Source organism: Bradyrhizobium sp. P5_C12 (assembly GCF_054049735.1).
In genome coordinates this window covers 114356-163695 of sequence record NZ_JBFULU010000012.1, presented here as the reverse complement: position 1 = coordinate 163695, position 49340 = coordinate 114356, and the positions used below count along the sequence as shown (strand labels likewise).

Sequence of the window (49340 nt, the reverse complement as noted above, 5' to 3'; positions counted from 1 at the left end):
GTCGCGACCGCGCGCTTCTGGTGGATCGCACTCGGCTATTTCTGCGGCCTCTACATCTGGTATGCGGTGCAGGTGCACCAGACCAAATTCCTGCTCGACATCGGCTTCAGTCCGGGCGTTGCGGTGTGGGCGCTCGGCATCGTCAGCCTGCTCGGCATTCCCGGCCAGATCCTGCTCGGCCATGTCTCCGACCGGATCGGGCGGGAGTGGGTATGGGCTCTGAGCTGCGCGGGTTTTGCGATCTGCTTCGCGGCACTGATCGCCTTGAAGTATCAGCCCTCGCTCTGGCTCGTCTATCTGATGGTGTTCACGCAAGGCGCACTCGGCTACGGCCTGACCTCGATCATGGGCGCGGTGGTGTTCGAGATTTTCCAGGGCAGGCATCAGGGCAGCATCTTCGGCGTGATCATGCTGGCGGCATTGGCCGGCGGCGCGGCCGGCCCCTGGGTCACGGGCTTGCTCTATGACCGCGCCGGCGACTACACGCTCGCCTTCGCCATTGCCATGATCGTGAGCGGCTTGTCGGCGCTGTCGATCTGGCAGGCCGCCCCCCGCAAGGTGCGGGCCGTGGCCGGACGGCTGCACAAGCTCCATGCCGGAACCGGCGCCGAATAGTTCCGTACCCACTGCATTGCCCTTGCTTTTTTCGCGGACCGTTAAGCATGTCGCGCCTTGGCGGGACGCGACGGGATTGCGAAAACGTCTTGGACACCATCGAAGCGCTAGCGTCGGCCGATTGCCGATGCCTCCGGGTCCAACGATGTCTGCCTCCGATTGTCCTGTGACAGAAACTCCGGAAGTGCTGCTGGCCGCGCTCGAATGCGCCGACGATGGCGTCGTCATCGTCGATAGCGCGCATCGCATCAGTCATTTCAATGCCGGCGCGGAGCGGATCTGGAAGCTCGCGCGCACCGACGTGCTCGGCCGCGATGCCGAGCTTCTGACCCTCAAATGCCTTCACGCCGATCCGGTTGCGGATTTTCGCGACGAGATCAGCCTCGTGCGGCGCGACGGCAGCCGGATCAGGGCGCTCGTGTCGCTGTCTTCCGCGACCATCGACGGCGCGGTCCATCACATCGTGTTCGCCCGCGACGTCACCGCCGAGGCCGAGCGCCGCGCGCGGATCGGGCTTCTCGACACCGTGTCCGACCGGACCAACCGCGCCGTGATCGTCACCGACGTCGAACAGAACATCCGCTACGTCAATTCGGCCTTCACGACGCTGTTCGGCTATACGAGCGACGAAGCCGAAGGACGCCGTGCGGCCGAGCTCATCACCGGTCGCCATACCGATCGCGCAGCCGTTGTCAGGCTACTCAAGCGCCTGATGCATGGCGGCCGCGGCGGTGAGGTCGAGCTGCTCGCCTACGACAAGGACGGCGAGGAGATCTGGGTTTGCGCCCGGATCGAGGCCTTCCGCGACAAGAAGGGCCGGGTCAAGCACATCTTCGCGCTGCTCGAGGACATCACCGAGACCAAGCAGTTGCGCTCGCTCCAGCAGCTCATCATGGCTGCGCTGGCCGACGAGGTTCCGATCGCCGAGATCGCCGACCGGCTGTGCCGCCGCGTCGAGGAGATCGCGCCCGACGTGGTCTGCTCGCTGCTTCACGTCGATGCCGCGGGCCTAGTCCATCCGCTCGGCGGTCCGAGCCTGCCCGAGGATTATTCCCGCGCACTGGACGGCATCGCGATCGGGCCCAATGTCGGCTCCTGCGGAACCGCCGCTTTCTACGGCGAGCCGGTGCTGGCGACTGATCTGGAGACCGATCCGCGCTGGCAGCCCTATAAGGCAATGCCGCTCGCGATCGGCCTGCGCGCGTGCTGGTCGACCCCGGTCAAATCCAAGGACGGCCGTGTCATCGCGACCTTCGCCTTCTATTATCGCGAGCCGCGTGGGCCGAGCCGCTGGCACCGGCGCATTGTCGACGCCTGCGTCAACCTCGGAGCCTTCGCGATCGAGCGCAAGGAGGCGCGCGCCGAGATCGCGCGGCTCGCCTATCACGACATTCTCACCGGGCTGCCGAACCGCGCGCAGCTGCGGCACCTGATCACGACCGCGATCGACGCCTGTCCGACCGGCGGCCACGTCGCGCTGGCCTTCCTCGACGTCGACCATTTCAAGGACGTCAACGACACCCTCGGCCACGCCGCCGGCGACGAGCTCCTGATCCAGCTCGCGCAGCGCCTGCGCGAGCAGATCGGGCCCGAAGATATCCTGGGACGGCTCGGCGGCGACGAATTCGTCGTGCTGCTGCCGCATCGCGACGCCGAGAGCGCCGGGCGTGTCGCGACCGGGATCACCGAGGCGCTGGCTGCGCCGTTGCGGCTTGGATCCAGGCCGATCCAGATGTCGGCGAGCATCGGCATCAGCCTCTATCCCGATCATGCGACCGACATCGACACGCTGATGCAGCAGGCCGACGCCGCCATGTACATGGCCAAGCAGGCCGGACGTTCGACCCATCGTCTCTTCAGCGCCGAGATGAACGGGCTGGCCGAGCAGCGGCTGGCGCTGATCGCGGCGCTGCGTCGCGCCATCGCGGAGGGCGCGCTCACGCTCAGCTACCAGCCGCAGATCCGCAGCTGCGACGGCGCCATCCACGGCGTCGAGGCCCTGGCGCGCTGGCATGATGCCGCGCTCGGCGATGTCTCGCCGGCCAAATTCATCCCGCTGGCGGAGGAGTGCGGACTGATCGAGCACATCGGGCTGTGGTCGGTGCGCGAGGCCTGCCGCCAGATGGCGAGCTGGCGCCGCGCCGGACTCAACATCCCCTGCGTGTCGGTGAACCTCTCCCCGCTCAATTTCCGCAGCGTCGCCCTTGCCGCGCGGCTGGCCGATGTCCTCGCCGAGCACGAACTGCCGCCGGCCGCCTTGATGCTCGAGATCACCGAAGGCACGTTCATGCAGGATGGCGCGGCCGCGCTCGAGACGATGCATGCGATCCGCGATCTCGGTGTCGGGCTCTCGGTCGACGATTTCGGCACCGGCTATTCGAGCCTGAGCCGGCTTGCCCATCTGCCGATCCGCGAATTGAAGATCGACCGCAGCTTTATGCGCGATATCGAGAAAGACGCCGGCGCGCTCGCGATCGCCACCGCCGTGGTGCGCGTGGGGCAGGGCCTCGGCATGACCGTCGTCGCCGAAGGCGTCGAGACCGAGGGCCAGCGCAGGACGCTGGCCGAGCTCGGCTGCGACGTCGTGCAGGGTTTTCTCTATGCACCCGCACTTCCGCCGGTCGCCTTCGAGCGCTGGCTGATCGAGCACTGCGCCGAGCAGGCGAGGGCGATGCTGGGGCGGCTCGACGTGGTGCCGGCCGGCGGGGTTGCGGTGAAGCGGTCGGCCTAGGGCGCTACCTTGGGCGGCTGATGTCCAGGCTCAGCCATTCGGTTGCAGGAACGAGCCGTATTGCTGGCTCGCGGCGACCGTGGCGGCGGCCTGTGCAATGACGCGCATTGCCGCCATCATGGGCCACGGCCCGAGGCTCACGCGCCGGACGCCGACGCGGGCCAACTCCGGGATTTCGGGGACGCCTTGCGTCACCATGATGTTGACCGGCAGAGGCGTGAGTTGAACCAACCTCTCGATGAGCGCGAGGTCGGTGAGGCCGGGTACGAAAATTCCATCGGCGCCGACGTCGGCATAAACCTTCGCGCGCCTTGCCGCTTCGTTCAGGCATTCGTCCGGCGATCCGAATTTCAGCAGAAACGGATCGGTTCTCGCATTGATGAACAGATGAATTCCGAGGTCTTGCGCGGCGCCCCGCACGGCTTTGATCTTCGCAGCGTGCCGTTCGGGACTGACAAGCTGTCGCTTTCCTCCGGATAGCCCGTCCTCGATATTGATGCCGACGGCGCCGGCTTGCAAAATCCCGGTCGCCGCCTTCGCTGCGGCATCCGGCGTGTCGCCATATCCTGCCTCCAGGTCGATTGATACCGGAACCGGGACGGCTGCGGTCATCCGCGACACCAGGCCTGTCACCATATCGAGCGGGACATTTTCTCCATCGGCGTATCCGAGTGCGGACGCCACCGCCCCGCTGCTGGTCGCGATGGCCGGTGAGGTCTTCGCAATGGCTTTGGCGGTGGCGACGTCCCAGGCGTTGAACAGGACGAGCGGATCTGTCTTGCGGTGAAGAGCGTGAAACGTCTCGGCGTGTTGCTGCTGTGTCTTGGCGTCCATCGCGCGTGCACTCCCGGTCGGATAACTTGAAAGGATGTTGTGGCCACGCCTTCAGTCAGGTGCGTGCGTCTTGAACCAGTCCATGATCAGGCCGGTGACTTCGGCCTCACGCTCGAGATGCGGGAAGTGCCCGACATCGGGCAGGACGATACGCTTGTGCGACCCCTTGAAGAGCGGCTCTTCCTTCACCGAATATTTCGCGGTCGGATCGTTGCCGCCATAGATCGTCAGCGTCGGCGTATGCATCTCGTTCATCGGCAGCCGGCCCGCAAATCCCGCATTGAACAGGCCACCATAATATTTGAGCGCCGCCGCCATTGTGCCGGGAGAGGAGAGCGTCTGCTTGACCGAGCGGAGATGCTCGTCGTTCCTGAATGTCGGCGACCACAGCTTCCAGAGATAAYCGACGAAGGGGAGGCCCTCGATGTTCACCGCCGTGTCGGCGCCGGGCAACTGGAAGAAATAGAAATGGAAGATGGATCGCACGGCGTCGGGATCCCGCCTGATGCTTGAAAATGTGATCGGGTGGGCGGTGTTCATGACCACGGCGGCCTTGATCGCCGATGGCGCCGTGGCCAGCGCCTGAAAGGTCGACGTGCCGCCCCAATCCATGCCGACGACGCGTGCCTGTCCGTCGTCGCTCAGCGCCGCAATGAGCGCCTCGAGATCCTTGCCCAGTGCGATGGGATCGAAAACTCCGTCCGCCGGGATCTCGGTCGGCGCATAGCCGCGCAGGAACGGTGYGACTGCGCGATACCCCGCATCCGCGAAGACCTGCAGTTGCTTTCGATACGACCATGCGTTGTCGGGAAAGCCGTGCATGAACATGACGAGGGGGCCGTCCCCCTGTTCGAGATAGGCGAACCGCACTCCGTTGCCCTGCACGTATTTCAGGACCGGTTCGCTGCCGCCTGCATGCGGCAGCGGTTGTGCCGTGCTCCGGATAGTCATCGCCATTCTCCATCTCAGCGTTGCTCCCTCATATATGTGCGCAGCGCACATATATGGTCAAGTTGTTTTTTGTGCGCTCCGCACATATTGTTCGACGCATGGAAACTGGAATCGCGAATTTGCTGGGGGCGCTCTCGCTCGCGGTCATGGATCGTATCGAGCAGAGCGCCCGCGAGGTCATCGGCCGCGGCGGCGAGACGCCTGCCGCGCTCGTCGTCATTGGGTATGGCCAGGGCATGACCAACGACAAGCTCCGGCGGATCCTGGGCCTGTCGCATTCCGGAACCGTCCGGCTGGTGGACCGTCTGGTTTCCGATCGGCTTGTCGAACGCCGGCCGGGAAAGGACGGCCGGGAGGTCGCCTTGTACCTGACAGCCACGGGCGCCGCGACCCGGAACGATCTGATGGCTTCCCGGATTTCAGCCGTCGCGTCGCTTCTGGAGGCGCTGTCTCCGGCCGACACGAAGCGACTTGGCGCGCTGATCCGTGAGTTGCTGGCAAGGCAGGACACCTCCGAGCTGGATCGCTTCACGATCTGCCGGATGTGCGACGATAGCGTCTGTACGAATTGTCCGCTGCCCACGACCAAGAGCGAGCGCAATCGCTAGCGCCAGGCGTCGAGACCCGCGGGGCAGCGCAAGATGCTGGCCGAGCTCGGCTGCGACGTCGTCAATAGTATGATGATTGCAGCATCCTGTTTCCGCGGTGAGAACGCCGGCAAGCTCTCCGCAATTATCCGTGCTTGATCTCGACTGATGGCTCTGTTTGGATGGTTTCGTTCGGTAATTCGTATTTCGGATAATCATCTTGGATGAAATGAATGGATACCGTCGTTCATTGGGTGCTCGTTCACGAGAAAGCATCGTGACCGCCCACCGCACCGGCATCGGGAACCGCCTGCTGGCGGCGTTGCCGCCGGCGGATCTCGGCTTGCTGACGCCGTATTTCCAGAAGGTCTCGTTCGAACCCGATGCCGTCCTGGTGCGGTCAGGCGATGAGCTCGACCCGGTTTATTTTCCCCATAGCGGCGCAATCGCCTTCATGCTCGATATGCCGGACGGGCAATCGGTCGCAACGACCTTGATGGGACGGGAAGGCGCCCTGGCCTCGTTCTCCGTGCTCGGCCCGTCGCTTTCATCCGTGACCGCGGTTGCTCGCGTGGCCGGCACGGCGTCGATGATTTCCGCCACCAGATTTCGGGCGGCCTATGCGCAAAGCGCCGCCATCAGGAATGTCGTGCAGGTCCACGCCCGCGCGGTGTTGTTGCAGCTCCAGCACGTCGCCGCTTGCAACGCCCTGCACCGGGTGGATCGCCGCATGGCGCGGTGGCTCCTGCAGCTTCACGACCGTGTTCCCGATGATCCCCTTCCGGTGACGCAGGAGGCGCTTGCGCAATTGCTTGGGGTGCGGCGGACGACAGTGACCCTGACGATGAGCAAGCTACGCGCGGCCGGTGCCGTCCCGTCCGACCGGCGCGGGTTCATGGAGATCGATCGGGCGCGGCTCGAGAGGGTCGCATGCGATTGTTATGCGCTCATGCAGCGCAACATCGATCGGATGTATTGCCAGGAATTGTCGGCGCCGCAGCCCGCCCATCCGCCGTTCCGGCCAAGCGCCGTCGTCGCCTCCGACGGAGCAGGTGGTGAATCCAGAGCCGTTTCGCGGGCGGGAAAATAGCGAGCAGAGCTGGGAGGCGGACATCCCGCTTATGTGAGGACACGCTCCGGCCGCTTTCAGCGCGATGCCAATCCGGTCCTGCGCCGCAAATCCGTGATCGCGCGCAAGAAACTGTCGGCCGGCGTCGTCTCCGGATCGATCAGCCGGTGCAGGCGAAAACCGTCCTCGAGCGCCAGCACGACCGAGGCCATCCATGGCGGGTTCAGCGTGTCGCCCTTCGCGTTGCTCTTCAGCGTGGCCTCGACGATGTCGGCGATCAGCTTGCGCCGCGCGCGCAGGCGTTTTGCGAGCTCGGGCCGGCGCTTCTCGGCGCGCGCGACGTAGAGGATCATCTCCATGTGCAGCAGCGGCGAGCGGCCGAGCGGATCCTGCCGGCTGCGGTCCATCGTCCGCAGCGCGGCGATGAAATCGTCGAGATTGTCGTGCTGCGCCAGGATGTCCATGTTGCGCCGGATCGACTGCTCGACATGGTCCTCGAGCATGGCGATGATCAACTCGTCCTTGCTCTTGAAGTTGGAATAGAACGCCCCGCGGCTGAAGCCGGCCGCGGCCGCGATCGCCTCGATGCTGGCGCCGCCGATGCCGTCCGCCTCGAACACGCGCGCCGCCGCCTCGAACAGCCTGTCGCGCGTGTCGTCCCTGGTCGGCCTGGTTCTCACCCTTGACATCGGTCCTGTTTAGGGCAGAATGCAACTCGATACAACAATGTATCGAGTTGATAAATCCAGGGATGGTTACGCCGGGCATTGGGACGACCGGCGTATTCGTGTCATGCGGCAACCGATTTGAGGTCACCATGAACGAGCAAGTGCAGCCTGCGAACGGCGATCCGTTGTTCAACCCGCTGTCGCCGGACTTCATCCGGAATCCCTATCCGCATTACGACCGGCTGCGCACGCTCGATCCGATTCATGTGACGCCGTTCGGCCAGTTCGTCGCCAGCCGCCACGCCGATGTCAGCCTCGTGATGCGCGACAAGCGCTTCGGCAAGGACTTTGTCGAGCGCTCCAAGCGCCGCTATAGCCCTGCCATCATGGACGAGCCGGTGTTCCGCAGCATGAGCCACTGGATGCTGCAATCCGACCCGCCCGACCACACCCGCCTGCGCGGCCTTGTGGTGAAGGCTTTCACCGCCCGCCGCGTCGAGGACATGCGGCCGCGGATCCAGGAGATCGTCGACCAGGCCATCGATGCGGTGATCGATCGCGGCCGCATGGACCTGATCGAGGATTTCGCCTTCCGCCTGCCCATTACCATCATCTGCGACATGCTCGGCATCCCCGCGGACCACCGCGAGGTGTTCTACAAGAGCTCGCGCGATGGCGGGCGGCTGCTCGACCCCGTGCCGTTGTCGCCCGAGGAGATCGCGAAGGGCAACGCCGGCAACATGATGGCGCAGATGTACTTCCAGCAGCTGTTCGAACTGCGCCGCCGCAATCCCGCCGACGACCTCACCACCCAGCTCGTGCAGGCCGAGGAGGACGGCAACAAGCTCACCAATGAGGAATTGACCGCCAACATCATCCTGCTGTTCGGCGCCGGCCACGAGACCACCGTCAATCTGATCGGCAACGGCCTGCTGGCCCTGCACCGCAATCCGGACCAGCTCGCGCTGCTCAAGGCGCGGCCGGAGCTGATGGTGGGCGCGATCGAGGAATTCCTGCGCTACGATTCCTCGGTGCAGATGACCGGCCGCGTCACGCTGGAGGATATCGACGATCTCGGCGGCAAGAGCATCCCCAAGGGCGAGACCGTCCTTTGCCTGCTCGGCTCGGCCAACCGCGATCCCGCGGTCTATCCTGACAGGCCCGACCGGCTCGACATCACGCGGCCCAATGTGAAGCCGCTGTCGTTCGGCGGCGGCATCCATTTCTGCCTGGGGGCCCAGTTGGCCCGTATCGAGGCCGAGATCGCCATCGCCACGCTGCTGCGCCGGCTGCCGGATCTGCGCATCGACGACGTCGAGACCCCGGAATGGCGGCCGACCTTCGTGCTGCGCGGGCTGAAGCAGCTGCCGGCGAGCTGGTGAGGCGGCTTGGCGTTAACCTCCGCGCGCAACAGTCGCTGTGACTTCGCCACACTTCCCCCTATATAAGGGACTGTTCCGGCGCGCCTGAAGCCTTTGCGGTCAAGGTTTGGCCCGGGTGCCGGTTTGGCCGAGGGGAGACCCGTGCAGACGACGCTGCTCGGATTGGCGATTGCCTTCATCTTAGCGCTGCTGGCCGCGCTGATCGGGCCTTACTTCATCGACTGGAACCAGTTCAGGCCCCAGTTCGAGGCGGAGGCGAGCCGGATCATTGGCGTGCCGGTGCGGGTCGCGGGCGAGCTCGACGCGCGGCTGTTGCCGGCGCCGACGCTGCGGCTGCGCTCGCTCACCTTCGGCGGCAACAACGATCTCGGCCGCCTGCGTGCCGACAAGCTCGACGTCGAGTTCAGCCTGGGCTCGCTGATGCGCGGCGAGTGGCGCGCCACCGAGCTCACGGTCAACGGCATGGCGGTGGATCTCGGCCTCGACGCCAGGGGACGGGTCGATCTGCCGTCCACCGCGAGCGGCACCTTCAATCTCGCTTCGCTCGCCATCGAGCGGCTGAACCTGACCGGCCGCATCGCCCTGCATGACGCCGCCAGCCGCTCGACGCTGGAACTGAACGACATCGCCTTCTCCGGCGACGTGCGCTCGCTCGCCGGCTCGGTACGTGGCGACGGCAATTTCACCGCGGGCGGCATCCGCTATCCGTTCCGCATCTCCTCCGGCCCGAGCGCCGACGGCAGCGCCACCCGCCTCCATCTCAATATCGATCCCGGCGAGCGCGCCATCCTCGCCGATCTCGAAGGCGTGCTCGCTTTCGACAACCGCCTGCCGAAATTCGAGGGTGCGCTGACGCTGGCGGTGCCGCCGGCCAAAAAGCCGGGCGAGGCGGGCCCGACGCCCTGGAAGCTCACGACAAAGCTCAAGGCCGATCCGGCCGGCGCCAAATTCGACCAGATCGACGCCAGCTTCGGCACGGAAGACAATGCGCTGAAGGCCGGCGGCGTCGGCGATCTCAAATTTGGCGCCTCGCCGCTGCTGCGCGCGGTGCTGTCGGCGCGCCAGGTCGACGCCGACAAGCTCGCGGGTAAGAGCGATGCCGCACCGCTGCGCATCCTGCCGGCGCTGCGCGCGGGTCTCGCGGCTATCCCGCAGGCGCCGATCCCGGCGCAGATCGAGTTCAACTCCGACCAGATCATGCTGGGCGCACGGCCGCTCCAGAACATCACGGCGGAGCTGACGACCGACGGCAAATCCTGGACCTTCCAGCGTCTCGACCTGCGCGCCCCCGGCATGACGCAGCTCGCGCTCAACGGCGCGGCGCCGGGCTCCAGCAGCTTCAGCGGCCGCCTCAGCGTCGAATCCTCCGATCCCGATACGCTGGTGGCCTGGCTCCAGGGCCGAAGCGAGGTCAACCGCCGCAGCACCAGGCCGCTGCGCCTTTCCGGCGAGGTGACGATCGCGGCAAACCATTTCGCCATCGAGAAGCTGAAGGCCGATATCGAAGGTGGCGCCGTCGAGGGCCGGATCGATTTCGCACAGACCGGCGCGAGCAAGGGCTCGCGGATCGACGCGGAGCTGAAGGCCGATCGCCTCGATCTCGATGCGGCCGCGAGTTTTGCGCGCRCGCTTGCGGGACCGCAGGGCGAATGGCCGGAGGAAGCAAAGCTTTCGCTCGAGATTGGCCGCGCGACCTCCGCCGGCCAGGAGCTGCGGCCATTCGCGGCAAAGCTCGGTTACGGCCCGACGTCACTGTCGCTGGAGCAGTTGCGCTTCGGTCAGGCGAGCGGCGCGACGACGGAGGCGAGCGGCAGCTTCGACCGCGCCAAGGCCACCGGGCGGCTCGCGCTGAAATCGTCGGCCAATTCGCTGCGCGAGCTCACCGCGCTGATCGAGCCGTTTGCGCCTTCGGTCCGCGCCCGGTTCGATGCGCTCCCGGCGCTGCCCGGCGCAACGCGCGTGAAGCTCGATCTGAGCCTCGACAGGAACGCCGAGCATGCCGATCGCAGCGACGCCCGCGCCGTGCTCGATCTCGACGCACCGCAGCTCAAGGCCACCGCGACGCTGGCCGCGCAGACGCCGCTCGTGGCCGTCACCGGCATCGACATCGACCGCTTGCGCAACAGCGACTTCACGCTGGACTCGAAATTGTCGACGCCGCAGGCCGGCGCGCTGCTGGCGCTGCTCGGCCTCGATCGATTGGTGGCCGCAGGCGAGGGCGCCTCGCAGTTCGAAGGCCGGTTAAGCGGCGCGTGGCGCCGGCCGCTGCAATTGAACGCGAAGCTCAGCGGCGGCGGGCTGGACGCGGATGCGCAGGGCAGCGTCGAATTGTCCGCGCCGGAGCCGAAGGCCAGCGTGAATTTGCGCGTGCGCAACGCCAATCTGGCGCCGCTGTTCGGCGCCGGGCCTGCCGACAAGTCGGCTCGGAACGTCAACCTGTCCTCGCGCGTGGGCCTGTCCGGCAATCGCCTCACCTTCGACGATCTCGACGGCAGCGCGGCCGGCTCGCATTTGCGCGGCCATCTGGCGGTGACGCTCGATCAGGAGAAGAGCATCGACGGCGAGGTCGGCCTCGACGCGCTCGATCTCGCGCCCGCGCTGGCGATCGCCCTCGGCGCGGCGGGACGCGACGCAGCCGAGCCGCTGGGCGCGGGGCTCATCGGTGGCTGGCGCGGCCGGATCGCATTCCAGGCCCTGCGCGGGAGCCTGCCGGGCGGGATAGAGCTGCGCCCCGTGGGCGGCACCATCAGGACCGACGGCCAGTCGCTCGCGCTCGACGCGCTGAAGGGCGGCCTCGGCGGCGGCGAGATGTCGGCGAGCCTCGATGCGCGGAATGGCGCGGGCGGCCTCGCGCTGAACGCGCGTATCGAGCTCAGCAATGTCGATGCGGCGGCGCTGCGCTACCGCGATCTCGCGCTGCCGAAGGGGCGCGCCTCGGTGCAGATGGCGCTGACGAGCCAGGGCCGCAGCCTCGCTGCCTTGACCGGCGCGCTCGCCGGCAATGGCACGGTGACGCTCGACGCCGCCGAGATCGCCGGCCTCAATCCCCGCGCCTTCGAGATCGCCATCCGCGCCAGCGACGGCGGCCAGGTCGCCGACGACAACCGGCTGCGGCAGCTGGTCGAGCCCGCGCTGTCGGCAGCTCCCATTGCGGTCGCCTCGGCGCAGATCCCGTTCACGATCCGCGATGGCCGGCTGCGCGTCGGCGCCACCCCGCTCGAGGCGAAGAACGCCCGCGCCATCGTCTCCGGCGGCTACGACATTCCCGCCGACCAGGCCGACATCCGCGCCAGCCTGACGCCGATCATGACCGGGCTGTCCGGCGCCCCGCCGGAGATCCAGTTGTTCGCGGCTGGCCCGCCGGACCGGCTGAACCGCACCCTCGATCTCGCGCCGCTGTCCTCATGGCTTGCGGTGCGCACCATCGATCGCGAAACGCGCCGGCTCGATGCCATCGAGCGCGGTGAGCCGCCACCGGCCACCGCGGCGCTGCCGACGCTGGTCTCGCCCGATCCGGAGCCGTCGCTGACCGACGTGCCGGTGCCCGGCCGCGATCCGCGCCGCGCGCCGCCGCCGAAGCCCAGGGTTGAGCCCAGGGGTGAGCCTAAGGCCGCGCCGATGCCGAAGGCGCCGCAGGCCGCTCCCGCCGCACCGAGCCCGCCGCTCGCAAGCCAGGCGGCGCCGCTGCCGCCGCCGATCGAGGTGAGGCCGGCGCCCGGACCGCCGCCGCCAAGACCCAAGCCGAAGCCGCCGCTGGTGCTGACGCCGTCGAATCCTTAGGCGACGTTAGTTTGGAGAGGTCGGGCGGCGGGCTCGGTCAACCTCTCCCGCTTGCGGGAGAGGATAGGCCGCCTTCGGCGGCCGTCATCGAAGAACGCCGAGGCGAAGCCTCGGCTATTCCGAAGGTGCGGGTGAGGGCTCTCTCCTCTGGGGGAGTCTCTCTGCGGAGACACCCTCACCCCAACCCTCTCTCGCAAGCGGGAGAGGGAGCGCACCTTCCCCCTTGCCTGCCGGTGAACACATTCCCGCGCATTTTAATGAGTTTTAGTCGGCAAAACTGATCTGCCGACTTTACCGGATTCTCGCGTTTGATCCCTAGTGTCGGTTCCAGAGGAATCCGGCGTCGCGCCACGAGCGGCGGGACGGCTCGCCAAAGAACTACCAAGAACTGGGGTGATCGACATGAACGGGGCAACATCGCTTCTACAGGATCTGGACGACGCGATCGCGCGCGGCACCGACGAGAGCCGGGCGAAGGCGTTGTGGCATGCGACCGACATTCTGATCACCGGCCGCTATAGCGACGACGAGATCAGCATGTTCGGCGAGGTCATCGGCCGTCTTGCCGACGAGATCGAGGTCGCAGCGCGGACGCAGCTCTCCGAGCTGATGTCGGCCTGCGATCACGCCCCGCTCAACGTCATTGCAAAGCTCGCGCTCGACGACGAGATCGAGGTCGCCGGTCCCGTGCTGCGCGACTCCACGCGGATCGACGAGAAGATGCTGGTCGAGAGCGCCCTGACCAAGGGACAGGCGCATCTGCTCGCGATTTCCCAGCGCCAGTCGATCGGCGAGGCCGTCACCGACGTGCTGGTCAAGCGTGGTGACCAGGAGGTCGTGACCTCCGTGGCCAGGAACGAGGGCGCGCGCTTCTCGGGGTCGGGCCTGTTGCACATGGTCCGGCGCGCCGAGGGCGATTCGATCCTTGCCGAGCAGCTCGGCCTGCGCAAGGACGTGCCGCGCCACATCTTCCAGCAGCTCATCTCGAAGGCGTCGGAGGACGTCCGCCGCCGGCTCGAGACCGAGCGGCCGGAGATGATGGCGCAGATCCAGAGCTCGGTGACCGAGGTCACCGGCGATCTGCAATCCAAGTTCGGTCCGTCCTCGCGCAGCTATTTCGTCGCCAAGCGCGTGGTGACGACGCAGTACCGGCAGGGCAACCTCAACCAGGATTCGATCTCGAACTATGCCCGCCAGCATCGCTTCGACGAGGTGCAGATCGGCCTGTCGCTGCTGTCGGCGCTGCCGGTCGACGTGATCGAGCGCGCGTTGATGGACCGCAACCGCGAGATGATCCTGGTGCTGTGCAAGGCGCTCGACTTCTCCTGGGATACGACCATGTCGCTGCTGTTCCTCGGCGCCAAGGATCATCTGATCACGGCGCGCGAGCTCCACGACAATGAGCGCGATTTCGGCCGGCTCAAGATCGAGACGTCGCGCAGCATTTTGAAGTTCTACCAGTCGCGCAAGAACAGCGCTGGCGCCGACCCCGCCCAGGGTCGTCAGCCCGAGCTCCAGGTCCACTGAGCATCAAGGTCCACTGAGCATCATCCGGGAATTGGCAGGGGAGTATTTGCAATGTTGCCTCAATTCGGCACCGCAGTTCGCAAGAATCCGAACAAGAACCTCGACAAGGCCGTCACCGCCGATCTCGGCGGCGGCACTCCGGACAAGGCCTCGGTCGACGCCGCCTGGCTCGTGCTGGAAGCCGCCAACGATCTCGGCGACCACGCCGCGATCGAAGCCTGCCGCCGCGTCATCGACGCCGAGCTGAACGGCACGGTCGCGGGCAGCTCGGATCTCGATCTCGTGCTGGGGTATTTCAGGTAGGGTTCCGTAGCCCGGATGGAGCGCAGCGCAATCCGGGACAGCCGTGTCCGCGCAAGAAGACCCGGATTACGCTGGGCTCCATCCGGGCTACGCTCGCAATGACGGAGTCTAGGGCACCGTCATTGCTCCTTCAGTTGCTCCATTGAGTGCTGACAGCATCCCGGCTCGAAAACGCGCTAAGCGTTCGCGCCGCCGTCGACCGTCAATGTCGAGCCCGTGATGTATTTGGCCTTCGCGCTCGCCAGGAACGCAACCGCGCTTGCTATGTCATCCGTTGCGCCATAGCGGCCGAGTGCCATGAACTGCTTCAACGTCTCCGCGGTCGGGCCGCTCGCAGGATTCATGTCGGTGTCGATCGAGCCCGGCTGCACCAGATTGACCGTGACGTCCCGGGGGCCGAGCTCCCGTGCCAAGGCCTTCGTGAACGCGGCAAGCGCCGACTTCGACGCCGCGTAGACGCCGAGCACCGGCGAGGGCACGCGGTCGGCGAAATAGCTGCCGATGGTGATGATGCGGCCGCCCTTGCCGAGGTGGCGCAGCGCGGCCTTGCTCGCGACCATCGGGGAACGGACGTTGACGTTCAGGAGTGCGTCGATATCCCCAAGCGAGATGTCGTTGAGGCCGCCCAAGCGCAGAATTCCGGCGTTGTTGACGAGGATATCGAGCCCGCCCAGCGCAGCGACGGCCTTGTCGACCGAGGCCTGGACGGCGGCGACATCGGCGCTATCGGCCTGGATCGCCACGGCTTTGCGCCCCGTCGCCTTGATGGCGTCAACCACCTTCGCGGCGCTGTCTGCGGACTTCTCATAAGTGATCGCAACGTCCGCGCCTTCCGTCGCCAGTGCTTTCGCAATGGCTGCACCAATACCCCTGCTTGCGCCCGTCACCAGGGCCCGTTTTCCTGCCAGCGTCATCTGATCTCTCCAATTCTGTAACGATCGACACAAAATATGTGGCGCCTTGATCGGTCGCGTCAAGGGGATTATGTGTTGATCACTACAGAAAGGGATGCGATGGCGGGACGGCCACGGGAATTTGACCGCGAGGCGGCACTCGAAGCCGCCATGTTCCTGTTTTGGCGCAAGGGTTTCGAGGCGGCCTCGATGCACGACCTTTGTGACGCCATGGGCGTCCGCTCGCCGAGTCTCTATGCGGCCTTCGACAGCAAGGAGGCGCTCTATCTTGCGGCGATCGAGCACTACGTCCTGACCCATGGGCAACCGGTGTGGGACAGGCTCGCGGAAGGCGCAACCGCGCGTGCCGGGATTGAAAATCTGCTGGTCGCGGCGGCCGAGACCCTGCCGAAATCCCGGACGGCGCCGGCCGGCTGCATGGCCGTGCTGGGCGCCGTCAGCGACGAATGGCCGGCGACAATCGCCCGCGCCATCAAAAAGGTCCGCCTCGACATGCTCGCCAATCTGCGCGCTCGGATCGAAGGGGCGGTCGCCAATGGCGAGCTGCCCGCTGCGACGGACATCGATGCCCTGAGCCGGTTCTACCTCGGCGTCTTCCAGGGAATGGCCATCCAGGCCAAGGACGGCGCCTCGCCCGAGGAGTTGAGAGGCGCAGCCAGGGCGGCGATGGCCGCGTGGCCGGGCGACAGGAGTCCTGCGTCAGTCCCGGCGCCTTCTCGCCCATAGAGCGACGACGCAACGGGCCATCGCCCGTCCGATTTGGCCCGTCCGATTTGCGCCAATGCCGGCATCCGGGTCACGGCGTGTTGGGCCGAAAGTTTGATCTATCTCAAGGCCGAATCCGAAACGCGGGCCCAGCTTACCTTCGGAAGGCGGCGATAGGTCCAGACCGGCGGGAGGTGAAGCATGTACCGGCATATTCTCATTCCGACAGATGGGTCGGAGCTGGCGGAGCATGGAGTGGCGCATGGGTTGGCGTTGGCGAAATCCCTTGGTGCCAAAGTATCTCTCATCTTCGTTGTGGAGCCGTTCTCAGAAATGACAGGGCGGTTCCGTGAAGCAGTCGCAACATATGCCGAGTTGCGCAAGGAACAGGCCACGAGCGCGTTGGATCGCGCGGCAAAGGCGGCCAAGGAGGCCGGCGTTTCCTGCGAACCGATTCAAGTGGAGAACGGGCAACCCCATCAAGCCATCATCGCAGCAGCCGAGAATAAAGGTTGCGATCTCATCGTCATGTCATCCCATGGGCGCAGCGGACTCTCCATGCTTCTCATCGGGAGTGTGACAAACAAGGTGCTGGCGCAGGCGAAAACCCCCGTACTGGTCTGTCAGTGAATGTGCGGATCTGGCGACAGAGTGCTCGCTCGCCACGGACACGCGCATTGCACGCAGCTGTGATCAGCGGAACTCGCTCCGAATGTAACGACCGATGCTCCTCTCCGTACAGCCTGTAGCGAACGTTTGGTTCGCCAACAGATGCATGTGCACTCCGGGGAGACATCGTCACATGAAGGGATTCAACGTCGCGGAGAATGGCGGCGGTTCTTATCGTCCTCTCGCCATTCTCCGCTGGGTCATGGTGATCATATTCGTGTCGTTCGGAATGCAGAAGTTCACGCTGCAATCCGCCCAGGGCATCGCCCAGTTCATCACCAACAGTCCGTTCATCTCCTGGCTGTCGGTGTTCGGCCTCAGGGGAGAGGCGTATTTCCTCGGTGTTTCTGAATTCGTGATTGCGGCGCTGCTCGCGGCTGGCGCGTTCAGCCCAATCTTGTCCGCCGTCGGCTCGCTCATGGGCGTGGTGACCTTCGCGATCACATGGTCGTTCTTCTTCACGACGCCGGGGGTGGTCAAATGGAGCCTCTCATCCGATCCAATGGCGTGGAATTTAACCGGCGAATTCCTGTTCAAGGATATCGTCTTGCTCAGTGTTTGCGCCGTGTTGTTTCTCGCGTCGTTGCCGCAATCGGTTGCTCGGCTGCGCACCAGCTGAGCGTCAGGCCGCCTCTCACAGCCGGGCGCGGTAGATCACGACGTCCTCGCCATGATGCGTCGTGCTCTTCTCTAGGACGTAATTCGACTTCTCCAGCACGCGGCGGGACGCGCCGTGTCCGACGAAGACCAGACCGATGAGGGACGGCAATTTCAGCTGTGACAGCCCGATGTCGGTCAGCGCGGTCGCGATCTCGCTCGCAAGTCCCTTGCCCCAAAATTCGCGCTTGAAGGTGTAGGCGATCTCGATCTCGTCGATGCCGTCCACGAGGATGTGCCGGATGCCCGCCCGTCCGGCGAACTGGCCGTCTGTCGTTCGCAGCGCCCAGAGCCCGAAGCCGTGCTGGTCCCAATGGGCCATGTTGACGGCAAGATAGATCTTCGTTGTCTCGGCCGAGCGCACGCCGCCGAGATAGCGCGACACCTCGGCATCGAGATGGAGCGCGACGAGGTCGGCGAGATCATCGTCGCGCAGTTTCTCGGCGGTCAGTCTGTTGGTGCGGAAGTGATCCAATGAGGTTAGCCGCGTTCGAAGTGAGCATCGATTGTTGCGCCGACGATACCGTCCTGCCGACGTTCTACTCGACCTTCCGGTCGCCGGTGTGACGCGCGGGGTTTGATCTGCATCAAATACGCGGATGACGATCGCGCCACAACCCGACTTCGAGGCTCGCAGGTTGACAGGTGCGATGATCCCGACTTGGTACGTCAGCTTTGAAATTCGACAACGTGGCGTTTTGCCGAGGCAGCGCAGTCCGCGCGAGACGCGGACGTTCGCGACCGAGGATGAAGCCAAGTTGTTCGCGCGCGCAAAGCTCGATGAAGGCCTCTCTGTTTTTGCAGGTACGATCAATCCTCACGTTCCGAGGCGGCTCATTCCGGCGCCAGATATCCATGCGTGGCTCAACGATGACGGCGGCTCTCTACCGTCAGAAGCGTCGAGCATCGATTAAGCACGCTACGGTGCATAGAGATGGCGCTTGGGTGTTGCCATTTTGATACGGGCTTCGAGACTCCTGCCCGCGTAAAGTTCCTCACATTCGCGAACCTTATGCACCTGGTCGGCATGGGTGCTCATTTTTGGACGAAACAGCGAATTGAACGAAAGAGCAAAAAAGGGGACGAGACAATGAGGAAGTTTTCGACTGCTGCGATCGGCTTCGTGGCACTGAGTATGGCGGCTCCGGCCATGGCGGCCGACATGGCCGTCAAGGCGCCGCCGCCGGCACCAGTGGTGGCGATCTACAACTGGAGCGGATTCTACATCGGCGCCAACGGTGGCTGGGGGCAAAGCCATGGTTGCGCCGACTTCGTAACGCCCGCTGGGACGCTGGCAGGTGGCTGCGCCGATCGCTCCGGTGGTCTTGCCGGTGGACAGATCGGGTACCGCTGGCAAACCAATCAGTTTGTGCTTGGTCTGGAAGCTCAGGGCGATTGGGCCGAGATCAAGAACACGCGCGTCAGCCTGATCGATCCGTTGATCTCGACCACGGGCAAAATCGACGCCATTGGGCTGTTCACAGCCCAGCTCGGTTGGGCATGGAACGCTTCGCTGCTCTACGTGAAGGGCGGCGCCGCCGTGACCCGCAATCGATTCGATATATTCAACAACGTCACCGGTGTCGGGCTGGCTTCGGCAGGTCACACGCGCTGGGGCGGCGCCCTGGGTGTCGGCTGGGAATATGGTTTTGCGCCGAACTGGTCGGTCGGTATCGAGTACGACCATCTCTGGATGGGACGCGACAATTTCGGCTTCGCAGGCGTGGTCACGCCCGGCGGGTTCACGCTCACCGGCAGTGGGATCAGCCAGGATGTGGACATGGTTACGCTTCGGGTGAACTACCGCTTCGGTGGTTTCGGTGCTCCGGTCGCTGCTCGCTATTGAGCGTGTGTGTCCTCCCGGTGAACTCAGGCCCCGGCATCGACCGGGGCCTTTTCATGGGAAGCCGAAGAAAACGATGGAGGTCCGGCATCAATTCCTGCGATGTCGCAAGGCCAGGCGCGGGTGAATTGTGCGGACTTGTCGAGGATGCGGGCCGCGATCAATCGTTGGCGGACGCTGTCCCGATGATGCCATCATGCCGGTGTTTTGCCCGACGGGTCAAGGCGAATTCGGATAATTCGTAACCCATTGATTTCACGACCCCCGTCTACTGTGCATGGGGTTGTTTGCAACTTTTTTAGTTTCGAGGGGGCTCTATCCCGCCCCTAACGCCACCGCGACGTTGTACGTCACGAGGCTCGCGGCATAGGCCAGCACCAGCATGTAGCCGAAGGTCGCAGCCATCCATCTCCAGCTTCCGGTCTCGCGCCGGATCACGGCCAGCGTCGAGGCGCATTGCGGGGCGAAGATGTACCAGGCCAGCATCGACAGCGCGGTGGCGAGCGACCATTTCGTCGCCAGCACCTGGCCGATCTGCTCGGCCGCCTCCTTGCCGCCTTCGATCGCATAGACGGTGCCGAGCGCTGCGACCGCGACCTCGCGCGCCGCCATGCCGGGGATCAGCGCCACCGCGATCTGCCAGTTGAAGCCGACGGGGGCGAGCAGGGGCTCGAGCGCCTTGCCGATGATCGCTGCCAGGCTGAAGTTGATGGCGGGTTCGGTGGCGCCTGCAGGCGGCTGCGGGAACGAGGCCAGGAACCAGATCAGCACCATCATCGAGAAGATCGTGGTGCCGGCGCGGTGCAAAAACATTTTTGCCCGCGTGTAGACGCCGATCGCGATCGATTTCAGCCGCGGCATCTTGTAGTCGGGCAGCTCCAGCATGAACGGCGCCGGCGCGTAGTCGCGCAGCATGAAGAACTTGATCAGGAACGAGACCAGCAGCGCGCTGGTGATGCCGGCGACGTAGAGGCCGAACATCACGAGGCCCTGGAGGTTGATGAAGCCCCAGACGTCCCTGGCCGGAATGAAGGCGGAGATGATCAGCGTATAGACCGGAATGCGCGCCGAGCAGGTCATCAGCGGCGCGATCAGGATCGTGGTCAGCCGGTCGCGCTTGTTGTCGATCACCCGCGTCGCCATGATGCCGGGAATGGCGCAGGCAAAGCTCGACAGCAGCGGAATGAAGGCGCGGCCGTGCAGGCCGGCGCCGCCCATGATGCGGTCCATCAGGAACGCGGCGCGCGCCATGTAGCCGAAATCTTCCAGCAGCAGGATGAACAGGAAGATGAGGATGATCTGCGGCAGGAACACGATGACGCTGCCGACGCCGGAGATCACGCCGTTCTGCAGAAAACTCTGCAGCAGGCCGGCGGGCAGGGTGTCGTGTACGAGTTCGCCGAGCACGTCGAAGCCTGATTTGAGCAGGTCCATCAGCGGCTGCGCCCAGGCGAACACCGCCTGGAACATCACGAACAGGATAGCCGCCAGCACGATGAGGCCGCCGACGGGATGCAGCACCACGGCGTCGATCCGCGCGGTCCAGGTGTCGGGCCGGCTCGGCAGGCTGACGCAGTCGGCGATGATGCGGTCGGCCTCGCGCTGGGTGGCGCGCAATTCGGCGACGCTGAGCGCGCGCCAGCTGTTCTCCTGGGGCTCGGATGCGAGCTTGGCCGCGATCTCGTCGGTCAGCGTCAGGAGGTCGGCGGTGCCGCCCTTGCGCACCGCGATCGAGGTGACGACGGGCACGCCGAGCTCCTTGGCGAGCCGCTCGGCGTCGACAGTGATGCCGCGGCGGGTGGCGATGTCGAACATGTTGAGCACGAGGATCATCGGCCGGCCGGTGCGCTTCAGCTCGAGCAGCAGGCGGATGGTCAGCCGCAGATTGGTCGCGTCGGCCACGCACAGCACGAGGTCGGGCACGGTCTCGCCGGAGGCCTTGCCGAGCACGAAATCGCGGGTGATCTCCTCGTCCGGGCTGCGGCCGCGCAGCGAATAGGTGCCGGGCAGGTCGACCACCGAGACCTGGCGCCCTTGGGGCGTGACGAAGAAGCCTTCCTTGCGCTCGACGGTGACGCCCGGATAGTTCGCGACCTTCTGCCGGCTGCCGGTCAGGGCATTGAACAGCGAGGTCTTGCCGCTGTTTGGCGTGCCCACCAGGGCGAGATGCAGCAGGGGTGCTTCCATGTGATCAAACGCCTGGAATTGGGGTCCGGTCGCTATCTAGGCGACGATGATGGCCATGGCTTCGCGACGGCGCACCGCGATGGTGATGTTGTCGACGCGCACGGCGATAGGGTCGCGCCCGACCAGCCCCTCGTGCAGGACCTCGACCCGGGCGCCCTCGACGAAGCCGAGTTCGAGCAGGCGGCTCTCGAGCTCGAGGTCCGAGAGCGCCGAGCCCGCGTCCCTGGCGGAGAGGTGCTGAATGACGCCGGTGTAGCCGCGCTGGGCCAGGCCCAGCGGCATCTGCGGACGCGTATCATGGATGTCGGTCATGCCCTGTATTTTCAACGCAGGGCATTGAGGTCAAGCGTGCTGGTCGGCCGAAACTGCACCTTAGAGTGATTTTAAAGTGCAGAGGCCGAAAGCGTCGGGAAAGCGCCCTCGCGGCTTACTGGGCCGCGACCTTCTGCTCCGGCGGAACGGCCATCGCACGGCTCTTGAAGTAGTCCAGGACGAACAGGCGGATCGCCGAGGACAGGTTGCCCTGCTGGCGGTTGCCGTCGATCTCCCCGACGAGCTCTGACAGCGTCATGTTGCGAAGGCCCGAAATCTCCTTCATGCCGTTCCAGAACGCCTCTTCCAGGCTGACGCTGGTCTTGTGGCCGGCGACCACGATCGATCGTTTCACGACGGGCGACTTCATGGCTGCTCCTCGCGATCGATCCGGTGCTGGTCCAGGTGCTCCTTCGCCTGCTCCGCGCGCGTCTCCTCCGCCGACCGCTCCGCCTTCGTGCGGCCGAACTTCGCCCGGTTGACGTCCGCCTGCTTCGCCGAGGCTTCCCGCTCGGCGCGCTTCCTGACGCGATTCAGGTTGATGACTTTCCCCATGCCGCGTCTCCATCATCCGATCCTCTGTGGGCAGGATGAAACCTTCAGAAACAGGGCGCCGCGATGCGCCCTACAAGACTTGATCGCCATTCGCTCGTCCTCGTCAATCGGCCTCTCGGGCCATCAAACGATGAATTTCGCCCCGCCAAGGGCATAATGGCCGCGTAGCACGCATGCCCGCCGCGACATTGACGGTAATCAAATCCCGTCCTTTAAGCCCTACAATTTTGAGCTTCAGGGCTCCGTATCATTACGGATGACTATCGGAATTCGGAATTACCCCGGTTTAGTCATCTTCTCCGGCTGCACCAGACGGTCGAACTCGTCCGCCGAGACGAAGCCGAGCCGCAGCGCTTCTTCCTTCAGCGTCGTGCCGTTAGCGTGCGCGGTCTTGGCCACCTTGGCCGCGTTGTCGTAGCCGATCTTCGGTGCGAGGGCCGTCACCAGCATCAGCGAGCGCTGCATCAGCTCCTTGATCCGCTTTTCGTCGGCACGGATGCCGCTGACGCAATGTTCGGTGAAGGAGCGCGCCGCGTCGGCCATCAGGCGGATCGAGTGTAGCATATTGTAGGCGAGCACGGGCTTGTAGACGTTGAGCTCGAAATGGCCCTGGCTGCCGGCGACCGTGATCGCGGTGTGATTGCCGAACACCTGGCAGCACACCATGGTCATCGCCTCGCACTGCGTCGGATTGACCTTGCCCGGCATGATCGAGGAGCCCGGCTCGTTCTCCGGCAGGATCAGTTCGCCCAGGCCCGAGCGCGGGCCCGATCCGAGCAGGCGGATGTCGTTGGCGATCTTGAACAGCCCCGTCGCCACCGAATTGATGGCGCCGTGCGCCAGCACATAGGCATCGTTGGAGGCCAGCGCCTCGAATTTGTTGGCGGCGCTGGTGAAGGGCAGTTTGGTGATCCCGGCCACGTGCTTTGCGAACAGTCTTGCGAAGCGCGGCTTGGAGTTGAGGCCGGTGCCGACGGCGGTGCCGCCCTGCGCCAGCGGATGGAGCTCTTTCACCGCGACCTTGAGCCGGGCGATGCCGCTCTCGACCTGCGCGGCATAGCCGGAAAATTCCTGGCCGAGCGTCAGCGGCGTCGCGTCCTGGGTGTGGGTGCGGCCGATCTTGACGATCCTGGCGAACTCCCTCTCCTTCTTGCGCAGTGCACGGAGCAATTCGCCGAGGGCCGGGACGAGATCGGCGGTGATGCGGCTTGCGGCCGCAATGTGCATCGCGGTCGGGAACGAGTCGTTGGACGACTGGCTCATGTTGACGTGATCGTTGGGGTGCACCGGCTTCTTGGCGCCGAGCTCGCCGCCGAGCAGCTCATTGGCGCGGTTGGCGATCACCTCGTTGAGGTTCATGTTGGTCTGCGTGCCCGAGCCGGTCTGCCACACCACAAGCGGGAAATGGTCGTCGAGCTTGCCCTCGATCACCTCGCGCGCGGCGCGGATGATCGCATTGGCGCGGCGCTGGTCGAGCAGGCCGAGCTCGCGATTGGACTGTGCGGCCGCGAGCTTGACGATGCCCAGCGCATGCACCAGCGCAATCGGCATGCGGTCGATGCCGATGCGAAAATTCTGGCGCGAGCGCTCGGTCTGCGCCCCCCAATAGCGATCGGCGGGGACCTCGATCGGACCGAAGCTGTCGGTCTCGATGCGGGAGGAGGGGCGTCGCGAGGGGGTGGTGGTCTTCGAGCGGGCAGTCTTGGCCATGAGCACATCCATTCCGCCGCGCGAAATGCCGCGCGGCCACTTGATAGGCTCATCTATATAGGCAGTTTGGCCGGGCGCTATGGTCGCGGGCCCAACCTAGATCATTTCTTGCGGAAACGATCGAGCCGCACGACTTCGGCGCCGCCCTGGTTCGGGGCTGCCGGCTCCTCCGTGCCTTCCGCGGTCTCGGCGGCGGGGGCAGCAGGCACCGCGACGGCCGTTGGCGCAGGAGCCGCAGGCAACGTCTCGGGTGCCACCTCGGCGACGTCGGAGGTGTCGAACTGGAGGCCGAATTTCACGGACGGATCGAGGAAGCTCTTGATGGCGCTGAACGGCACGATCAGCCGCTCCGGAATGCCGCCGAACGACAGGCCGACCTCGAACCGGTCCTCGAGCACGGTCAGATCCCAGAACTGGTGCTGAAGGATGATCGTCATCTCTTCCGGATATTGCGCGAGCAGCCGCGACGACAGCTTCACGCCCTCGGCCTTCGATACGAAGGTGATGAAGAAATGATGCTCGCCCGGCAATCCATGGGATGCGGCATCGGTCAGCACCTTGCGCAGCACGCCGCGCAGCGCGTCGCGGGCCAGCACATCGTATCGGATATGATCGGTCGCCATGGTGGTCCTGTTGCATTCCAGGAGGCGGGCCCTGCCGGCCCGACTCGCCAAGCCACAATAGTACCGCGCCTGACGGGTCAGCAGGAGTCCCCGCCGAGAAGGAAATAATAAGATGTAAGTGGAGGCTTCTGTTGCCAGGTGCCTCCGAACCCCGCCTAACGGAGCTTAACCCGTTAGGACTTTAAGATGGTCTTTCAAACTGCGTTACGCAGCCTGAGCAACCGGAGCAAAGTTGTCGTTGGCAACTATTGCAGTAGCCCGATAACGGCGGAACAATACCGGGAAAAAGCACGCCCTTTACGCCCTCGTCGATCCTATTTCGCCCCCGCCAAAGCCCGCCTTTCGGCAGGCTGAAGCCCCTTTGTTTCGCGGGTCAGAGCCCGCGATCCGGTGGGCTTTGGTGGAGGCGCCGGGTACCGCCCCCGGGTCCGAATGGTTTATTACGACGACCATTTATTTCCATAGCCGGCGAACCGGCACCCCCAATATAGGGGGCAAAGGTTTCAAATGACAGGGGATTCAAGCGGCTTCGGCGCTGTTCCCTTTGGATAGGTTCCGGATGGGCTTGGCCGGGGCGCAGCCCGCGTTCTAGGCTTCGGGCATGTCCCAGGACTCAGCACCGGCCGTCCAAGAGCCGGATCCAACCGCCGCGCAAGGCCTCCCGCCCAGCCTGCCTGCGCTGTTCCTGGCCTTCGCCCGGATGTCGCTGGCCGGTTTCGGCGGGGTGTTGGTGTTTGCCCGGCGGGCCATCGTCGAGCAGCACCGCTGGATGACCGCGGACGAATTCAACGAGACGTTCGCGCTCTGCCATTTCCTGCCCGGCCCCAACATCGTCAATTTGTCGATGGTGTTCGGCGCGCGGCTGCGTGGGATCGCGGGCGGCGTTGCCGCCTTTGCCGGGCTGCTGCTGCCACCGACGCTGATCATGACCGTGCTCGCGGCGATCTACGCCCATTTCGGTGATGTCGACGTGCTGCGCCGCAGCCTGGCGGGCATCTCCTGCGCCGCGGTCGGCCTCTTGATCGCAGTGGTCTTCCGCATGATGGCGCCGCTGTTGAAGCGGATGGAGGCCGTCGCGCTCATCCTGATGCTCGGCGTGTTCACCACCATCGGCGTGCTTCGCCTGCCGCTCCAGGCCGTGCTGCTGGTCGCGATTCCCCTCAGCGTCGCCGTGACCTTCCTCCTGCGACGGAAAGTAGCAGCATGACCAGCGACAGCCCGATCTGGGCGTTGATCTCCACCTTTGGTCTGATGTCGCTGTTCGCGGTCGGCGGCGCCGCGGCGGCGGTGCCCGAGATGCATCGCATCGCGGTCGACGTGCATCACTGGATGACCGACAAGCAGTTCGCCGATGCCTATGCGATCGCGCAGCTCTCGCCAGGTCCAAACGTCCTTATCGTCACGTTAATCGGCTATGCCGTTGCCGGAATTCCCGGGGCGCTGGCGGCGACGCTGGCGATGTGCCTGCCGACGGCCCTGCTTGCCTATTATGTCAGCCGGCTCCTGAACCGGCCGAGCCAATCGCGCTGGCCCGGCCTGATTCAGGCTGCACTGGTTCCGCTCTCGATCGGATTGATGGCGGCAAGCGCCTTGATCCTGGCCCAGTCGACCGATCGTACCGTTATTGCTTTGCTCTTAACCGGGGCGGTTGCGATCATTGCGACCCTGTCGCGGATCAATCCACTATGGCTCCTGCTCGCCGGAGGCCTGTTTGGTTTTGCTGGCATTGTGTGATGAAAATCGCTAGGCAGTGATCCGGGCGGGGGATCGATTTTCCAGCCGATTAGAACAACAGTGCTCGTGACTTACCGGTCGCGGAGGAGACAGGCATGGCCGATACGATGGGCCACTCAGCGACAGCCACCCGAAACACCTCGGTGGCGATCGGCTTTTGTCTGCTGGCCATTGCGCCGCAGATTTTCGAATTCATCTGGTCGATCGGGACGATCTTTGGCTGGGGTACCGGACGCGGCCCCGCCACCGTCCTGATCAGCCACGCTACCGCGCTGCTCGCAGGCGCTCCCGGTGCGTTGATCGGATCGGTCGGCGGTGACACCAAGAAGGCGTCATCCGACGTGCTGCTGGCGCTGATCTACTCCTACCCGCTGTTTGCGGTGGCGATCCTTACGCTGTTCATGACGATCAAATCGGCACAGGATTACATCGGCGGCATCGTGCTGATGGCGGTCGCTCTGTTCGCGCTGTGGGCCTCGAGCGATTTGCAGGGCATGCGCGGCTTCTCCTTCGGCGCCGGGACCGCGCCCCGGATGTTCGGCGGACTTCTGGTTGCCCTGTCCGCCGGCATCGCCTTGACGGGACTGTTGGCCGAGGGGCCGGCGCTCGCCCATTATTCCTGGCGCGGGCCGCTGTTCGTGATGGTCTCGATCGTGTTCTTTGCGCTGGCGATCCGGCCGCTCGGCCTCGTGGTCTCGGCGTTCGTGAGCTTCATGATTGCGGCGGCGGGATCTCACGAAACGCGCTGGCTGGAGGCCGCCATCGTCGGCGCCTGCCTGACGCTCGGCTGCGCGGTTCTGTTCCCCTATGTGCTCGGGCTGCCGATGCCGATGTTCCCGCGTTTCCTGGTTCAGTGAGGGTGTGATGGATATCTTTGCCAACCTCGCTCACGGTTTTGCCGTTGCGCTCTCTCCGATCAATCTTCTGATGTGCCTGATCGGTGCCCTCGTCGGCACGTTGGTCGGTGTTCTCCCGGGCATCGGCACCATCGCGACGGTGGCAATGCTGCTGCCGATCACGTTTGGCCTGCCGCCGGTCGGCGCCCTGATCATGCTCGCCGGCATCTATTACGGCGCCCAGTATGGCGGTTCGACCACCTCGATCCTGGTCAACATACCCGGTGAGGCGACGTCGGTCGTCACCGCCATCGACGGCCACCAGATGGCGAAGCAGGGCCGCGCCGGCCCGGCGCTGGCGATCGCGGCGATCGGCTCGTTCTTCGCCGGCTGCGTCGCGACCGTTCTGATCGCCGTGCTCGGCGCGCCGCTGACCAAGCTCGCGCTGGCGTTCGGTCCGGCCGAGTATTTCTCGCTGATGGTGCTCGGCCTGATCTTCGCGGTGGTGCTGGCCAAGGGCTCGGTGCTGAAGGCAATCGCGATGATCGTGTTCGGCCTGTTGCTGTCGATTGTCGGCTCGGACATCGAGACCGGCGCTTCGCGCATGGCGTTCAACATTCCCGAGCTTGCCGACGGTCTCGGCTTTGCAACGGTGGCGATGGGCGTGTTCGGCTTTGCCGAGATCATCCGCAATCTCGACGCCGGCGCCGAGATGAACCGCGATCTCGTGCAGCAGAAGATCACCGGCTTGATGCCGACCAGGAAGGACCTGGTCGACTCGGCGCCCGCGATCCTGCGCGGCACCGTGCTCGGCTCGATCCTCGGCATCCTGCCGGGCGGCGGCGCGGTGATCGCGTCGTTCGCGGCCTACACGCTCGAGAAGAAGATCGCCAAGAACCCGTCGCGGTTCGGTCGCGGCGCGATCGAGGGCGTGGCGGCGCCGGAAAGCGCCAACAACGCGGCGGCGCAGACCTCCTTCATCCCGCTGCTGACGCTCGGCATCCCGCCGAACGCGGTGATGGCGCTGATGGTGGGCGCGATGACCATTCACGGCATCGTCCCGGGCCCGCAGGTGATGCAGAAGCAGCCGGATCTCGTCTGGGGCATGATCGCCTCGATGTGGATCGGCAATCTGATGCTGATCATCATCAACCTGCCGCTGGTCGGAATCTGGGTGCGGCTGTTGCGCGTGCCTTACCGGCTGATGTTCCCCTCGATCGTGATCTTCTGCGCGATCGGCATCTATTCGGTGAACAACGCACCGGTCGATGTCATCCTCGCCGGCGTGTTCGGCCTGGTCGGCTACTGGCTGATCAAGCACGATTTCGAGCCGGCGCCGCTGCTGCTCGGCATGGTGCTGGGACCGCTGATGGAAGAAAACCTGCGCCGTGCGCTCTTGATCTCGCGCGGCGACTGGAGCGTGTTCCTGACGCGTCCGTTGTCGGCCGTGCTGCTGGCGATCGCGGCGGGGCTCTTGATCCTCACGGTGCTGCCCGCGTTGCGCGCCAAGCGCGACGAGGTGTTCACCGAATCCGAGAACTGATCGCCACGCGCCCTGCGTCGGCGCGCCGCATTCGGAAGTCGAATCGACTCGTGTGACAGCTTCGTGAAATGAAAATGCCGGCCGGGTGGCCGGCATTTTTGTTTTGTGTCCGGAGGGGATCGAAATGACCTTCATTCGCGCGCTCGCGGGCGCATGTGCCGCGGCGCTTGCATCGCTCGGCGCCTTTGTCGCGCCGGCTCAAGCGCAGACCTATCCGACGCGCAGCATCACCATGATCGTGCCATTCGCAGCCGGCGGCCCGACCGACGTCATTTCGCGCATCGTCACCGCGCATATGGCGCAGACGCTGGGCCAGAGCATCATCATCGAGAACGTGGTCGGCGCCGGCGGCACCACCGCGACCACGCGCGCGGCGCGTGCCGCCAATGACGGCTATACGCTGATCACCGGGCATATGGGCACGCATGCCGCCTCGGTGCCGCTCTATCCGAAGCTCGCCTATCATCCGGAAAAGGACTTTGAGCCGATCGCACTGCTCGCGGGTACGCCGATCCTGATCCTGGCGCGCAAGGACTTTCCGCCAAAGGACCTCAAGGAGTTCGTCGCCTACGTGAAAGCCAACGCCGAGAAGGTGAACGCGGCGCATGCCGGCGTCGGCTCGGTCTCGCACGTGTCCTGCGAGCTCCTGCACTCCATCCTCGACATCAAGCCGGTCGGTGTGCCCTTCAACGGCACGGGACCCGCGATGAACGCGCTGGTGGCGGGCCAGGTCGATTACATGTGCGACCAGATCGTCAACGCCGTGCCGCAGATCAATGCCGGCACCATCAAGGCCTATGCCATCGCAACCGCCGAGCGCAATCCGTCGCTTCCCAACGTGCCGACGACGGCGGAAGCGGGCCTGCCCGCATTCCAGGCCCAGGCCTGGAATGCCATGTTCGCGCCGAAGGGAACCTCGCCGGCGATCCTGGCCAGCTTGAACGCCGCCGCCGTGAAGGCGCTCGACGACGAAACCGTGCGCAAGCGCCTGCTCGAGCTTGGCAGCGTCATCCCAGCCTCTGCGGAACGGACGCCGGAGGCCCTCGCCAAGCTCGTGAAGAGCGAAATCGCGAAGTGGAGCCCGGTGCTCAAGCCGGCAAGTTAATCAGCACAATCAATCCGATAGGCGTGGGCGGGATGCGAGTTCCGCCCCTTGTCGTTTGGGCCGGGAGCACTCACTTTTTCCGGGTATAATGCGTGCAGACGGCGAATCGCCGCTGTCGCGGCACGGGGGTGGTCGTTAAGTTCGCCGTTCCCCCAAAGGCTGCCGTCTTCCTAAAGGTTTTTGGCACATGCACCAGTATCAGGACCTGCTCGAGCGGATTCTTTCAGACGGCGCCGAGAAGACCGATCGGACCGGCACCGGCACGCTGTCGGTGTTCGGCCATCAGATGCGCTTCAATCTGTCCGCCGGCTTCCCGATGCTGACCACCAAGCGGCTGCCGCTGAAGGCGATCGTGCATGAGCTGTTGTGGTTCCTGAATGGCGACACCAACATCAAGTACCTGCGCGACAACGGCGTCACCATCTGGGACGAGTGGGCGGACGCCAACGGCGATCTCGGCCCGGTCTACGGCCATCAATGGCGTTCCTGGCCCGCGCCGGACGGACGCAGCATCGACCAGATTTCGAACGTGGTCGACATGATCAAGCGCAATCCGGACTCGCGCCGCCTGATCGTCTCGGCCTGGAATCCGGCCGAAGTGGACAAGATGGCGCTGCCGCCGTGTCACTGCCTGTTCCAGTTCTACGTCGCGAACGGAAAACTGTCGTGCCAGCTCTACCAGCGCTCGGCCGACGTGTTCCTCGGCGTGCCCTTCAACATCGCCTCCTATGCGCTGCTCACCCTGATGGTGGCGCAGGTCACGGGCCTGAAGCCCGGCGACTTCGTGCATTCGTTCGGCGACACCCATCTCTATTCCAACCATCTGGAGCAGGCGCGGCTCCAGCTCACGCGCGCGCCGCGCGCGTTGCCGGTGATGCGGATCAATCCCGACGTGAAGGACATCTTCTCCTTCCGCTACGAGGATTTCGAGCTCGTCGGCTACGATCCGCATCCGCATATCAAGGCGGAAGTCGCGGTCTAGGACTGATGTCGCTCAACATCCGCCGCGTGCGCCCGGGCGAAGCCGGGCTCGTTCTCGCCTTCATCCGCGAACTCGCCGCGTACGAAAAGCTCTCGCACGAGGTCGAGGCAACCGAGGCTGACATCGCGGATGCGCTGTTCGGCGCTGATCCGCGGCTCTATTGCGCGATCGCCGAGTGGAACGGCGAACCCGTCGGCTTTGCGGTGTGGTTTGCGAATTTCTCCACCTTCAGCGGCCGCTACGGCATCTATCTCGAAGACCTCTACGTGCGGCCGTCGCATCGGGGCAGGGGCCTCGGCAAGGCACTGCTGGTCTATCTGGCCAGGGAGTGCGTCGAGAACGGCTGGTCGCGCCTGCAATGGGCGGTGCTGGACTGGAACGCGCCGTCGATCGCGTTCTACAAGTCGCTCGGGGCCGTGATGATGGACGACTGGACGTTGTGCCGCGTCACCGGGCCTGCGCTGGCGCGGCTTGCCGGGAGCGCGAGCTGATGGAGATCGTCTTCGTCGTCGCGATTGCGGAGAACGGCGTCATCGGCGCTGGCGGCGCGATCCCGTGGCGATTGAAATCCGACATGCAGCGTTTCAAGGCGCTCACGATCGGCAAGCCCGTGATCATGGGCCGCAAGACCTTCGAATCGCTGCGCCGGCCGCTTTCCAACCGCACCAACATCGTCATCACGCGCGATGCGGATTATCGCGCCGCCGGCGCTATCGTCACGACATCGGCGGCGGATGCGGACGCGGTCGCGCGCGGCGACGCCCTGCGGCGTTCAGTCGCCGAGATCGCGGTGATCGGCGGCGCCGAGATCTATCGGCAATGGATCGATCGCGCCGATCGGCTCGAGATCACGGAAGTGCATGCGCGGCCCGACGGGGACACGCATTTCGACATCGACCGGGCGCTATGGGAGGAAACCGGCCGCGTCCGTCATCCCGCCGGTCCTGACGACGGCGCCGACTTCTCCTATGTGACATATCGTCGGCGGCCCCGCCATTAACCGCATTCGCCAATGTTTACATTGACTTTTTCGCGCCCGAGCATAGCTCGGAGGTCGGTCAAGGCCGCGTTGTAAGGGACCTGCCGGTCCCCTATAAAGCCGGGCCGGACAATGCGGGCCGGATCAGTTCTAGTCCCGGTCTGCCGAGGAGAACGTCGAATGCCGTGGAAGAATCAGGGCGGTGGCCCATGGGGCTCGGGTCCGAAAGGACCGTGGGGTTCAGGCCCGCAACCGGTCGGGCCGAGGCCGCCGGATCTGGAAGATCTTCTGCGACGCGGTCAGGACCGCCTCCAGCAGATCATCCCTGGCGGCTATTTCTCCGGTGTCGGCATCACGCTGATCCTGCTCATCATCGTCGCGCTCTGGCTGCTGTCGGGCTTCTTCCGCGTGCAGTCCGAAGAACAAGGCGTCGTGCTGCGCTTCGGCAAGCACGTCCGCACCGTCGATCCGGGCCTGAACTATCATCTGCCCTATCCGATCGAGACGGTGCTGCTGCCGAAGGCGTTGCGCGTCTCCACGATCTCCATCGGCATGACGTTGATCGATGATCCGGCCCGGCGCGGCCGCACCATCCGTGACGTGCCGGAGGAAAGCCTGATGCTGACCGGCGACGAGAACATCGTCGACGTCGACTTCACCGTGCTATGGCGCATCAAGCCCAACGGCGTCGGCAACTTCCTGTTCAACATCCAGAACCCCGAAGGCACCGTGAAGGCGGTCGCCGAAAGCGCGATGCGCGAGGTGATCGGCCGCTCCAACATCCAGCCGATCCTGACCGGGGCGCGGACGCAGACCGAAACCACCGTGCAGGACCTGATGCAGAAGACGCTCGACAGCTACGGCGCCGGCGTCCAGATCGCCCAGGTGCAGATGCAGAAGGTCGACCCGCCGGCGCAGGTGATCGATGCGTTCCGCGACGTGCAGGCGGCGCGCGCCAACCTCGAGCAGTTGCAGAACGAAGCGCAGACCTACGCCAACAAGGTCGTACCGGAAGCGCGGGGCCGCGCAGCGCAGATCCTCCAGGCTGCCGAAGGCTACAAGGAACAGGCGGTCGCCGAGGCCAAGGGCCAGAGCTCCCGCTTCCTGAAGGTGTACGAGGAATACAAGAAGGCGCCCGACGTGACGCGTGAACGTATCTATCTGGAGACGATGGAGCGCGTGCTCGGCGGCTCGGAAAAGCTGATCTACGACGGAAGCTCCTCGGGGCAGGGCGTCGTGCCCTATCTCCCGCTCAACGAATTGACACCGAAGCGGCCCGCCGCAACCGGCCAGCAGTCGAGCGGAGGCAGCCGATGAGGTCCCCGGTTACAGGTATCGTCGCGCTCCTTGGACTGCTCCTGGTCCTGATCGTCGCCTACATGTCGCTGTTCACGGTGCAGCAGACCGAGCAGACCATCGTGCTGCGGTTCGGTGAACCGGTGGACGTCGTCACCGATCCCGGACTGCATTTCAAGGCGCCGTGGAACTCCGTCATCAACATCGACAAGCGGATTCTCGACCTCGAAAATCCGTCGCAGGAAGTGATCGCGTCCGACCAGAAGCGGCTCGTGGTCGACGCGTTTGCGCGCTACCGCATCAAGAACGCCTTGCGCTTCTATCAGAGCGTGGGCTCGATTCAGGCCGCCAATCTCCAGCTCACATCGCTGTTGAACGCGGCGCTGCGCCGCGTGCTCGGCGAGGTCAACTTCATCACCGTGGTGCGTGACGAGCGCGAGAGGCTGATGGGGCGCATCCGCGAGCAACTCGACCGCGAGGCCGACGGCTATGGCATCGAGGTCGTCGACGTCCGCATCCGCCGCGCCGATCTGCCGGAGCAGAACAGCCAGGCGGTCTACCAGCGCATGCAGACTGAACGTCAGCGTGAAGCGGCCGAGTTCCGCGCGCAGGGCGGCCAGAAGGCACAGGAGATCCGCTCCAAGGCCGATCGCGAGGCGACGGTGATCATCGCCGAAGCGAACTCGACTGCCGAGCAGACCCGCGGCGTCGGCGACGCCGAGCGCAACCGCCTGTTCGCCGAAGCCTACGGCAAGGATGCTGACTTCTTCGCCTTCTACCGGTCGATGGCGGCGTATGAGAACGGGCTGCGCTCGAACGACACCCGCTTCCTGCTGCGTCCGGACTCGGATTTCTTCCGGTATTTCAGTAACCCGAGCGGCAAGACGGCGACCACGACACCGGCGAAGCCGTGAGCTAGGCCAAGGGCGGCATTCTTGCCGCCCTTCGTCCAGACAAGAACAGCATAACGGGAGGTTCCAATCCGATGAGGTCCATTGCGTTCGCCGACTTCCTCATCGGCTTAGGCATCCTGTTCGTGCTCGAAGGCTTGATGTTCGCGGCAAGTCCGGCCTGGATGCGCAAGGCCATGAAGAGCGCGCTTGCCACGCCCGACCATGTGCTGCGGGCGGTGGGGATCGCCTCGGCCGTCGCCGGCCTGATCCTGATCTGGGTTATGCGACGGCCCATTTAGCGGCCGTGCCAACGCCAAAGTGAAGGCGAGGGGCCGTTTTTCGCCGTATTATCCGCGTCTTGAGGCCCGTTAACCTCCGTGCTTGCGCCGTCCACCCGTTCGAGCGCAGTCTGATGCCGAATCCCTATTCTCTCTGGAGATCACAATGAACGCTGCCACCATTGCCCCGACCTGCTTTCGCCATTGTGTGCGACTTGGGCTGGCTGCGCTCGCGATCGGCGCTTTCAGCGCGTTCGGCTCGCCGGCCTATGCGCGCGGACCGGATGGCATCGCCGACGTCGCCGAGAAGGTAATCGACGCGGTCGTCAACATCTCGACCTCGCAGACCGTCGAAGCCAAGGGCGGCGGCAGCAACACCATGCCGCAACTGCCGCCCGGCTCGCCCTTCGAGGAGTTCTTCGACGACTTCTTCAAGAACCGCAGGGGTCCCGGCGGCCCCGGCGGCGGCAAGGGCGGCGACAACGGTCCGCCCCGCAAGACCAACTCGCTCGGCTCCGGCTTCATCATCGACACATCAGGCGTCGTCGTCACCAACAACCACGTCATTGCGGACGCCGACGAGATCAACGTCATCCTCAACGACGGCACCAAGATCAAGGCCGAACTGGTCGGCGTCGACAAGAAGACCGACCTAGCCGTGTTGAAGTTCAAGCCGACGAAGCCGCTGGTTGCGGTGAAGTTCGGCGATTCCGACAAGCTGCGCCTCGGCGACTGGGTGGTCGCGATCGGCAACCCCTTCAGTCTCGGCGGCACGGTGACGGCCGGAATCGTCTCGGCCAAGAACCGCGACATCTCCTCGGGTCCCTATGACAGCTACATCCAGACCGACGCCGCCATCAACCGCGGCAATTCCGGCGGTCCGCTGTTCAATCTCGATGGCGACGTCATCGGCGTCAACACGCTGATCATCTCGCCCTCCGGCGGCTCGATCGGCATCGGCTTCGCCGTGCCGTCGAAGACGGTCGCTGGCGTCGTCGACCAGCTTCGCCAGTTCGGCGAGCTGCGCCGCGGCTGGCTCGGGGTGCGGATCCAGAGCGTCACCGACGAGATCGCCGAGAGCCTCAACATCAAGCCGCCGCGCGGCGCGCTGGTTGCCGGCGTCGACGACAAGGGCCCGGCCAAGCCCGCCGGCATCGAGCCCGGCGACGTCGTCGTCAAGTTCGACGGCAAGGACGTCAAGGATCCGAAGGATCTCTCCCGCGTCGTCGCCGACACGGCGGTCGGCAAGGAGGTCGACGTCATCGTGATCCGCAAGGGCCAGGAGGAGACCAAGAAGGTCACGCTCGGCCGCCTCCAGGATCCCGACAAGGTGCAGGCGGCGGTAAAGACCGACGAGCCCGCGCCTGAAAAGACCGTGACGCAGAAGGCGCTCGGCCTCGATCTCGCGGCGCTGAGCAAGGATTTGCGCACGCGCTACAAGATCAAGGACAGCGTCAAGGGCGTGGTCGTCACCAATGTCGACGCCAATTCGGACGCCGCCGAGAAGCGGCTCTCCGCCGGCGACGTCATCGTCGAGGTGGCGCAGGAGGCCGTGTCGAGCGGCGCCGACATCCAGAAGCGGGTCGACCAGCTCAAGAAGGACGGCAAGAAGTCGGTGCTGCTGCTGGTCTCGAACGGTGACGGCGAGCTGCGGTTCGTGGCGCTGAGCGTGCAGTAACTTCATCTGTCGTTCCGGGGCGATGCAAAGCATCGAACCCGGAATCTCGAGGTTCCCCGGTGCGCAATTGCGCACCTGAGGTCTGGTGCTTCGCACCATCCCGGAACGACGAGTGCGTCAGGCCTCCACAAACTCGTTGCGCCGATACCCCTGCGCATACAGCAGCGCGGTGAGATCGCCATGATCGATCCGCGCCGCTGCCGCGGCCGCCACCGCCGGCTTGGCGTGATAGGCCACGCCGAGCCCGGCCGCCTGGATCATCGCGAGATCGTTGGCGCCGTCGCCGACCACCAGCGAGTCGATGTCGTCGAGATCGAACGACTCCATCAAATCCACCAGCGTCGCGAGCTTGGCCGCGCGGCCCAGAATCGGCTCCTTGACTTCGCCGGTGAATTTTCCGTCGTGCACGACGAGCTCGTTGGCGCGGTTTTCCTGGAAGCCGATCTTTGCGGCGACCGCGCTCGTGAACAGCGTGAAGCCGCCGGAGACGAGGCAGGCATAGGCGCCGTGCGCGCGCATGGTCGCGACCAGTTCGCGGCCGCCCGGCGTCAGCGTGATGCGTTCGGCCAGCACCTTGTCGACCACGCCGACCGGGAGGTCCTTCAGGAGCGCGACGCGCTCGCGCAGCGCCGGCTCGAACTCGATCTCGCCGCGCATCGCGCGTTCGGTGATGCCGGCGACGTGCGCCTTCAGCCCGACAAAATCAGCGAGCTCATCGATGCATTCCTGGCCGATCATGGTGGAATCCATGTCGGCGAGAAAAAGCTTCTTGCGCCGGAAGCCGACAGGCTGCACCACGATGTCGATGGGCAGGTCGCCGCGCAGCTCGCGCAACCGCTGTTCGATGGCGTGGCGGTCGCCTTCGAGGTTACTGTCGGCGCCGAAGGGGATGTCGACGGCGACGCCGTCGAACAGCCAATGCGCCGGTGCCGCCTGGGGCAGCACGGCGCGGGCGCCGTCGACGATGGTGCTATCGAGCGCGGGATTGGCGGGATTGCAGATCAGCGTGGCGACGAGGGACATTTGAGGTTTTCGTGAGCGAGGGGCAAGTCAGCGGAAGGCATGTCGGCAAGGCCGTGCTTATCGCAGGCCCGACCGCCAGCGGCAAGTCGGCGCTGGCGCTCGAGCTTGCGCTGGCCACCGGTGGCGTCGTCATCAATGCCGATTCCATGCAGGTCTACCGCGACCTGCGCATCATCACGGCGCGCCCGACACATGGCGATGAGGCGCGGGTGCCGCACCGCCTCTACGGCCATGTCGATGCAGCCGTGAATTTCTCGGCCGGCGCCTGGGTCGCCGACGCGGCGAAGGCGCTTGACGAGGCGCAAGCGCTGGGCCGCCTGCCGATCTTCATTGGCGGCACCGGGCTCTATTTCAAGGCGCTGACGGCGGGGCTGTCGGTGGTGCCGCCGATTCCTGCCGAGGTGCGCGAAGACGTGCGTACGCGGCTGGAGCGGAACGGCGTCGAGGCGCTGCACGCGGAACTCGCAAGCCGCGATCCGCGCGCGGCGGAACGATTGAACCTGCGCGACCGCACCCGTATCGCGCGCGCGCTCGAGGTGATCGAGGCGACCGGGCGTTCGCTGCTCGACTGGCACCACGAGGGCCAGCCGCCGCTGTTGCCCAGGGACAGTTTTCGCGCGGTGTTTCTCGCCCCCGAACGCGACGAGCTCTACGCCCGCATCGATGCCCGCTTCGACGCCATGCTGGGCGCCGGCGCCCTGAAGGAAGTCGAGCGGCTGGCCGCCCGGCAGCTCGATCCGCTGTTGCCGGCCATGAAGGCTCATGGCGTGCCGGCGCTGATCCGGCATCTGCGCGGCGAACTCGGTCTGGAGGAGGCCGCCGGCATCGGCCGCGCCGACACCCGCCACTACGCCAAGCGGCAGTTCACGTGGTTCCGGCACCAATTGCCTGCGTTCGAATGGGTGAAGCCGGAGGAGGCGAGGGGGTGGCTTGCGGCCATCGTGAACGCAGAGCGGGATGAGGGGTGAGAGCCTCGCTCCATCGTCATTCCGGGGCGCGCATAGCGCGAGCCCGGAATCCATAATCCCAGGCGCTCATGTGGCGATGGCTGTTGGCTACCACTTCAGGCCCCAGGACGGCCTGTGGCTAGGGATTCCGGGCTCGATGCTTCGCATCGCCCCAGAATGACGAGCGGGGTGCTGACGCGGTTTTGTGCTCGGGTTCCCGTATTTACCTCTCGCCGAACCGCCGGAACCCCGCTACACTTCCGAAATCGCGCGGGAACGACCGCTTTGCCTTGACATCGGGGCTTTGGTCGCTATGTTTCGCGCAACCTTTGGGAAGCCGGGCACCTGCCATGCGTAATATTATTACCAAACTCCTTATCGCCGTCGTACCCAGGCACACCGCCGGGGATGGCTAGCTGCCATCCACATGACAGGCGGTGTGCATGGGCCCTCTTCGGGGCCTTTTTTATTTCCCGAACCAGACACGAACGAAGCCGCTGACAACAGCGCATCCGGAGCAAGCCAATGAGCGACAAGAGCCACGATCCGAACCAGATGACCGGCGCCGCGATGATCGTTCGTGCGCTCATCGATCACGGCGTGACCGACATTTTCGGCTATCCCGGCGGCGCTGTGCTTCCGATCTACGACGAGATCTTCCAGCAGAGCGAGGTCCAGCACATCCTGGTCCGGCACGAGCAGGGCGCGGGCCACGCCGCCGAGGGCTATGCGCGATCGACCGGCAAGCCGGGCGTTGCGCTGGTGACCTCCGGCCCCGGCGCCACCAACATGGTGACGCCGCTGACCGACGCGCTGATGGACTCGATCCCGCTGGTCTGCATCTCCGGCCAGGTGCCGACGCACCTGATCGGCAACGACGCGTTCCAGGAGTGCGACACCGTCGGCATCACCCGTCCCTGCACCAAGCACAACTGGCTGGTGCGCGACGTCAACGATCTCGCGAAAGTGCTGCACGAGGCGTTCTACGTTGCGACCACGGGCCGTCCGGGCCCGGTGCTGGTCGACGTTCCGAAGGACGTGCAGTTCGCGACCGGCACCTATCATCCGCCGCGCAAGTCCGACGTGCACCGTTCCTACGCGCCGCGCGTGAAGGGCGATGCGACGCAGATCCGCAAAGCGGTGTCGCTGCTCGCCAATGCAAAACGTCCCGTGATCTACAGCGGCGGCGGCGTGATCAATTCCGGCCCTGAAGCGACCAAGCTGCTGCGCGAGCTGGTCGAGGTCACCGGATTCCCGATCACCTCCACGCTGATGGGCCTCGGCGCCTATCCTGCGTCGGGCAAGAACTGGCTCGGCATGCTCGGCATGCACGGCACCTACGAAGCCAACATGACCATGCATGATTGCGACGTCATGCTGTGCGTCGGCGCGCGTTTCGACGACCGCATCACCGGACGCGTCGACGCGTTCTCGCCGGGCTCGAAGAAGATCCACATCGACATCGACCCGTCCTCGATCAACAAGAACATCCGGGTCGACGTGCCGATCATCGGCGACTGCGGCAACATCCTCGGCGACATCCTCCAGGTGTTCAAGGCGGAGGCGAAGAAGCCCGACATCAAGGCGTGGTGGCAGCAGATCGCGCAGTGGCGCGCCCGCAACTCGCTCTATTACAAGAAGAGCAACGACGTCATCCTGCCCCAGCACGCGATCCAGAGCCTGTTCGAGGCGACGCGCGGCAGGGACACCTACATCACCACCGAGGTCGGCCAGCACCAGATGTGGGCGGCGCAGTTCTTCGGCTTCGAGGAGCCGCACCGCTGGATGACGTCGGGCGGTCTCGGCACCATGGGCTACGGCCTGCCCGCCGCGGTCGGCGTGCAGGTCGCCCATCCCGACAGCCTCGTCATCGACATCGCGGGCGATGCCTCGGTGCAGATGACGATGCAGGAGATGTCGACGGCGGTGCAGTACGAGCTGCCGATCAAGATCTTCATCCTGAACAACCAGTACATGGGCATGGTGCGGCAGTGGCAGCAGCTGCTCCACGGCAACCGGCTGTCGCATTCCTATTCGGAGGCGCTGCCGGATTTCGTCAAGCTCGCGGAGGCCTATGGCGGCGTCGGCATCCAGGTGCACAAGCCTGGCGATCTCGACGGCGCCATCCAGGAGATGATCTCGGTCAAGCGCCCGGTGCTGTTCGACTGCCGTGTCGCGGCGCTCGAAAACTGCTTCCCGATGATCCCGTCCGGCAAGGCGCACAACGAAATGCTGTTGCCCGAGCAGGCGAACGACGAGGCCACGGCCAAGGCGTTTGCGGGCGGCAAGGCGCTGGTGTGACGTCATGTTCGACCTGAAGGAGCTCGAGCGCGCACACGACATTGTGGGGCAGGCGGTGCCGGCGACGCCGGCGCACGCCTGGCCGCTGCTCGCCCAGCGTCTCGGCACCGAGGTCGTCGTCAAGCACGAGAATCACACGCCGATCGGGGCCTTCAAGGTGCGCGGCGGCCTCGTTTATCTCGATCGGCTCAAGCGCGAGCGGCCGAATACGCCGGGCATCATCTCGGCGACGCGCGGCAATCACGGCCAGAGCCTCGCGTTCGCGGCGAGCCGCCACGGCGTGCCCGCCGTGATTTACGTGCCGCGCGGCAACTCGGTCGAGAAGAACCGGGCGATGAAGGCCTTTGGCGCCGAGCTCGTCGAGCATGGCGAGGACTTTCAGGCCGCGCGCGAGGAGGCCGAGCGCCGCGCGCAGTTCGCCGGGCTCCACATGGTGCCGTCGTTTCATCCCGACCTCGTGCTGGGTGTTGCGACCTACGCGCTCGAGCTGTTCCGGTCCGCGCCAGATCTCGACATCCTCTATGTGCCGATCGGGCAGGGCTCCGGCATCTGCGGCTGCATCATGGCGCGTGATCTCTTGGGCCTGAAGACCGAGATCGTTGGCGTGCAGTCGACCGAAGCGCCGTCCTATGCGCTGTCGTTCGCGGCAGGCCACGTCGTGACGACCGAGACGAGCAACACGCACGCTGACGGCATGGCGACGCGCATTCCCGATGCGGATGCGTTCGCGCTGATCCGCAAGGGCGCCTCGCGCATCGTGCAGGTTTCCGACGATGAGGTCGCCGCCGCGATCCGCGCCTACTGGACCGACACGCACAATCTCGCCGAAGGCGCCGGCGCTGCCGCGCTTGCCGCGGCGCTTCAGGAAAAGACAAAACTGTCTGGCAAGCACGTCGGTCTCGTGCTCTCCGGCGGCAATATCGATTTCGATCTGTTCCACCGTTGGGTCGGAACGGATGCGCCAGCGATGGCGTGAGGGAGACAAGAGGGGACGACAATGAACCAGCCCGCATCCGCCTATTTCATCGAGGACCGTCACGATCCCAACGAGACGCACACGCTCTCGGTGCTCGTGCAGAACGAGCCGGGCGTGCTCGCGCGTGTCATCGGCCTGTTCTCTGGCCGCGGCTACAACATCGAGAGCCTCACGGTCTCGGAGACCGAGAGCCAGAAGCATCTGTCGCGCATCACCATCGTCACCACGGGCACGCCGATGGTGATCGAGCAGATCAAGCACCAGCTCGACCGCATGATCCCGGTCTATCGGGTCGTCGACATGACGCTGACCAAGCGCTCGATCGAGCGTGAGCTTGCGATGGTGAAGGTGCGCGGACAGGGCGAGCACCGTGTCGAGGCGCTGCGGCTGGCGGACGCGTTCCGCGCCCGGGTGATCGACGCCACCACCGAGAGCTTTGTGTTCGAGATCACGGGCAATACGGACAAGATCAACCAGTTTATCGACCTGATGCGCCCGCTCGGCCTTGTCGAGGTGTCGCGCACCGGCGTTGCCGCGATCGGCCGCGGGCCTGAAGGGATGTGAGCCATGCTGGCGCGCGACTGGTACTACAACGAGCGGAACCGGATGGGCATCGGGCCTGCGGTGGCGTCGATCTATGACACCCACGACGACGCCGATCTGCGCGCGCGCGCCGCGTTGAAGATGCTCGGGGTTCAGCGCGGCTGGCGGATCGCCGATATCGGCTGCGGCAATGGCGTGCTGGCGACCGAGGCGGCGCTGATGGGCGCCCAGGTCGACGCCATCGACATCTCGCCGGCGATGCTGGATCTGGCCGAGATCTACGCGCGGGACCGCAAGGCGAAGGTCGCGACCCAGTCGGCCGGCCTGCTCAGCTTCTCCTACCAGCCGGAGTCCTATGATCTGATCGTCAGCGAGTTCACGCTGCACCATTTGCCGGATTTCTGGAAGGCGGTGGCGATGTCGCGGATCTACCGCGCGCTGAAGCCCGGTGCGAGCTTCTACCTTCGTGACATCGTCTACGTCTCGATGCCCGACGCCTCCGAGCGCGACGTCGAGCAATGGGCCGACTACCAGATCAACAATCACGATTTCTCGCGCGAGAGCGTCGTCACGCATATGCGCGACGAATATTCCACCTTCGGCTGGGTGATGGAGCGGATGCTGACCGACGTCGGCTTCACCCTCGTTTCGGCCGACTACCACGCCCCGATGCACGGCACCTATCTCGTGTGCAAACCCAATCCTTCGACGTAATGGCCGGCGAGCAAGGCTAGACGACACCAGAGCTGAACGACCAGACAGAGCCAAGAACAACAACAATGAAGCCGGCCGACATCTTCATCGCCCTCATGGTGGCGATCACCTGGGGCCTCGCCTTCGTGGCGAGCCGGATCGCGCTCGACGAGCTCTCGCCGGAACTGATGACCGCGCTGCGCTTCACCATCGCCGCGGTGCCGTGCCTGTTCATTCGCAAGCCGAAGATCGCCTGGTCGCTGCTGATCGCGATCAGCTTCACGCTGTTTCTCGGCCAGTTCCTGAGTCAGGCCTATGGCATCGCGCACGGCGTGCCGGTGGGCTTGACCTCCGTCGTGGTGCAGAGCCAGGCGCTGTTCACCATCGGCTTTGCCGTGATCGCGTTCGGCGAGCGGCCGACATCGGTGCAGACGCTTGGCATCGTCATTGCGGCAGTCGGCCTTCTGATGATCTGCGGCACCGTCGGCTACGATTTCAGTGTGGGTGCCTTCGCGGTGCTGATGGTTGCGCCGGTCAGTTTTGCCGTCGGCAATCTGCTGCTGCGCGGCGCCCGCGGCGTGCCGATGTTCGATCTGTTCGCCTGGCTGTGCCTCACGTCGGCCCTGCCGCTGTTCGCGCTGGCACTGATCGCCAACGGCCCCGCGCCGACCTGGACGTCGCTGACGCAGATGTCGCTGAATGCCGCGCTCTGCATGCTGGCGCTTGGCGGCATCTCGACCAGCATCGCCTATTGGCTGTGGGGCCGGCTCTTGCRCGACTATCCCGCCGCGCAGGTGGTGCCGTTCGCGCTGCTGGTGCCGTTCGTGGGCTCGGCGGCGTCCAGCATCGTGTTCGGCGAAAGGTTCGGGCCCTTAAGGCTCGCCGGCATGCTGACCGTGATCGGCGGCATCGCGGTGATGGTGCTGGCAAGGCGCCCGCAGCCGCTGCCGAAGACGGCGTGAGGTGAACATGGCCTATTCGCTCTTCTATGCCTTCCTCATCTTCATGGTGGTGATGTACTTCACCCCCGGGCCCAACAACATCATGCTGCTCGCCTCGGGCCTGACCTACGGCTTCCGGCGCACCATCCCCCACATCGCCGGCATCGTCATCGGCTTTGCCTTCATGGTCGCCGCGGTGGGCCTCGGGCTCGGCACCGTGTTCCTGGCCTATCCGATCCTCCAGACCATTTTGAAATATGCCGGCGCGGCCTACCTGATTTACCTCGCCGCCGTGATCGCCATGTCCGGCCCGGCCACGCCGGGTGGCGACAGCGGCCGTGGGCCGATGACCTTCTGGGGCGCGGCCATGTTCCAGTGGATCAATGCTAAGGGCTGGGTGATCGTGATCGGCACCATCACGGCCTATGCGGCCATCGCCCAATTCCCGCTCAACATCGCGATCCAGACCCTGATCAGCCTGCTGGTGGGCACGGTCTCGACGGTGGTCTGGGCGCTGTTCGGCACCGCGCTGCGGCCGGTCCTGACCTCCGAGCGGCTGGTCCGCGCCTTCAACATCCTGATGGCGATCCTGCTGCTCGCCTCCCTCTACCCCGTCTTCATGGATGCATGATGCGGCATTTTTCCATGCAGAAACGGGTTTCCCCCTGGAGCGAAAATGCTCTAGACAGCCCCCGAAATCCGCAAATTTCACCCTCCGAGACCTGACCAACGGCCGATTCCGGCCCCTGAATGAGGAAACGACCATGCGTGTTTATTACGATCGCGACGCCGACCTGAACCTGATCAAGGGCAAGAAGGTCGTCATCGTCGGCTATGGCAGCCAGGGTCACGCCCACGCGCTGAACCTGAAGGATTCCGGCGTCAAGGAAGTCGCCATTGCACTGCGCAAGGGCTCGGCCTCGGCCAAGAAGGCGGAAGCCGCCGGCTTCAAGGTGATGGAAGTCGCGGAAGCCGCCAAATGGGCCGACCTCGTCATGATGCTGACCCCGGACGAGCTCCAGGGCGACATCTACCGCGAGCACCTGCACGACAACATGAAGAAGGGCGCGGCGCTCGTCTTCGCGCACGGCCTCAACGTCCACTTCAACCTGCTCGACCCGCGCGCCGACCTCGACGTGCTGATGATCGCGCCGAAGGGCCCCGGCCACACCGTGCGCTCGGAGTATCAGCGCGGCGGCGGCGTGCCCTGCCTGATCGCGATCGCCAAGGACGTCTCGGGCAACGCCCATGACCTCGGCCTGTCTTACGCCTCCGCCGTCGGCGGCGGCCGCGCCGGCATCATCGAGACCACCTTCAAGGAAGAGTGCGAGACCGACCTGTTCGGCGAGCAGGTGGTGCTCTGCGGCGGCCTGGTCGAGCTGATCAAGGGCGGCTACGAGACCCTGGTCGAGGCCGGCTACGCCCCGGAGATGGCCTATTTCGAGTGCCTCCACGAGGTGAAGCTGATCGTCGACCTGATCTATGAAGGCGGCATCGCCAACATGAACTACTCGATCTCCAACACCGCCGAGTACGGCGAGTACGTCACCGGTCCGCGCATCGTCACCGATGAGACCAAGAAGGAGATGAAGCGCGTGCTCAACGACATCCAGTCCGGCAAGTTCGCCCGCGACTGGATGCTCGAGAACAAGGTCAACCAGACCTCGTTCAAGGCGACCCGCGCCAAGCTCGCCGCGCACCCGATCGAGGAAGTCGGCGCGAAACTCCGCGACATGATGCCCTGGATCAAGAAGGGCGCGCTGGTCGACAAGAGCAAGAACTGACGGCAACCCCATCGTTCCGGGGGCGTGACGACGTCGCGCCCCCGGACTTCGATCCATGTTCATGAGTTTCCCGGGCTTGCGTGGACGCCAGCCCCGGAATGACGCGGGGCGGCGATGTCCGCCTCGCGCCGGTGTGATCTCGCTGATCGCGCGCGCCGCTCCCCCGCGCCGCGAAGCTCCAGCCGAAACCGGCTTCGGTTTTGCCGCAGCATGGGGTGTTTTTCAGCGCTCCCCAAGTATTAGGACACCTTTACTGACCTGATTTCCGTACGACTACGGGATCGAATTGCGATGGGTCAATCAACCAAATCTTAGCGCGGCCGGGCGAGGGTGAGCCATTGCTCGTACCGCAGATGGACAATGCTGAACGCATGGCGAAGGCTGGCCGGATCGCCGGGATCGTCCGTCACGATCCTTGGCATGCTGTTTTCGCTCGTTGTCGTCGCTCTGTTTCTCGTTGATCTGGGCATCCGCTATCGAGAAGCGGTCGCATCGGCGAAAACCGACGCGCTCAATCTCTCGGCCATTCTCGCCGAGCATGCCGCGGTGACGTTCGAAGATATCGATCGTGTGCTGCTGGAGGCGCAGGCGATCCGCAAGGACGCTTTGTCCGGAAAATACGCCGATCCCGGTGCGGCCAATCTCGCGTTGCGTCAACTGGTCAGGAGCTCGTCGATTCTCGTCGCGGTCGGCTGGACCGATGCCTCCGGCGCGGTCGTTGCGCATTCCTACGATCACGCGCTGCCGCGCAACAACATCTCCGACATGTCCCACTTCATCGCGCAACGCGATGGCGCCGGCACCGGATTGTTCGTTGCGCCACCCTATCGCTCGGCAGGCGGCGACAAATGGTTCAGTGCGGCGTCACGCCGGTTGAACAACCCGGATGGGAGCTTTGCGGGCGTCGTTACTGCGCCGCTGGATCAATCCTTTCTCCTCAAGATCTATCGCAAGATCGATTTGGGCCCGGACGGCTCGGTGGTCCTGCTCCATCGCACCGGACGGGTCCTCGCGCGCGTACCGGAACAGAAGGATGTCCTGGGCAAGTCGGTCGCCGGCGGCCCGCTGTTTACCCAGTATCTGCCGGTCTCCGAGGTGGGCTCATACGAGCTCACGAGCCCCATCGATGGCGTCGCGCGCATTGCAGGGTACAAGGCCGTGTCCGGCCTGCCGCTGGTTCTCATTGTGACTTACACGCGTAGTCACGTGTTGCAGCCGCTGTACCGGCATCTCTACACCTTCGGTCCGCTGGCTGCCGCGATCGTCAGCATTATTCTGATCGGCACATTCCTGCTGCGGCGGCAAACGAACGCGCTTGCGGCTGCGAGTGCTCGGTTCGACGCAGCGTTGAGCAACATGCCGCATGGGCTCAGCATGTTTGATGCCGACGAGAGGCTATTGGTCGCCAACAGCCGTTATCGCGAGATGTATGATCTCACGGAGTCGCAGGTCGAACCTGGAACGCCGCTCAGCAGCATCGTCGGCCACTACAAGGCGACGGGAGCCGAACTGGATGCGGAGGAATTCCTCGAGGGGGCCAAGCACCGGGCGCAGCGGATATTCACACTTGGCAACGGCCGGATCATCTCGATCCTGCGCACGCCCATGGCCGACGGCGGCTGGGTCGCGACTCATCAGGACATCACCGAGAGGCGGCGAGACGAGATCCTGCTGGCCGAAAATGCCGCCGAGCTGAAGCTCATCAATGCGCGGTTCGATGTCGCCATCAGCAACATGAACCAGGGACTGTGCCTGTTTGACGCCGACAAGAACCTGGTCGTCTCCAACAGCCGCTACCAGCAGATGTACGATCTGCCGGACGAACTGGTGCGGCCCGGCACGCCGCTGCAACGGATATTGCAGCACTATGCGGATCGCGGCGAAACGAGCTCCCTGACGGTCGGCCAGCATGTCCAGATCATGCCGACCCAGCGACAGCAGGAATACGCGCTGAAAGACCAGCGCCAGATCCTGATCCAGCGCAAGCCGCTGCCGGATGGCGGCTGGGTCGCGACGCACGAAGACGTTACTGAGCAAAAGCGCGACGAGCGGTTGCTGGCACAGAGGGCCGCGGAGCTTCAGGCGATCAACGTCCGCTTCGACGCCGCCCTCAACAACATGTCCCAGGGGCTCTGCATGTTCGATGCGGACCAGCGGATCGTGGTCTCGAACGCGCGCTATGCCGAAATTTATCATCTGAGCGGCGATCAGATCGGGCCGGGTACTTCGCTGGCGCAGATTCTCGAATATCGCCGCGAAAAAGGCACGCATTTTGCCGACGTCGCGCCGGATGTCTATCTCAGCCAGAACGTGAAGCAGCTGAGCGAGATCCGGGAACTCGCCGACGGCAGGGTGATCGCGATTGCGCGTCACATGATGCAGGACGGCGGCTGGCTCACGACCCATGAGGATATTACCGAGCGGGCGCGGAACGAGAAGCGCATCGCATATCTGGCGCAGCACGATCTGCTGACGGGTCTTGCGAACCGCGCCGTGTTCTCCGAGAAACTCGACGATGCTGCAAAGCGGTCGCAGCGTCATGGCACGACGTTCACCGTGCTGATGCTGGATCTCGACAGGTTCAAGGCGGTCAACGATACGCTCGGTCACGCTGCGGGCGACCAGTTGCTGATCGAGGTGGCGCGGCGGCTGAGTTCATCGCTGCGGGACACCGATGTGCTGGCGCGCCTCGGCGGCGACGAATTCGCGATCATCCAGGAGAATGAAAAGAACCAGAGCGAAGGCGCGATCGCGCTGGCTTTGAGGATCATCGGCCTGATCGAGCAACCCTTCGATCTCGGCGGTGATCGCGTCAGTGTCGGCACCAGCGTCGGCATCGCCTTCGCGCCGGAGCACGGTGCCGACGCGGAGGCCTTGCTGCAGAAGGCGGATGTGGCGCTTTATGCGACAAAATCCGCAGGGAGGAATGATTTCCGCATCTTCCAGCCCGAGATGACGGAGGCGGCCGACACACAGAAGTCGATCGAAGGTGAACTGCGCGAGGCAATGGCGCGCAACGAGTTCGAGCTGCACTACCAGCCGGTGATCGATGCCGGAACGCGCGCGATGACCGGCCTGGAATGCTTCGTGCGCTGGCATCACCCGTCGAAGGGCGTGCTGGCGCCTTCGCAGTTCCTCGATGTCGCCGAGCAGGCCGGATTGATGGTGCCGCTCGGTGAATGGATCTTGCAACAGGCCTGCCTGGACGCGGCTGCCTGGCCGGCGCACGTCAAGGTCGCCGTCAACATGAGCGCCGCCCAGTTCCACAGGAGTAACGTGCTCGACGTCGTCCTGTGCGCGCTGGTCGAGTCGGGGTTGTCGCCCGAGCGTCTCGAGCTCGAAATACCCGACGTTGCGCTCCTGGAGGGGAATCTGCCGGCTCATCTGCTCACGGTCCGGCAGCTCAAGAACCTCGGCGTCGGCGTCGTCCTCGACAATTGCGGCGTGGGTTATTCCGCGGGGAGCTACCTCCAGAGCTTCCCGTTCGACAAGCTCAAGATCGACCGGACGATCGCGCAGGGCTGCGCAACGCGAAGGGACTGCGCGGCGGTCGTCGCCTCTGCCGTCGCATTGGCGCGCGGTCTCGAAGTCGCCACGGTGGCCAAAGGGGTCGAGAGCCGTGCCCAGTTCGAGGCCCTGCAAGCGGCGGGAGTGGACTTCGTCCAGGGATATCTGTTCGGGCGGCCGGTGCCGAACGCCGAAGTCAGTTTCGATTCGCCGTTGCCGGCGCGAAACGTCGCGTGATCTCATGACCTCGGTCGAAACACAGGCAACTCAATCTCCGGGATACGCGAGATGAATTTGGAAAACGGCCTGATCGATCAGCTCGAGATCGCACTGGCGAGCCGGGAGCTGTCGAAGCGCGCCGAGCTCCTGCGCCAAGTCGCCGATCTCTTCGTGTTCGGTTCGGGCAAGTTCACCGACGAGCAGATCGATCTGTTCGATGAGGTGATGAGCACGCTCCTCAAGAATATCGAATGCGCCGCCCGGGCGACCTTCGGGAGCCGGCTTTCCAGATTGCCTGACGCGCCGCGCCGGACGATCCGCTTGCTGGCGTTTGACGACGCGCCCGAGGTGGCGGCGCCGGTCCTGGAGCACTCGCCACGGCTCGACGAGGCGAGCTTGGCGGAGAATGCGCGGACCAAGAGCCAGGATCACCTGCTGGCCATCGCCGGCCGCAGCCGGT

Annotated in this window: 47 protein-coding genes and 1 other RNA gene (1 of these 48 cut by a window edge); 35 read left to right on the top strand and 13 right to left on the bottom strand. The window is 64.9% G+C overall.

What is annotated here, in order from left to right; genetic code table 11:
- Both ACXJMY_RS14085 and ACXJMY_RS14080 read left to right on the top strand, forming a co-directional pair.
- On the top strand, positions 1-615 hold a 615-nt coding region (locus tag ACXJMY_RS14085), incomplete at its 5' end, for an MFS transporter (RefSeq protein WP_456619936.1).
- A gap of 145 nt (positions 616-760) precedes the next feature.
- A complete protein-coding gene (locus tag ACXJMY_RS14080) occupies positions 761-3346 on the top strand; it encodes an EAL domain-containing protein (RefSeq protein ID WP_456619935.1) in 2586 nt (861 codons plus the stop codon).
- A gap of 30 nt (positions 3347-3376) precedes the next feature.
- On the opposite strand, the gene ACXJMY_RS14075 is transcribed toward ACXJMY_RS14080, so the two are convergent.
- Entirely contained in the window at positions 3377-4180 is an 804-nt protein-coding gene (locus ACXJMY_RS14075) for an isocitrate lyase/PEP mutase family protein (RefSeq protein ID WP_456619934.1), read from the bottom strand.
- Between the two features lie 51 nt (positions 4181-4231).
- Entirely contained in the window at positions 4232-5131 is a 900-nt protein-coding gene (locus ACXJMY_RS14070) for an alpha/beta fold hydrolase (protein ID WP_456619933.1), read from the bottom strand.
- A 53-nt stretch (positions 5132-5184) separates the two neighbouring features.
- Here ACXJMY_RS14070 and ACXJMY_RS14065 point away from each other — a divergent pair, with 53 nt between their 5' ends.
- The gene (locus ACXJMY_RS14065; RefSeq protein ID WP_456619932.1) at positions 5185-5739 is read left to right on the top strand and encodes a MarR family winged helix-turn-helix transcriptional regulator; all 555 of its coding nucleotides are present in this window, start codon (positions 5185-5187) and stop codon (positions 5737-5739) included.
- 256 nt (positions 5740-5995) lie between these two features.
- Positions 5996-6808, top strand: coding sequence for a Crp/Fnr family transcriptional regulator (locus ACXJMY_RS14060; protein ID WP_456619931.1), 813 nt, complete (start codon positions 5996-5998; stop codon positions 6806-6808).
- Between the two features lie 56 nt (positions 6809-6864).
- Here ACXJMY_RS14060 and ACXJMY_RS14055 read toward each other — a convergent pair whose 3' ends face one another.
- Entirely contained in the window at positions 6865-7476 is a 612-nt protein-coding gene (locus tag ACXJMY_RS14055) for a TetR/AcrR family transcriptional regulator (RefSeq protein ID WP_456619930.1), read from the bottom strand.
- Positions 7477-7604: 128 nt separating this feature from the next.
- Between ACXJMY_RS14055 and ACXJMY_RS14050 the strand changes: the two genes are divergently transcribed.
- The 4 genes from ACXJMY_RS14050 (at position 7605) to ACXJMY_RS14035 (ending at position 14447) form a co-directional block, all read left to right on the top strand.
- Positions 7605-8837: a cytochrome P450 gene (locus ACXJMY_RS14050; protein ID WP_456619929.1), complete on the top strand. Its 1233-nt coding sequence runs from the start codon at positions 7605-7607 to the stop codon at positions 8835-8837.
- Between the two features lie 141 nt (positions 8838-8978).
- Entirely contained in the window at positions 8979-12617 is a 3639-nt protein-coding gene (locus tag ACXJMY_RS14045) for an AsmA family protein (RefSeq protein WP_456619928.1), read from the top strand.
- Positions 12618-13019: 402 nt separating this feature from the next.
- The gene (locus ACXJMY_RS14040; RefSeq protein WP_456619927.1) at positions 13020-14144 is read left to right on the top strand and encodes a DUF2336 domain-containing protein; all 1125 of its coding nucleotides are present in this window, start codon (positions 13020-13022) and stop codon (positions 14142-14144) included.
- Positions 14145-14195: 51 nt separating this feature from the next.
- Positions 14196-14447, top strand: a complete 252-nt coding sequence (locus ACXJMY_RS14035) for a hypothetical protein (RefSeq protein ID WP_456619926.1) — start codon at positions 14196-14198, stop codon at positions 14445-14447.
- Positions 14448-14623: 176 nt separating this feature from the next.
- Here ACXJMY_RS14035 and ACXJMY_RS14030 read toward each other — a convergent pair whose 3' ends face one another.
- The gene (locus tag ACXJMY_RS14030) at positions 14624-15361 is read right to left on the bottom strand and encodes a 3-oxoacyl-ACP reductase family protein (RefSeq protein ID WP_456619925.1); all 738 of its coding nucleotides are present in this window, start codon (positions 15359-15361) and stop codon (positions 14624-14626) included.
- A gap of 36 nt (positions 15362-15397) precedes the next feature.
- Here ACXJMY_RS14030 and ACXJMY_RS14025 point away from each other — a divergent pair, with 36 nt between their 5' ends.
- The 3 genes from ACXJMY_RS14025 (at position 15398) to ACXJMY_RS14015 (ending at position 17354) form a co-directional block, all read left to right on the top strand.
- On the top strand, positions 15398-16087 hold the full coding sequence (locus ACXJMY_RS14025) for a TetR/AcrR family transcriptional regulator (protein ID WP_456619924.1): 690 nt from the start codon (positions 15398-15400) through the stop codon (positions 16085-16087).
- Positions 16088-16267: 180 nt separating this feature from the next.
- Positions 16268-16696 (top strand): universal stress protein, encoded by a 429-nt coding sequence (locus ACXJMY_RS14020; protein WP_456619923.1) that lies wholly within the window; start codon positions 16268-16270, stop codon positions 16694-16696.
- A gap of 172 nt (positions 16697-16868) precedes the next feature.
- Positions 16869-17354 (top strand): YkgB family protein, encoded by a 486-nt coding sequence (locus ACXJMY_RS14015; protein WP_456619922.1) that lies wholly within the window; start codon positions 16869-16871, stop codon positions 17352-17354.
- 15 nt (positions 17355-17369) lie between these two features.
- On the opposite strand, the gene ACXJMY_RS14010 is transcribed toward ACXJMY_RS14015, so the two are convergent.
- Entirely contained in the window at positions 17370-17867 is a 498-nt protein-coding gene (locus ACXJMY_RS14010) for a GNAT family N-acetyltransferase (RefSeq protein ID WP_456619921.1), read from the bottom strand.
- Between the two features lie 175 nt (positions 17868-18042).
- Here ACXJMY_RS14010 and ACXJMY_RS14005 point away from each other — a divergent pair, with 175 nt between their 5' ends.
- Entirely contained in the window at positions 18043-18306 is a 264-nt protein-coding gene (locus tag ACXJMY_RS14005) for a hypothetical protein (protein ID WP_456619943.1), read from the top strand.
- Between the two features lie 176 nt (positions 18307-18482).
- Positions 18483-19238 carry an outer membrane protein gene (locus ACXJMY_RS14000; protein ID WP_456619920.1) on the top strand — a complete coding sequence of 252 codons (756 nt, stop codon included), beginning with the start codon at positions 18483-18485 and terminating at the stop codon, positions 19236-19238.
- Positions 19239-19550: 312 nt separating this feature from the next.
- Here the strand turns inward: ACXJMY_RS14000 and feoB are convergent, their stop codons facing one another.
- From feoB to ssrA, 7 genes are all read right to left on the bottom strand, one after another.
- Complete coding sequence (feoB, locus tag ACXJMY_RS13995) at positions 19551-21422, bottom strand: ferrous iron transporter B (protein WP_456619919.1); 1872 nt, start codon at positions 21420-21422, stop codon at positions 19551-19553.
- Positions 21423-21458: 36 nt separating this feature from the next.
- Entirely contained in the window at positions 21459-21734 is a 276-nt protein-coding gene (locus ACXJMY_RS13990; protein ID WP_456619918.1) for a FeoA family protein, read from the bottom strand.
- A gap of 115 nt (positions 21735-21849) precedes the next feature.
- Complete coding sequence (locus tag ACXJMY_RS13985; RefSeq protein ID WP_456619917.1) at positions 21850-22104, bottom strand: ribbon-helix-helix domain-containing protein; 255 nt, start codon at positions 22102-22104, stop codon at positions 21850-21852.
- Entirely contained in the window at positions 22101-22289 is a 189-nt protein-coding gene (locus ACXJMY_RS13980) for a DUF4169 family protein (protein ID WP_456619916.1), read from the bottom strand. Before ACXJMY_RS13980 ends, ACXJMY_RS13985 begins: the two co-directional genes overlap by 4 nt.
- 276 nt (positions 22290-22565) lie before the next feature.
- Positions 22566-24011, bottom strand: a complete 1446-nt coding sequence (fumC, locus tag ACXJMY_RS13975) for a class II fumarate hydratase (RefSeq protein ID WP_456619915.1) — start codon at positions 24009-24011, stop codon at positions 22566-22568.
- A gap of 89 nt (positions 24012-24100) precedes the next feature.
- The gene (locus ACXJMY_RS13970; protein ID WP_456619914.1) at positions 24101-24622 is read right to left on the bottom strand and encodes an SspB family protein; all 522 of its coding nucleotides are present in this window, start codon (positions 24620-24622) and stop codon (positions 24101-24103) included.
- 117 nt (positions 24623-24739) lie between these two features.
- Positions 24740-25139: a transfer-messenger RNA gene (ssrA, locus tag ACXJMY_RS13965) on the bottom strand.
- A gap of 84 nt (positions 25140-25223) precedes the next feature.
- On the opposite strand from ssrA, the gene ACXJMY_RS13960 reads away from it, so the two are divergent.
- The 12 genes from ACXJMY_RS13960 (at position 25224) to ACXJMY_RS13905 (ending at position 35946) form a co-directional block, all read left to right on the top strand.
- Positions 25224-25829 carry a chromate transporter gene (locus ACXJMY_RS13960; RefSeq protein WP_456619913.1) on the top strand — a complete coding sequence of 202 codons (606 nt, stop codon included), beginning with the start codon at positions 25224-25226 and terminating at the stop codon, positions 25827-25829.
- Entirely contained in the window at positions 25826-26356 is a 531-nt protein-coding gene (locus tag ACXJMY_RS13955; protein WP_456619912.1) for a chromate transporter, read from the top strand. Before ACXJMY_RS13960 ends, ACXJMY_RS13955 begins: the two co-directional genes overlap by 4 nt.
- Before the next feature lie 95 nt (positions 26357-26451).
- On the top strand, positions 26452-27213 hold the full coding sequence (locus ACXJMY_RS13950; protein ID WP_456619911.1) for a tripartite tricarboxylate transporter TctB family protein: 762 nt from the start codon (positions 26452-26454) through the stop codon (positions 27211-27213).
- Between the two features lie 7 nt (positions 27214-27220).
- Positions 27221-28735 carry a tripartite tricarboxylate transporter permease gene (locus tag ACXJMY_RS13945; RefSeq protein WP_456619910.1) on the top strand — a complete coding sequence of 505 codons (1515 nt, stop codon included), beginning with the start codon at positions 27221-27223 and terminating at the stop codon, positions 28733-28735.
- Positions 28736-28859: 124 nt separating this feature from the next.
- A complete protein-coding gene (locus ACXJMY_RS13940) occupies positions 28860-29840 on the top strand; it encodes a tripartite tricarboxylate transporter substrate binding protein BugD (protein ID WP_456619909.1) in 981 nt (326 codons plus the stop codon).
- A gap of 187 nt (positions 29841-30027) precedes the next feature.
- On the top strand, positions 30028-30822 hold the full coding sequence (locus ACXJMY_RS13935) for a thymidylate synthase (RefSeq protein ID WP_456619908.1): 795 nt from the start codon (positions 30028-30030) through the stop codon (positions 30820-30822).
- A gap of 5 nt (positions 30823-30827) precedes the next feature.
- Positions 30828-31313, top strand: a complete 486-nt coding sequence (locus tag ACXJMY_RS13930) for an N-acetyltransferase family protein (protein ID WP_456619907.1) — start codon at positions 30828-30830, stop codon at positions 31311-31313.
- On the top strand, positions 31313-31822 hold the full coding sequence (locus ACXJMY_RS13925) for a dihydrofolate reductase (protein WP_456619906.1): 510 nt from the start codon (positions 31313-31315) through the stop codon (positions 31820-31822). Before ACXJMY_RS13930 ends, ACXJMY_RS13925 begins: the two co-directional genes overlap by 1 nt.
- Before the next feature lie 159 nt (positions 31823-31981).
- A complete protein-coding gene (hflK, locus tag ACXJMY_RS13920; protein ID WP_456619905.1) occupies positions 31982-33118 on the top strand; it encodes an FtsH protease activity modulator HflK in 1137 nt (378 codons plus the stop codon).
- On the top strand, positions 33115-34011 hold the full coding sequence (gene hflC, locus ACXJMY_RS13915; protein WP_456619904.1) for a protease modulator HflC: 897 nt from the start codon (positions 33115-33117) through the stop codon (positions 34009-34011). The genes hflK and hflC overlap by 4 nt, the downstream gene beginning before the upstream one ends.
- 71 nt (positions 34012-34082) lie before the next feature.
- The gene (locus tag ACXJMY_RS13910) at positions 34083-34289 is read left to right on the top strand and encodes a DUF2065 domain-containing protein (protein WP_456619903.1); all 207 of its coding nucleotides are present in this window, start codon (positions 34083-34085) and stop codon (positions 34287-34289) included.
- A 145-nt stretch (positions 34290-34434) separates the two neighbouring features.
- On the top strand, positions 34435-35946 hold the full coding sequence (locus ACXJMY_RS13905; RefSeq protein WP_456619902.1) for a Do family serine endopeptidase: 1512 nt from the start codon (positions 34435-34437) through the stop codon (positions 35944-35946).
- A 117-nt stretch (positions 35947-36063) separates the two neighbouring features.
- Here the strand turns inward: ACXJMY_RS13905 and serB are convergent, their stop codons facing one another.
- Positions 36064-36969 (bottom strand): phosphoserine phosphatase SerB, encoded by a 906-nt coding sequence (serB, locus tag ACXJMY_RS13900; protein WP_456619901.1) that lies wholly within the window; start codon positions 36967-36969, stop codon positions 36064-36066.
- An 11-nt stretch (positions 36970-36980) separates the two neighbouring features.
- On the opposite strand from serB, the gene miaA reads away from it, so the two are divergent.
- From miaA to ACXJMY_RS13850, 10 genes are all read left to right on the top strand, one after another.
- Positions 36981-37937, top strand: a complete 957-nt coding sequence (gene miaA / locus ACXJMY_RS13895) for a tRNA (adenosine(37)-N6)-dimethylallyltransferase MiaA (protein ID WP_456619900.1) — start codon at positions 36981-36983, stop codon at positions 37935-37937.
- A gap of 504 nt (positions 37938-38441) precedes the next feature.
- Positions 38442-40217 carry an acetolactate synthase 3 large subunit gene (locus ACXJMY_RS13890; RefSeq protein ID WP_456619899.1) on the top strand — a complete coding sequence of 592 codons (1776 nt, stop codon included), beginning with the start codon at positions 38442-38444 and terminating at the stop codon, positions 40215-40217.
- Between the two features lie 4 nt (positions 40218-40221).
- Complete coding sequence (locus ACXJMY_RS13885; protein WP_456619898.1) at positions 40222-41193, top strand: threonine dehydratase; 972 nt, start codon at positions 40222-40224, stop codon at positions 41191-41193.
- Between the two features lie 21 nt (positions 41194-41214).
- Positions 41215-41757, top strand: a complete 543-nt coding sequence (gene ilvN, locus ACXJMY_RS13880; protein ID WP_014493064.1) for an acetolactate synthase small subunit — start codon at positions 41215-41217, stop codon at positions 41755-41757.
- A 3-nt stretch (positions 41758-41760) separates the two neighbouring features.
- Complete coding sequence (locus ACXJMY_RS13875; RefSeq protein ID WP_456619897.1) at positions 41761-42450, top strand: class I SAM-dependent methyltransferase; 690 nt, start codon at positions 41761-41763, stop codon at positions 42448-42450.
- Positions 42451-42515: 65 nt separating this feature from the next.
- A complete protein-coding gene (locus ACXJMY_RS13870) occupies positions 42516-43391 on the top strand; it encodes an EamA family transporter (protein ID WP_456619896.1) in 876 nt (291 codons plus the stop codon).
- Positions 43392-43398: 7 nt separating this feature from the next.
- Entirely contained in the window at positions 43399-44001 is a 603-nt protein-coding gene (locus tag ACXJMY_RS13865) for a LysE family translocator (RefSeq protein ID WP_456619895.1), read from the top strand.
- A gap of 133 nt (positions 44002-44134) precedes the next feature.
- Positions 44135-45154 (top strand): ketol-acid reductoisomerase, encoded by a 1020-nt coding sequence (gene ilvC, locus ACXJMY_RS13860; RefSeq protein WP_456619894.1) that lies wholly within the window; start codon positions 44135-44137, stop codon positions 45152-45154.
- Positions 45155-45574: 420 nt separating this feature from the next.
- Positions 45575-48898, top strand: coding sequence for a bifunctional diguanylate cyclase/phosphodiesterase (locus tag ACXJMY_RS13855; protein ID WP_456619893.1), 3324 nt, complete (start codon positions 45575-45577; stop codon positions 48896-48898).
- A gap of 51 nt (positions 48899-48949) precedes the next feature.
- On the top strand, positions 48950-49340 hold the beginning of the coding sequence (locus ACXJMY_RS13850) for a DUF2336 domain-containing protein (RefSeq protein ID WP_456619892.1). It continues 710 nt past the right edge of the window; the window shows 391 of its 1101 coding nt (coding positions 1-391); the start codon lies at positions 48950-48952; the stop codon falls past the right edge of the window.

Coding starts and splice junctions, on each gene's coding strand:
- ACXJMY_RS14080 (WP_456619935.1), top strand. CDS start 761: ATGTCTGCCTCCGATTGTCCTGTGACAGAAACTCCGGAAGTGCTGCTG.
- ACXJMY_RS14075 (WP_456619934.1), bottom strand. CDS start 4,180: ATGGACGCCAAGACACAGCAGCAACACGCCGAGACGTTTCACGCTCTT.
- ACXJMY_RS14065 (WP_456619932.1), top strand. CDS start 5,185: ATGGTCAAGTTGTTTTTTGTGCGCTCCGCACATATTGTTCGACGCATG.
- ACXJMY_RS14055 (WP_456619930.1), bottom strand. CDS start 7,476: ATGTCAAGGGTGAGAACCAGGCCGACCAGGGACGACACGCGCGACAGG.
- ACXJMY_RS14050 (WP_456619929.1), top strand. CDS start 7,605: ATGAACGAGCAAGTGCAGCCTGCGAACGGCGATCCGTTGTTCAACCCG.
- ACXJMY_RS14040 (WP_456619927.1), top strand. CDS start 13,020: ATGAACGGGGCAACATCGCTTCTACAGGATCTGGACGACGCGATCGCG.
- ACXJMY_RS14035 (WP_456619926.1), top strand. CDS start 14,196: ATGTTGCCTCAATTCGGCACCGCAGTTCGCAAGAATCCGAACAAGAAC.
- ACXJMY_RS14030 (WP_456619925.1), bottom strand. CDS start 15,361: ATGACGCTGGCAGGAAAACGGGCCCTGGTGACGGGCGCAAGCAGGGGT.
- ACXJMY_RS14025 (WP_456619924.1), top strand. CDS start 15,398: ATGTGGCGCCTTGATCGGTCGCGTCAAGGGGATTATGTGTTGATCACT.
- ACXJMY_RS14020 (WP_456619923.1), top strand. CDS start 16,268: ATGTACCGGCATATTCTCATTCCGACAGATGGGTCGGAGCTGGCGGAG.
- ACXJMY_RS14015 (WP_456619922.1), top strand. CDS start 16,869: ATGAAGGGATTCAACGTCGCGGAGAATGGCGGCGGTTCTTATCGTCCT.
- ACXJMY_RS14005 (WP_456619943.1), top strand. CDS start 18,043: ATGATCCCGACTTGGTACGTCAGCTTTGAAATTCGACAACGTGGCGTT.
- ACXJMY_RS14000 (WP_456619920.1), top strand. CDS start 18,483: ATGAGGAAGTTTTCGACTGCTGCGATCGGCTTCGTGGCACTGAGTATG.
- feoB (WP_456619919.1), bottom strand. CDS start 21,422: ATGGAAGCACCCCTGCTGCATCTCGCCCTGGTGGGCACGCCAAACAGC.
- ACXJMY_RS13990 (WP_456619918.1), bottom strand. CDS start 21,734: ATGACCGACATCCATGATACGCGTCCGCAGATGCCGCTGGGCCTGGCC.
- ACXJMY_RS13985 (WP_456619917.1), bottom strand. CDS start 22,104: ATGAAGTCGCCCGTCGTGAAACGATCGATCGTGGTCGCCGGCCACAAG.
- ACXJMY_RS13980 (WP_456619916.1), bottom strand. CDS start 22,289: ATGGGGAAAGTCATCAACCTGAATCGCGTCAGGAAGCGCGCCGAGCGG.
- fumC (WP_456619915.1), bottom strand. CDS start 24,011: ATGGATGTGCTCATGGCCAAGACTGCCCGCTCGAAGACCACCACCCCC.
- ACXJMY_RS13970 (WP_456619914.1), bottom strand. CDS start 24,622: ATGGCGACCGATCATATCCGATACGATGTGCTGGCCCGCGACGCGCTG.
- ACXJMY_RS13960 (WP_456619913.1), top strand. CDS start 25,224: ATGTCCCAGGACTCAGCACCGGCCGTCCAAGAGCCGGATCCAACCGCC.
- ACXJMY_RS13955 (WP_456619912.1), top strand. CDS start 25,826: ATGACCAGCGACAGCCCGATCTGGGCGTTGATCTCCACCTTTGGTCTG.
- ACXJMY_RS13950 (WP_456619911.1), top strand. CDS start 26,452: ATGGCCGATACGATGGGCCACTCAGCGACAGCCACCCGAAACACCTCG.
- ACXJMY_RS13945 (WP_456619910.1), top strand. CDS start 27,221: ATGGATATCTTTGCCAACCTCGCTCACGGTTTTGCCGTTGCGCTCTCT.
- ACXJMY_RS13940 (WP_456619909.1), top strand. CDS start 28,860: ATGACCTTCATTCGCGCGCTCGCGGGCGCATGTGCCGCGGCGCTTGCA.
- ACXJMY_RS13935 (WP_456619908.1), top strand. CDS start 30,028: ATGCACCAGTATCAGGACCTGCTCGAGCGGATTCTTTCAGACGGCGCC.
- ACXJMY_RS13930 (WP_456619907.1), top strand. CDS start 30,828: ATGTCGCTCAACATCCGCCGCGTGCGCCCGGGCGAAGCCGGGCTCGTT.
- ACXJMY_RS13925 (WP_456619906.1), top strand. CDS start 31,313: ATGGAGATCGTCTTCGTCGTCGCGATTGCGGAGAACGGCGTCATCGGC.
- hflK (WP_456619905.1), top strand. CDS start 31,982: ATGCCGTGGAAGAATCAGGGCGGTGGCCCATGGGGCTCGGGTCCGAAA.
- hflC (WP_456619904.1), top strand. CDS start 33,115: ATGAGGTCCCCGGTTACAGGTATCGTCGCGCTCCTTGGACTGCTCCTG.
- ACXJMY_RS13910 (WP_456619903.1), top strand. CDS start 34,083: ATGAGGTCCATTGCGTTCGCCGACTTCCTCATCGGCTTAGGCATCCTG.
- ACXJMY_RS13905 (WP_456619902.1), top strand. CDS start 34,435: ATGAACGCTGCCACCATTGCCCCGACCTGCTTTCGCCATTGTGTGCGA.
- serB (WP_456619901.1), bottom strand. CDS start 36,969: ATGTCCCTCGTCGCCACGCTGATCTGCAATCCCGCCAATCCCGCGCTC.
- ACXJMY_RS13890 (WP_456619899.1), top strand. CDS start 38,442: ATGAGCGACAAGAGCCACGATCCGAACCAGATGACCGGCGCCGCGATG.
- ACXJMY_RS13885 (WP_456619898.1), top strand. CDS start 40,222: ATGTTCGACCTGAAGGAGCTCGAGCGCGCACACGACATTGTGGGGCAG.
- ilvN (WP_014493064.1), top strand. CDS start 41,215: ATGAACCAGCCCGCATCCGCCTATTTCATCGAGGACCGTCACGATCCC.
- ACXJMY_RS13875 (WP_456619897.1), top strand. CDS start 41,761: ATGCTGGCGCGCGACTGGTACTACAACGAGCGGAACCGGATGGGCATC.
- ACXJMY_RS13865 (WP_456619895.1), top strand. CDS start 43,399: ATGGCCTATTCGCTCTTCTATGCCTTCCTCATCTTCATGGTGGTGATG.
- ilvC (WP_456619894.1), top strand. CDS start 44,135: ATGCGTGTTTATTACGATCGCGACGCCGACCTGAACCTGATCAAGGGC.
- ACXJMY_RS13855 (WP_456619893.1), top strand. CDS start 45,575: ATGCTGTTTTCGCTCGTTGTCGTCGCTCTGTTTCTCGTTGATCTGGGC.